This is a genomic window from Sphingobacterium sp. Lzh-3 (genome assembly GCF_046764375.1).
Classification (GTDB): Bacteria; Bacteroidota; Bacteroidia; order Sphingobacteriales; family Sphingobacteriaceae; genus Sphingobacterium.
Genome location: NZ_CP177226.1, coordinates 5,764,342 through 5,822,012 on the forward strand (window position 1 = coordinate 5,764,342; position 57,671 = coordinate 5,822,012).

Here is a 57,671-nt window from a genome sequence, read left to right on the forward strand (position 1 = left end):
ACGACCCGCGTATGCCTACGATCTCAGGATTGCGCAGAAGAGGGTATACACCTGCGAGTATCCGCAACTTCTGTGAAAAAATCGGTGTTCAAAAACGTGAAAACATGATCGATGTCAGTCTTTTGGAATTTTGTATCCGTGAGGATCTCAACAAAACGGCATGGCGCAGAATGGCTGTTCTTGATCCGATCAAATTGGTGATCACAAACTATCCTGATGGTCAGGTAGAGGATCTTGTTGGCGAGAACAATCCAGAAGTCGAAGGTGGTGAAGGTTCACGCTCCATTCCATTTTCAAAGGAGCTCTGGATAGATCGCGATGATTTTATGGAAGATGCACCAAAAAAATTCTTTCGTTTAGGCCCTGGACTTTCTGTACGTTTGAAACATGCTTACATCGTCACCTGTCATGATTTTGTGAAAGATGAAAATGGCCATGTAACGGAAGTTCATTGTACGTATGCTCCAAACTCAAAATCAGGAGAAGACACTTCGGGATTAAAAGTAAAAGGAACGATCCACTGGATCTCGGTTCCACATGCAAAAGAAGCCGAAGTGAGATTGTACGACAGATTGTTCAATGAGGAAAATCCTGCTGCTGCCGAAGATTTTAAAGCATCGATCAATCCTGAAAGCCTACATATTATTGAACGTGCTTACATTGAACCGGATCTTGCAAATGCAACCCCGGGGAAAGGATATCAGTTTATACGATTGGGGTATTTTACCTTAGATACACATTCAACTCCAGCTCATTTAGTCTTTAACCGTACGGTTACATTAAAAGACTCTTGGGGTAAGGAAGTAAAGAAAAACGCGTAAAACCGTAACCCATAAAAAGAAGCGGTTGGAATCACTTCCAACCGCTTCTTTTTATCGTGTATTCTTATCCCCTAAATTCTCCAACATGCCGGATTTATATCCCCATTAATCTGGCTAAACTACAGCTCTGTCAACCTCTTGGAACATCAGCTCTCATAGATAAAGCTTCCCAAAGAATCCACTCCTGCTCGAAAATGACCACCTTTTATCAGGTTAGCTCGTTCTCAATCCAGATAACTGCTTGAAAACTGCCTGCCCGTTTACTTTCTTCGAACTGAAAAACTACAAGAGAAGATTTATGCTTTCCCGTACTTCTCTTTTTTTACAGCAGTAATTTATAAAGGTACATCATCTGCAATAAGAAAAACATTGTATCATTCATTTTTCAACCTGATTATCGTCACTCTTTTGCCGTGATTTTAGCAATAGTTTTACAGCAAACAAATACCCTTAATGATATGAAAAAGCTACTTTTAACTGCACTGACCTTCACCCTAGGCGCACTAAGTTTACAGGCACAAACAATCCCTAATCAACGCTGGCAAATGAGGCTCAGAGGTGTGACAGTCATGCCAAACGAATCGGCCAATATTAATACCATAGGCGGAGACGTCGACATCAATACGAAATTTATCCCTGAACTGGACTTCACCTATTTCTTCACAAAAAACATTGCGGCGGAATTGATCCTTGGGACTACAAAACATAAAGTCAATACAACCGGTTCAAATTTAACTGCCATTGGTGGTAGTTCATCCAGCAATGTCGATCTTGGCAGTGTATGGCTCCTTCCACCCACACTGACTGCTCAGTATCATTTCTTCCCCGATGGTGCCATTAAACCTTATGTAGGTGCGGGAATAAATTATACCATATTCTATAGCGCCAACGCGGGACAAACGGTAAAAAATGTAAAATACGATAATGCTTTCGGTTTTGCGACTCAGCTGGGAATTGATTTTAAGCTATCTGAAAAATATTTCGTGAATCTGGATGCGAAGTATATTCTTTTAAAAACAGATGTCAATGTTGATGCATCAAACCTCGCTCCCAACTTATCCATACCGGCAAAAGTTGACATCAATCCCTTCCTGCTCGGCTTTGGAGTCGGCATGAAATTCTAATCATTTGGCTCATTCCCTATCCTATATGTATCGAGGCCTCTTCCAATATTTTAGAAGAGGCCTCATCTGGTTTTTTTTTACCTCAAGCACAGCAGTCAATTTGCGGTTTAGGCAGACCGCGTAAATTTGGTTCAGTATGTCATCAACATTATTCTACTCCGTACCAATTTTGATATTGCTGTCTCAAGCGCTCAACACGTGCCAATCGCTTGGTATCTTTTGCTTCCAATAAAATAGCCTTGTACCGGTCTACAGAATCCAAACCGGTCTGAATATCATTCCACTCGAAGCTCAGGTTTTTCTTATCCGTCACCAACTGATGTAGATACTCCATATTTTCAGTCACATAATCAAGGTTTCGGTCCATCATCCTGTTGGCTAGCTGAGGTTGTCCCGAACGATATAGACTGTCGATAATATCGGCATAATTGATGGCATCCGACATCGCATATACACGATCGGGTAATTGATCGTATGCCTTTTTCGCTACTTCCCCAGCTTGTTTGACCTGACCATTGGCCAAGAGCATCCGGGCGGCTTTTCCAAATATATCACGGGCGTACATACTTGTAAAGCGGAACGAATCGGTATCTAAATACTGTGCATTTTTAACATTGCCCCACTGATACGTATGCATAATATTGTTATATAATGCTTCCATGTTAACTAGCCCGGCCTGTTCATTTCGTTTTCCTGTCGACTGATCTGTAGCAGCGACAGGCATCAATCGGGAAGTAAAGCCCTCATTGACCAGGTATTTATCCAGGCCCAATTTAATGTCACTTGGCAGCATGTTCGAAAAATATATCGGTCTGTCCCAATGGTTATTTTCAAGCACCGATAACAGGGTTAAATCCGCCCTGGTCAGATGATCATTCGGAATTTCCCATTCCATTGCAGAAACAATAGCACCTTGAAAATAAGCCGGAACCGCATTCTTCTTAACCACCTCCTCTTTATCAACGCGCAATCGGACCTTCTTGGAAGGGAAATAATTTTCCATATCACCTGAATTCAGCTGAACCTTATACTCCGGATCATCCGATGTGACAAACTGTAATAATTGCTGTATATCCACCGCATTGTCAAGCTGTCTATCCACAAAAGGGATATAATCACGAACGCCTTTTTTCGTCTTTTCAGCTGGGATCGTCACGGGAAGACCTGCCGCTTGATACGTCGGCTGCTTGGCCTGCTGCATATACCAATCGCCAGTCAGATAACTTAATACCACAACCCGAACATCCGGACGTACTCCTTCCACTTCTTGCAAATACCATACAGGAAATGTATCATGATCTCCATAGGTAAATAGAATAGCATTTGGAGCGCAGGATTCTAAATAATTACGTGCCATATCCCTTGCCAGCGATTTTTCAGAGCGATTATGATCATCCCAATTTTGATGGACCAAAATAATGGGACCGCCCAATAAAGCGAAAGAAATACCTGTGGCCAACGCATACCGTGTTTGTACAAAACGATTGAGAAACCGAACAAATGCTATTGCGCCCAGTCCGATCCAGATCGCAAACGCATAAAAAGATCCTACGTAAGCATAATCTCGTTCCCGAGGTTGCATAGGAGTTTGGTTGAGATAAACAACGATCGCTATACCCGTAAACACAAACAGTAAGGTCAAGACCACGGTATAAGGTTTATTGTTTCGATACAACCAGATTGCACCGGCTATTCCCAGTAGCAAGGGAAGGAAAAAATAGGTATTCCGGCTCGGGTCATGCTCCTGCGATTTGGATATTTTATCTTGCCCTCCCAAACGCCAATTATCCAATGGTTTAATCCCCGACAACCAATTGCCGTCACTATAGGTCCCATACCCTTGCCTGTCATTCTGTCTACCGACAAAATTCCACAAGAAATATCGGGTGTACATATCCCCCAGTTGAAAATTAAAAAAGAACTTAAAATTATCCGAGAACTGTGGTTGCTGCCCCTCCTTCAAATTGAGGTAACTCCTATAATAAGCCTGATGGGCTCCATCTTGACTATATATGCGGGGAAAGAAAGTTTCCTTATCAAACGTATACTTATCGACCTGACTAAAAGGAATATAACCAGACTCATCTTTGCGATAAGCGGTTTTACGCTCCACATCAACGGCTTGCGAATCATAATAGGGTCCTTTGAATAAAGGTTCGCGGGCATATTGCTCCCGGCCCAGATAACCCAAAAAAGAAAACACATTGTCCGGCGCATTATTGTTTAACGAGGGATTCGCTTTTCCACGGATCAAAACCATGGTATAGGAACTATACCCAAATAGAATAAAACAAAAGACCAGCAACCCGGTATGCAGTGTGTATTGCCGCTTTTTATAAGAATAATATAGGCCATAAATGAGAAAGCTCCCCAACAGCAGACACAAAAACAAGATGCCTGAGCCAAAACCTAAACCTAGTGAGTTTACAAATAAAAGGTCCACTTTCGCTGCTAAACCGACCAACCATTGAATAATTCCCCACAATACGGCTCCCAAGATCAACACTCCTAACAAGAAAGCTTTTATTGTACCTTTCGCACTGATCTGTCCTGCTCTCCTGAAATAGACAACCATCGCTATAGCCGGAATTGCCAACAGATTTAATAAGTGCACTCCGATCGAAAGGCCCATAACAAAAGCAATAAAAACCAGCCAACGATCGCTACCTTCCTCATCTGCACGGACTTCCCACTTTAAAATTGCCCAAAAAACAATTGCTGTACACAATGAAGACATCGCATATACCTCGGATTCAACAGCCGAATACCAGAATGAATCACTGAAACAGAAAGCCATTGCACCAACTAAACCCGCTGCAAAAATTTGGGAATAATTCGATAATTGAACGTTCTCTTGCCTGTTGAGTATCTTTTTGGCAATTGCTGTTATCGTCCAGAATAAAAATGTAACAGTAAGCCCACTGCAGATTGCGGATCCAATATTCATCCAATAGGCGATTTTACCTGCATTACCCAAAGCTAGGTTGGAAAATATATTCTGAATAAGAAGAAATAATGGTGCTCCCGGCTGGTGTGCCACTTCCAGCTTGTAGGCACAGGCAATAAATTCACCACAATCCCACCAACTTACCGTCTTTTCAACGGTGGCGATATAGACACATGTAGCAATTAGTCCGCAAGCAAAGCCGAGTAGAGAATTTAATCTAGTGTACGTCATAAGGTCAATTTGGTCTATTGTTAAAATCTTTTTTAGCACTTTTAAGTTAAAAAGTTATCCTGATTCCAATAAGTTAATTAACACTATTTAACACAAGTATCTGACTATAAACAGGCTATTAAACCCTGAAAATAGCGATCGACCTAAACCACACGATCGAAATTCTGAACATATTTTAGGCTTTCACAACGAATACTGCCATAAAAAAAGGAGCTTATCAGCTCCCTTTTCGTATTACTTTTATGAGTTAGGCTAGTTTTTCAACAATCTTCTTTGTTGGACCAGGATTACTCATCGTATAGAAATGTAAAACCGGAGCGCCAAATTTAATCAGCTCCTGACATTGTTGCACCAACCACTCTTCACCTACTTGTCTGACGTCGGCATTCGTTTTACATGCTGAAACAGCATCGCTCAGTTCCTCTGGAATATCTAAATGGAATATCCTTGGTAGGGTAACCAACTGTTTTTTCGTTGTCAGTGGTTTTAATCCCGGAATAATAGGCACATGGATTCCATTGTCCCTACATTTTGTTACAAACTCTTTGTATTTTTCAACATTAAAGAACATCTGAGTCACAATAAACTCTGCTCCCATATCGACTTTTTGTTTCAGATATTTAAAATCAGTATTGAAATTTGGCGATTCAAAATGCTTTTCGGGATAGCCCGCTACTCCGATGCAAAAATCAGTCTTTTCCGATGTGATAATGTCTTCATGCAGATACTTTCCTTTATTCATATCCGTTACCTGTTCAAGTAGGTCTGTTGCAAAAGCATGTCCACCATCGGTCGGTATAAAATCGGCGTCGCCCTTACGTGCATCTCCCCGCAATACCAAGACGTTATCTATCCCCAGGAAGTTCAAATCGATCAATGCATTTTCAGTTTCCTCTTTTGTAAAACCACCACATATCAAATGGGGCACCGCATCTACTTTATATTTATTCATGATTGCAGCACATATCGCCACTGTCCCAGGACGTTTACGATAGGAAACGCGTTCCAGTAATCCACTCGCATGCTCTTTATAGATATAATCTTCCCGATGGTAGGTTACGTCGATAAAAGGAGGTTTAAACTCCATCAGTTCATCCATGGTTTTAAAAATACTTTGGATGCCCTGCCCTTTCGCCGGTGGCAATAGCTCAAAAGAAAACAATGTTTTTCCTTTGGCATTCTGGATATGATCGATAATCTTCATTAAAAAACTGTTTTTAGTTTGGTTGGCTTACATCGAAACGCACACGTCGAGGAATCGTTTATCTACATGTAACTTATCTTTCCCACATGGAGTAGGGTAGAATTTAGCACCTTGAACAAGACAGGTTGCTAAGGCTTCAACGGGTCTAGTCCCTCGGCCTTTCTCTATAAGCGTTGCTAATATCGTTTTAAAAAATCAAACGACAAAAATATTTTTTCGAAAAGGCAAAAATAGTGGCAAAAAGACTGCAATAAGTACGGCTTCGGATTTATTCCCAAGCAATAATAGAAATTTACGCTCCAACAAAAGTAAAAGACTTAAAAAAACAGATAAAATTAACGACCGAGGATCATTGACAGCGAAGAGATTGCCTACGTCACTACAGGATCGGCTAAAGATTCGTTGCCAGGGAATTTCGTAAATTTTTGAGATAAAATGTGATCAGTAAGAGTCCGGTAACATGGTACTCTTCTTTCGATCCATATTTAAAACCATCAAATAAATATTGATAGGCAACTAATGCATTTTGTTCATTGTAAAACAATTCCTTCCAGGATTCAGGAACATCTTCCCACTTCTTTAGCACAATGCCATTCTCAGCATAAATAATTGGTGATTCAACACCATCCAATCGATAATCGTGATGTGTGCCAGAACTTGATATGTGCTGGAAATAAGCGATAGAATAATCTACAAAATTCAGTGTCCGGGTCTTTATCTCCTTTTCACTTTCTGATTTTACAGGGGCATTTCGCCATAGATTCACCTGGCTATCAAATTTGCTCGGGGTCTCCCGGATAGGAGTTTTATCTAGCGCAAAGTTGATATAAAGTCTTTCGCTAGTGGGTACATGCGCTGAGCTAAACTGTGAAAAATCACCTCTCAGCTGAACAAAATCGCCTTTTACCTTAACAATATCTAAGGCGAGGCTACCCTTTTTCTCATCATTCAATTCTAATCGATCGCCGTTGAATCTATACTTGCCGAAGAGTAAGATATCATCGATCGCCATCACAAACTTATCTTTATCCTGGAGTGAGAGAAAGGACCGGTATAGCATAGGATCATTACCATAGGCATCTGCCTCCACATTTTGGGGTGATTCTCTTTTTACTTTATGATACTCCTCATTTGAATAGCCCAGTATCATTTGGTAATTGCCTTCAGGAAAGTCCTTTTTCTTCCCAAAGAAAGCACAAGAAGACAACGAGAATATAAATAGCAGTAGTAATAACGGTTTCAAAATCAATCAATAATTATGGCCAGTAATAATATACAGACCAAGATAAGAAATTACTGCAATAGTTTGTATACTGCTATTTATTTGAATAAGCCTGGCGATATGCTTATTCTTTATAAAGATCCACTAAGCCTTCTGGCAATTCAACTTCAATGATCTCCTCTTCGCCATCGATTCCTAAGATCAAATCATCAGACAACGGGAACATCAGTTCTTTACCGTCCATATTTACCGAAGCGACAAACTGTTGTGGAAATTCCTGGACGTCTGTTATTTGCCCCAGTTCACCATGGTTTTCATCAATCACTAAAAAACCGATTAAATCAGTATATCTAAAATCGTCTGGATCACGCTCGGGCATCTTATCATTGGAAAGATATAGCTTTTTACGTACAAGTACTTGAGCCTTATCGATATGATCCACATCCTCAAATGTCACATAGGCTGTACTATTTTTTTGAAATTTAATGGTATCAACAAAATAAGGAACAAGTTTTTTGTTCACTTCCACAAAGACAACATCGATATTCAAACTCTCGTATTCCTCGAATTCAAAAAATAGTTGTACTTCTCCTTTAAGACCTCTTGTTTTACTGATGTAACCAATGTAAAAGCTTTGATCAATAGTCATATATTTCGTATTTAGCGATTAGCTGTGAGACATGATTTGGCAAACCATTAGCCTATTGGCTGTTTCAAAAAAAGCCGGCTCAAGATTGAGTCGGCTTTCTCGAATACTTTATGAAAGAATTAACCTTCAGTTTCTTCTGATGCAGGAGCTTCAGTCTCTTCAGCAGCAGTTTCTTCCGCTACAGGAGCATTTTTAGCAGCTACAGCAGCAGCTTTTTCTTCTTTTTTCTTAGCTTCAGCCACTAAAGCAGCTTTTTTAGCTTCAGCTTTAGTTTGAGCTAAACCATCTTTTTTACCAGAGATTCTAGCTTCTTGAGCGTCAGTCCAAGCTGTAAATTTAGCTTCAGCAGCAGCTTCATCAAAAGCACCTTTTTTCACACCACCTTGCAAGTGTTTTTTGTAAAGAACACCTTTATAAGAAAGGATAGCGCGAGCAGTGTCAGTTGGTTGAGCACCTTTATTCATCCAATCCAAAGCTTTTTCAAAATCCAAAACGATAGTTGCTGGATTTGTGTTTGGGTTGTAAGAACCAATACGTTCGATGAATTTACCGTCACGTGGAGCGCGAGAATCCGCTACGACTACGTGGTAAAAAGGACGTCCTTTTTTACCGTGTCTTTGCAATCTGATTTTAGTTGCCATTTTTTAATTTTATTTTATGTATTCAACATATCCCCCGAGCTTCATACTAGAGGGGATGCAAAGATAGTTATTTTTTTTTAATCATCATTATAATTTAATAAAACTTCACTGAAAACGACAGGGTTAGCTCTTGTCAACAAGCTCTTTCAAGCGCAATACCTACCCTTGAGACCTTCGTCTTTTCTTGCTTCCATAAAGCATTTAATAAAACTTCACTGAAAACGATAGGGTTAGCTCTTTTCAACAAGCTCTTTCAAGCGCAATACCTACCCTTGAGACCTTCGTCTTTTCTTGCTTCCATAAAGCATTTAATAAAACTTCACTGAAAACGATAGGGTTAGCTCTTTTCAACAAGCTCTTTCAAGCGCAATACCTACCCTTGAGACCTTCGTCTTTTCTTGCTTCCATAAAGCAGCTACAACAAACTTTTCAAAAATCAAGGCACAAAAAACTCCTTTATTTAAAAGGGCATCTTTACCAAATGTAAACAGGATGAACCGTTTGTGTACAATAGCTTCGAAATAGTCAGCGACATTTTTGCCAATTCACTTTTTACTTTCTACCTTCATTCTATGAAATCTGTTGCGCCATTAAAAATACTAAAAGCTTCAGCCGGTTCGGGAAAAACCTTTAGCTTAACTTTACACTATCTCACACTCCTACTCTCCAACGAGAATAGCTATAAGGAGATTTTGGCGGTGACATTCACCAATAAGGCAACCGCCGAGATGAAGGAACGTATCCTCTCGGTACTCCATGGCTTGGCAACAGGCAATCGTAGCCCTAAAATTGAAGATTTCAGAAAGCTTTTACTTCAGCAGCAACCAGATTGGAATCCGCATCTGGTACAAGAGAAAGCTTTTCGGGTGTATCGACGTATCCTACATGACTACAGTCATTTTACCATAAGTACAATTGATGGTTTTTCCCAAAAAGTTATTCGTGCATTCACGTATGAACTCAATCTTGATGCTGCTTATAAGATTGAAATGAATGTCAACAAAGTGAAAAATGACCTAACGGTCATGCTTAATCAATTGCTGGATGAACGCCCCGACCTACTGGATTGGATTATCGCTTATGCGGAAAAGAAAATAGCAAAAAATGAAAATTGGAACTACCGCCAACAATTAATGGGTTTGGCAAGTCTTATTTTCTCTGAAAATTTTCAGGAATTTGATGGTTACATCAATTCGGCCAATCCAAAGGAGGTTTTTAATCTCCTCAATCAGGAAGTTGAACAGAAGATAAACTCCTTCACGGAAGCACTCTCGCTGACGATTGAAGCCTTTAGTGAAACGTTCAAGAATTTTAACATCTCCGAAAGTGATCTGAAAGGTAAATCGCGTAATAAAATAATCTCCGCTAGCAAAACCAATAAAAAAACGGAAAAGCTGAGCGCTTCCGAAATTGCCAAGGTACTGGAAAAATATCTCCAGTTGATCGACAATGAAGATGCTTTTACAGATAGTGACAAAAATATACGGCATGATCTTATCGCCGCCCTCAGCCCCATTCTGGCATCGTTCCAAAAGCTACACGATAATCTATCGGCTTACATTGCTTATCAAGCGGTACAAAGTAATCTCTATTACCTGCGCCTCCTCAAGGAAATGAGCGACTTACTGACGCAATGGCGGCGGGACAATGGCGCTCAATTAATTTCCGACTCGCAGATTTTATTAAACAAACTCGGATTGGATGAAAATAGCGATCCAACATTTATCTGGGAGAAGATCGGCAATCGTTTTAACTACTTTTTGTTTGACGAATTTCAGGATACCTCGCGTATTCAGTGGAAAAATTATAGTCCACTACTGATCAATGCATTGGCAGACGCCAAAGGCACAATCAGCGAGCACCTGATCGTTGGGGACGTCAAACAGAGTATTTATCGTTGGCGAAATGGGGATTGGCGCATACTCCTGCAGCAGGTAGAACAACAGGTTGGTCATACCTTTCACTTAGACGAGGATAGCAAAACCACCTTTATCGAAAACGGAAGCCTCGACACCAATTTTAGAAGTCTTCCAAATATCATCCATTTAAACAATTACCTCTTTAGCAGTATTCCCCAACATCTGCAACAGGTACTGAATGAAAAAGTATTCGAAAGCCTTGATGAAGAAGGTAAACAGTGGTGGATTTCTACTGGCAATGACACTATGCTGGTCAAAGCTTATGAAAACAGCCAACAGGAAGTACCTGAACATAAAAAAGGGAAACATGACCAATTAGGATCTATCGAAATCTCCTACATTCCTGTCACTGATGGACGCTACAGAAGAAATCAGGTTATTGAAGAGTCGCTACTCCAACTATGTCAAAAAATAGGCGACTGGCTCGGTAAGGGCCGCTATCAGGCACGGCAGATCGGTATTTTGGTACGGAGTAATGTACAGGCTAAATTGGTCATCCAAAAGCTCATGGACTTCAAAAAAGAGCAGCAACTTACATTTGAAGTGATATCCGGTGATGCATTAACCTTGGCGAGCAATGATGCGGTACTATTAATGATCGAAACGTTGAAGGCTTTAGTCTATAATTCGGACAAACATACCATCCATAAAGCAAAGATGGTCTATCTCTACCAGCATATTCAAAATAAGACAATCGATCAAAATGCATGGTTAAAATTTGCCAGCAATGACATCCGCGCACTTAAAGATTATCTCCCTGAGGCGCTGATTGACTCCTGGGAAATGGCGCAGAAACAGCCTTTAGTTCATTTAATTGAAAAACTCATTGAAATCTACGGTTTCACAACCACAGACAATATCCACCTCCCTTACCTCCTGGCGTTCAAAGATATGATCTCAGCTTTCTCCACCAATGGCGAACGTGGCATTATTCAGTTCCTGGAGTTTTGGGAAGAAGATGGCAACCGGGCGGTGCTCCCTTCCAACGGAGAAATTGATGCAATCGAGGTCACAACAATCCACAAATCAAAAGGTCTAGCTTATGACGTGGTGATGATTCCATTCTGTTCCTGGGATCTCGACGGCATGATCAATGGCGATTTTTGGATAGAGACCACAGATACTCCTTTCGCCCAATTGGGAAAAATTCCAATAAAATATACATCTACAGTCGGCAAATCTGTATTTTTCAAGCAATATTTTGAAGAGATGCTGTTCAATTACATGGATGCACTCAATACATTCTATGTAGCAACAACGCGTGCTGTTGAGCATCTCTATATCACGGCACCTTCCTTTAAAGAATCTGTTGACAAAAAAACAGGCGAAATTACAGGATATGATATTAAAGACGAATATATCAGCGATGTGCTCTATCAAGTCTTGGATAGCCCGATAGCTCCGTTTGCACTGGAAGAAAAAGGTGTACACATCGATCAAACGATCGAACAAAAAAAACATCAGGCTCAAAAAGACAATATTATTTCCCTTCGCCATTACCCCATTTCCAAAGAATTAGAAATGGCCTTAGAGAAATCGAGTACGCGTAACATCAATGATATTATGATGCTGGAGAAAGCCGCGCAGTACGGGATATTGGCCCACGATATTATGGCTCAAATTTCAAAGGAAGAAGACATCCATAAACTGGTACGCCAACTGATCCAGGAAGGAATCCTTTCCAAAGAGGAAGAGCCTTTTCTCATGCAGGAGATCAATCAGATCTGGAAGCACCCCATGATCAATAAATGGCTCACCGGAAACTATAAAATCTGGAATGAAGCAAGCATTATTACGGCTAAAGGTGAGACGATCCGTCCAGATAAAGTCTTCACCTCCAAGGAAGAAACAATCGTTCTGGATTTTAAATTCACACAAACAGACTATATTGGGCACAAGTACCAAGTCGACAACTATAAAAAGAATTTGGAGAACCTTGGCTATAACAACGTTAAAGCCTATCTCTATTATGCGAAATCAAATCAATTAACTGAAGTAAAATAATAGCACGATGCAGACAGCCTTTCTAAAATTAGTAGCAGCAGACATTCAAAAGCGTTTTGGAAACGATCTGAGTGAAATTGCCATCGTGTTTAATAATAAACGGCCGATTACCTACCTCAAAAAACATCTTGCTGAAGTGTATGGCCAGGCGATCTGGTCGCCGCAGTTTTTTACGATTCAGGAATTTTTCAGACTTTCGACCGATGATACCGAAGCCAGTCCCTTAACCCAATTTTTTCATCTGTTTAATATTCATAATGAGTTATTGGTAGCTGAGGGCAAGCAACCAGAAACGCTGGAAGAGTTCTATCCCATTGCCGAAATTATATTGAGTGACTTCGGTCAACTGGATTATGATCTCGTTCCCATCGAGCAGATCTATTTAGAACTGTATGACAATACCAAAATCGACATTGCTTTTCAACATCTCACGCAAGAACAGCAAGGGTTTATCCGTCAATTTTGGCAGTCCTTTTCTATTGCGGGGCATAGTGGCGTACAAGAGCGCTTTCTTCAACTCTGGAAAAGACTACCGGTATTATATGATCGATTTAAAGAAAAGCTTAAAACAGAAGGCCAAACCAACTATCCAACAATCTACCGTGATCTGGTTGAAGGCAAAGCTACAAATCAGCAGTTTGCATCTTCCTTTCAGCATATCCTTTTTGTCGGTTTCAATGCTTTAAATAAAGCCGAGGCAAAATTATTTAGACAATGGCAGGACAAAGGCAGCGCACTATTCTACTTTGATGCCGATGCCTATTACCTGGAGGACACTATGCAGGAGGCGGGACTTTTTATCCGTCGAAATATTTTTCAAACAGGTTTGGTCAATGCCCTTGGCGATAGCCCGAACATTATTGGCAATAGAACCTCAACCGTAAATCTATATGCCAGCACCGGAAAGATCAGCCAAACAAAACTGCTCTATGATATCCTCGAACAGCACCATAAAGCGGAACAGACCTCGGCTATTCTTCTAGCAGATGAAAACCTGCTTGTTCCTTTGCTGCAGAGTCTACCCGATGTCAACCCCAACATCACAACGGGATATCCCCTGACGCAGTCTCCCATTTTCGGTATCCTGGACCTATGGATGGATGTTCATTTGGAAATATCGCAGTTTAAGAGACGGAAGATTCCTTATCAGGTTATAGAGACCTTCATCAACCATCCACTCAGTATGGTTTCTTTAGCAGATAAACTTCAGATCCAAAAAGAGATTGCCGACAAACAGCTCTTTGAGATCGCATTAGAAGACATTCATCTCAAAAGCTCTTTGCCTCAGTTTTTTGTACCAATCGAAAACTCGGCACATTTGATACCTTCGCTCATTCTGCTCGTCGATGACCTGTTGCAAAGTATCTCTTCACAGGAACGTATCCGCCAAATTGACAACAACCTCTTGATCGAAACGAAGAAAACGCTGAACCAGCTGCTATTGGGCTTTGAAACAGTTGCCCCCTTAAGCATCAGTTTCCAGATTGGCCTGATTAAAAAAGCAATTGCCCCAATAAATTCGGCGATAGAAGGAGATCCGCTAGAAGGAATTCAGATTATGGGACTCCTGGAGAGTCGTTGTTTAAATTTTGACAACGTATATATTCTAGGCGCAAATGAAGGCATTCTACCCAAAACGTCCAATTCACCGACCTTTATACCCAATAGCCTGAGAAGCGCTTATGGGCTTCCAGTATTGGAGAACCAGGATGCGCTGTCGGCTTATTTATTCTATCGACATTTTCAATACAGTGAAGGAATACATATTTTCTACAATGGATTGGTGGACGAAAGCTCTACGGGCGAAGAAAGTCGCTTTATCAAACAGCTGGAGTTTGAAAGTAAATTTCAGTTTGACCGAAAAATTCAACAACAGACCATCCAATTTGCAGATAAAGCGCAAGAGATCGTCATCGAGAAACGTGGTCAAGTTTGGGAAAAGATGTATCAGGACTTTATCGTCAACCAGAAACGGATATCAGCAACAGCATTTACAACTTACCTGCAATCCCCACTACAGTTTTTCCTAAAACATATTGCCGGCATCAAAGAACCGCCTTCAATCTCTCAGGAATTTGAGATGAATAAACTGGGAACTGTCATCCATAATGTCATGGAGAAGATATTCCTACCTTTCAAGGGGCAACAGGACTTTACACCGACAACTGTCTTACGGCACGAGATCGACAAGATAGAAGCACAGGTGATTCGTGAAATAGGCCTGCAATATCAGATCGAATTAAAGACAACACATGATTTAAACAGCCTGCAGCGGATCATGCTGAAGATTGCCTGCGAGTATGTCAAGATGTATCTTGAATATGACATCAACAACTACAAAGCATTTCGGATTATTGAACTTGAGAATGACAACGATTATGTACTGCCCTTTCCTATTGAGATCAATGGAGAAGAACAACAGGTCACACTTTACGGCATCATTGACCGTGTAGACGAGGTCGTAACACAGGACGATCGCATTATCAGTAGAATTGTCGATTACAAGACAGGTGGAGACTCGATCATATTCAAAGAAATCGATCAGGTATTTGCGCCAAATACCGAAAATAAAGCAATGGTGCAAACGCTATTCTATGCCTATGTATTTGAACAGAAAACAGGAAGAAAACAACTCGAACCCCACCTCTATGTTGCGCGTAAAATGCGGGAAGAGGGAACATTATTCAACGGTAAAGAGGGAATATTGACCGATGAATTTCTCGCATTCCAAAAAGAAAATTTTATCAGATTTATGCGAAATATTCTTCAGGAGATTTTTAATCCAGATGTCCCATTTCGGCATAACCCGGACGCAATGGTCTACCCAAGTGACCCCTATACATTATTCTATCGGGAAGCTAGCAAATGGGGTGATGCAGAAGAATGAATATAGCAGAGACTTTAAGGAGAGGTCAAACAAAATGCTGTACAAAAAAACATTTTAAAAACAAAAGGGGACATTTACCGTCCCCTTTCTATATTAACGTTTGTTTCTTTTAATCGCATTATTGGCTCGACGTTTCGCTGTATTAATCTTATAGTGGAACCAGTGATCCTTGAAAATTTTCCGCATGGTATTATCAAAATGTCTCGTGATAAACAGATTGCGCGCGCCCTTCAATTTCTCACTGATCGAATTTGCTAAAGCCCGGACCGAAATCGAATAGCCCTCTGTCTCATATTGAATATAGTGCCACCAGCCCGCTGGCATATATAAGGTCTCTCCAGGATGAATCACCGCCTCATAGCCATCCAGATATTTAATTCCAGGATATTCCTCTTCACTACTATATTTGGGATTTGCAATACTATGAAAATTGTAGGGCAATTTGTACATCAGATCAGATTGATCATTCGGAAAAAGCCAAATACGTTTTAATCCTTGAAATTGAGAAATAAACACGTGTGACATATCAATATCGAAATGATTACGGGTACTTGACCCCTCTCCACCAAAGAACATAAATGGCAACCATTGCAATACCTTACCGCCTGTGACATCGTTATAAATAACATCGTGTTTCAATTCAGGGCGTATTTTGAGTAGATTGAACAAAAATAACCGTAACTCTGTCGGTTCCCTTGTGATCAAATCCAAATATTCTGCAAATGTCATATGGCCAACAGGAGCACTGGCAGCGCGGTCCATCGATTCCTCCTCTTTACCGTAGACATCTATTTTTATATCCCCTGCAATTTCTTTAAAGTAATCATAACTCCATTTCTTCCACGCTGGACTATCTGCACTTATAAAATCTGATATGATTACAGGAAAACCTGGTTTCAGATAATTTTTTAAGAAGTCCTCTGATCGAATGCCCGAAATTTTATCAACTTGCTTTAACTTCACGATTGACTAATTTTGCTTAATTACAAACATAAAAAAAATATTTCTATCAAATTTTAAAAATACTGCCTATGCTTTATTTTTAATTGGAATAAATTATTCCAAGCAATTTAATAGAAATATACTTAAAATCTCAATGACCTGCGTCACTTTTATTACATTTTAACACCATCGATTCGGTCCACCATCATATTGATATCCTAGCAAACAACTGTAATACTCCCTCTATTTACCTATTCTTTCCACAATCGCAATAGAGTCATATCATTCCAATAGATCTTGTCTCCAACACACACAAATGAAATTATGCGGATGTAGGCAGATATAAATCAGCGCGGATGCAAACCCTTATGGATCTTTATGGGCGCTCAAACTAAATAAATAACAAAAAAAGGGTCTTAAAACCCTTTTTTTGTTATTTACCTTTTTACAAGGCTATTATTTATTTACCCTCTTGATATATTCTTCAACAGCCATGGTCATACTAGGTGCTTTTGGTGTTGGAGCAGGGATATCTAAAATCAATCCGTGATCCAAAAGCGCCTGTTGAGTAGAAGCACCAAATGCTGCAATCCTTGTATTATTTTGTTTAAAATCAGGAAAGTTATCGTATAACGATTGTACACTAGAAGGACTAAAGAACACGATAACATCGTAGAAAACATCTTTCAGATCCGTCAAATCACTTACAACGGTTCTAAAAAGCACAGCTGGTGTAAACTTATAGCCGTTTTGTTGTAACCAATTACTTGTTTCCTCATTGGCGACATCCGAACACGGGAATAAGAAATTCTCTCCTTTGTGTTTTTTCAACACTTCTTCAAGGTCTTTGGCCGTTTGTTTGCCAAAGAAAATCTTACGTTTCCGATATTGAATATACTTTTGAAGATAGAGGGCAATCGTCTCTGAAATACAAAAATATTTCATTTCTGCAGACACTTCAAATCGCATCTCTTCGCAAATTCTAAAATAATGATCTACAGCATTTCTGCTTGTAAATATTACTGCAGAATAATCCGCTAAATTAACCTTATCCCTACGCACATCTTTGGCGGGAACTCCTTCTACGTGTATAAAACCTCGAAAATCTAATTTTAACCCGTATTTCTTTGCTAAATCATAATAAGGGGACTTATCGTTTTCAGGTTTTGGTAAAGTCACCAGTACACTTTTTACCTTCTTTGCTCTTTCTACGTCTGAAGTTTGCATATTAACCAGTTTTAGCTCAATAATCTTAACAGTATTAATATTGGTGCTATTTCTAGGCAACAAAGGTACAAAATTAAATAGGAAATTGAAAATTTATACATAGACATAATATGAGCCGCGGTCTTGAGAAATCGATAGAAAAAGAGCAGACCCGCTCCAACAATGGCTAAATGCAGCACAACACCTACCGATGTTAAGGGGACCAGGCTCAAAATTAATAGTACAGGAAGCATTAAAAAAAGTGTATTGAAATAAATCAGATACAGCACTGTCACATACTCCTTTACCAGCTTTCTAATTTCAAAAACAAAGGATAAGAATCGGATAAAACCTATTTTTAACGCAAATAAGCCTCCTACCATTCCCACAGTCTTCATATAATTGGAAAAAGTAATAAAATCGAATCTATTTAATTCATATGCATAAAATAGACTTACAAATAAGCCTATTGCCCCAGAAAATAATATAAATAGAAAAATAAAGGGCCAAGACGTCAGGATCGTGTCCTCTTTGCTTACAGACAATAAGACCCTATCATCCCAGTACCCCTGAAAAACCAATTTAATATCAGAAGGAAAAAATACCCGAATCATCCCAACACCAAAAATTAATGCGAGAACTGTAAATAAAATCCAGTTTTCACGATGAGCCTTGAGCGTTCCATATTGCCGGTCTAATTTGCTACTTCTCAGTTCGCCCTGAAAATACTGCTGTACATCAAAATTGTACATGTTGTGAATCCTTAAACCTTCCCCGTTTACTGTTACGATCCTATATTGATTCTGTAACGCAGGGTTCAAGGATGCTAAAACTTTCTGGTTTGGCGATTCAACAGAATCCTTTACGATATTTAGACTATCAGTACGAACTGTGCTGCTGTCCTGTACAACCGTCCGAAAAGTCCGCCGCTGCGCATTCAATCCCGTAATTGAAAACAGCAGAAGTACTACAAATAGAATATGATATTTGAAGATAGTTACGCTCATTAAAATGAATTGTCTCTTAACGGTAATGAAATGCTCATGAACCGTCTATATTCGAAACTCTTTAATTGTGGTCGTAAAGTTAGGATAAAAAGTTATATTGCATTCAAAAAATCTTCAGAGAACATGTACAAAGAAATCATACGTTGTCAATGGTGCGGATCTGATCCGCAATATGTCGATTATCACGATAAAGAATGGGGACGACAAGTCCGCGATGACAAAACTTTATTTGAATTTTTGATCTTAGAGTCTGCACAAGCTGGCTTAAGCTGGATCACGATTCTTCGTCGAAGAAAGGCATACCAAGAAGCTTTTGCCAATTTTGATGTTGATCAAGTCGCGGCTTACACCAACGAACATGTTGATAGACTTTTGGTCGATTCGGGGATCATTAAACACCGGAATAAAATTGAATCCACCATTACCAATGCACAACATTTCAAGAAAATCCAAGCCGAATATGGTAGCTTCTACGACTATTTATACAGCTTTTTACCCGAAAAACAACCGATCGTCAACCACTGGACCAGTTTGCAACAGGTACCTGCAACTACAGCTATCTCTGATAAAATAGCAAAAGACATGAAGAAAAGGGGGTTCAAATTTTTCGGTTCTACCATCTGTTATGCTTATATGCAGGCCGTTGGGATGGTAAACGACCATATCGAAACCTGTTCGTTTAAATAAGCTAATCATTAAAGTACGTATAGGTTTCGCAAATACCAATTTATAGGAATCAAAACAGGTTCTCTACACCATAAAAAAACAGACCGTTAAGAACAGAAATACGATATATGAATATAATCGACCTAAAACAAAACCAATTGGTATTAAAAGAAAAAAGAGGTCCGCTAATTGCCAGAATATTCATCTATATACTCACCATATTTGCAACATGCCTACCCTTAGGTGGCTTGCTTGCCAATATATTCAATGATGGGGTGACACTTGTAAGTGTTATTATGTATGGTGTATTTGGATTAATAGCATACTATATGCTCCGTGTTTCATTATGGAATACTTATGGCGCCGAAATTATTGAATTTCAAAAAAACAAAATCAACTACACCGCCAACTGCCAATGGTTTAAAGGAGGTCAAAAAGAAATTGACTTTGAAAAGGTAGACTTTACAATACAAAAAGCGGGCTATGAGGAAGATAATAAAGGCGTCTTAGTCATTAAATATGACGATAATGGGCTATTTGAAACCGCCTCCAAACTACCGTTATCTGATTTGGAAATTTTGCTCATAAATCTGAAAGAATTATACAATCATCAAATGCTTTAATAGATTAGGGCTTTACAGTAAAAATGCAATTATTTCCTAGTAGAACATCAGACAGCTACGTTTTTATAAATGTCCGGAAGATTCCGACAAAGTCCATTATAGTCCATGCCATACCCGACTACAAATTCCTTGCTTATTTCAAACCCCACATAGGTCAGTTCCTCGAAATGATACTGCAAAGCCTCAGGTTTCACCAAAAGTGCACAGGCAATCACACTCGCTGGATTTAATTTTTTTACGGCATCCAAGGTATACTTCAGGGAATGCCCGGAATCAACAATATCTTCTACAATAATCACATCACGGCCTTCAAGATCGATACCAAGCCCTAAAAGCTCGTTTAATTCAGATTGCCCGGTTCCAATATAGGAGGCCAGCTTAATAAACGACATCTCACAAGGAACATCAATTTGCTTAAGCAAATCTGCCATAAACATAAAACATCCATTCAAGACGCCTATAAAAACAGGCTGTTTATGTTCATAACGCAGGCTTATATCAATCCCCATCAAGCGCACTCGTTTCTGAATTTGCTCCTCTTCAAATAAAGGTTCGAAAAGCAGTCCGTCAATTTCTATCTTTTTCATGCTAGTATTATTCGTTCACAACAGACACTATTTGTGTGCGTCGTTTTCTTTTTCTTCTTTTTTACGCCCCAATATCTTGTCAAATAGCGATCGTTTTGGTTTCTCCTGCTCACTAGCCTCCTCATCTTTCTTTTCCGTTAGATCCATTTGTTTTAGCTTCTTTGGAACAGATACATGCTCAAGATTGTCGGCAGGAGAACTACTTTCGAGACGATCGAACAACAAGGGATCATCTCCCATATCAAATACATCAACAGAATCTACCACAGCTGGTCTTGCGGCCCGCAGATGCGGTTGCAGAACAACTTCATAAAAACCATAATTTGAAGTTGTTGAATCCACACTAATCTGCCCTGTTTTGGTCATAATATGACCATAGGTATTAAAATAGCGCAACATATTTCCTTTCAGGTGCCCTGTCCAGTCAAAAAAGTTGAGTCCCTTTTTAGGACGCGGAACAATACTGGACAAAAATATACTTTCTCCAAGCCCTAATTGCGCTGGTGTTTTCCCAAAATAATAGCGAGCAGCTTCGGTAATACCATATACATTATTTCCCCATTCGATCACATTCAGGTAAACCTCATACATGCGTTTTTTACTCACTTGTTGCGAGCGTTCCATCAGCCATACCAGCAAAATTTCCTCCAGCTTCCGTACAACCGTCTTATTGCGATTTAGAAAAACATTTTTCACCAGTTGCATTGATATCGTGCTTGCCCCGCGCTTAAATCCTTTTTCCTTAATGTTTGTAGCAATAGAGAGTTTAAAAGCCTTCTCCTCAAAGCCCTTGTGCTTAAAGAAAAATGGATCTTCCGTATTGATCAAACTAATCTGCATATAGCGGGAAATTTGATCTATAGGTGTAAAATTAGGATTTTGAGGTCCGACAACAATTTCCCGCATCGGCTTACCATCTTCGTAGGCAGTATATGTGAAAGGTGTATTTAACATCGCAATATTGGCCTCGCCCCATTTGACCACTCTTAAATCCCTATCATCCATTCTGGAAGAGAAAAGAAGCTTTTCGGGCTTTTTGATTTCCAGTGCAAAGTTCAGATCGTATTGTATATGCCCCTCCACCTGAATACCGTCTAAGCCAGGAAATAATCCAACTGGCATGGCATCAAAAAAGTGCTGCGCCTCTATCCTATCCGTATGAATAGCAAGGAAGAGTTCTTTTTCCGGCTTGTGCACATATTTGATATAAGGAGAAAACACGAAATCTTTGACCTTAACGGTACTTTCTTTGCTCACCTCAATCGATGATGCTCCAATATTCAATGCCCCCTGCATGATGGCCTCAGGGAAGATAACATCTTTACTAGAAATACGCCAGTGATTTACTTTCAGATTTTTAAATCCCCATTGCCCATGCAACTCCAGTAACTCCTTATTTCTTCTATGCGCCTTGTCCAATCGGAAGGATATTTCATCAAAACTTACCGCTAGACCAAATTTGCGCTGTAATAGCGGAAGATTTACCTCTTTTTTATCGGAAAAAAGACGAAGGTCACATTCTTGATTATCTGAATCAATTGTTCCGGTCAGATTCCAGGCTGCCTCATGGTCATTTAACAGGAACTTGGTTTCCATATCTCCGCCGTCGATCACAGCAGAAGGAATTACAATGCGTTGTGAAGTACTGTCGTCACGATAGGAAAGCTCAAGGTTCTTGAGATCAAGGTCATTTGGAATCTTAAAAAATACATTTTTCAACAATCGATCTGCCAAGGCCGCCAGATTCTGCTTTGGGTTATCATTTTCAACGGTATCTTTTTTCTGTTTCTTGAACAGGAAATCGTAGTTACTGATCGAATCCTTTTTAACAAGAGAAACTTTCCCATTATCTAAAAGAACTTGTCCTAACTTCACATCCCCAAATAACAAAGGCCACAATTTTACAGACACTGTCAAATCATTGATTTGGGCCAATTGATCCCTATTTTTGGGCAATAGCTGTATATTCTTAAATTGTACGGCATTAATCCCCTGGAAAGCATAATATTGAATCTTCAATTCCATATCATACTTTTCAAGCAACTTCGCTTTCGCTTTGTTGATTGCTCCCATGAGCATGGCATCTCTTTTCTGATAAGCATAGGTGCCTACTGCGATCGCCAAAACCAAAATAGCAGCTAAAGCGATATAAAGCCATCGCCATTTGCGGGACTTAAAAGATGTTATAAATCGATTGGACATAATTATTACTTAATGCAAATTCGTGCATATCAACAGTCAAACTTAGATAAATTTGGCTGCATATACAATTATAATTCACTGAAACAAGGATGGCCTTTATCCCTTTCTACAGTCCGACAAAATTATTTAGAAAACAGGTTGATTACCCGAAAACGAAAATGTACGGGATAACGAATCTTTCCTAAAGATTAGGAGTACGATACAGTAATCTTAATCCCATTAAAAACAAAGAAATGACATGAAATTGATCCGCAATGAGTAGTTTTGTAATCCATGATTACAAATGAATAATAGATGGTTACCAAAGAACAAATATTAAATGCATTATCCTATGTGGAAGAGCCCGATTTAAAAAAGGATCTTGTCACATTGAATATGATTCAAAATATCGAGATCGAAGGTGAGAAAATTGCTTTCGATGTGATTTTAACTACTCCAGCCTGCCCGCTTAAGGACCATATAGAACATGCCTGTCGAAACGCGATAGCCCATTTCATTGACAAAAATCTCGAAGTCCAGATCAATATGACTTCCAATGTGATCGGCAAACAAGGCGCGCAAGTGTCGGGTATTAAAAATATTATTTTGGTTTCTTCAGGCAAAGGTGGCGTTGGTAAATCTACGGTTGCCGCCAATCTTGCCCTTGCTCTCCATGCGAAAGGAGCTAAAACAGGACTTTTAGACGCCGACATCTATGGCCCATCGCTTCCGATTATGTTTGGGCTTGAAGGTGCCAAACCGGGTTCGATAGAAATGCCAAACGGCCAGGTTAAAATTGAACCGCTTGAAAAATTTGGACTGAAATTGCTCTCAATCGGATTTTTCACCGATCCAAACCAGCCTATTCCATGGCGTGGACCGATGACAACCTCGGCCATCAAGCAGCTTTTTAACGATGCACATTGGGGTGAACTGGATTACTTGGTTGTTGATATGCCTCCAGGCACTGGTGACATCCATATCACCGTATCACAGACATTCCCGATTGCCGGTGCTGTGATTGTCACAACCCCGCAGCACGTTGCCCTGGCTGATGCTGTCAAAGGAATTGGAATGTTCTTAATGGATAGCATCAATATTCCATTATTGGGTGTCGTGGAAAATATGGCCTATTTTACACCAGCGGAACTTCCGGAGAATAAATATTATATTTTTGGTAAAGATGGCGGAAAACGCCTTGCAGAAGAATATAAAGTTCCTTTCCTAGGTGAAATCCCTTTGTTAAAAGGCATTTCTGATGCAGGAGATAACGGTTTCCCTGTTGCCATAGATACCGAAGATCCTGTAACAAAATCATTTTTAACGATCGCAGAAAAAGTTGCTCAGCAACTTTCCATTATCCATAGCCAGGGGAGATAGTTCGTTCATAATGCGCTTTTGCGCTTCACCATAAAAAAGGCTTTCATACGTATGAAAGCCTTTTTTATGAAATGTCATCGAATGATTAGACAGCAAGCTCCAGCATTACCGGACAATGGTCGGAATGGACTGCATCCGGCATTATACTGGAAGATTTGATTTGTTCCGCCAAAGGTTTTGAAACCATATTATAATCAATACGCCAGCCCAAATTCTTTGCACGGGCCCCTGCGCGATAGCTCCACCAACTGTAGTGGTGTGGATCTGGATTTAAATGGCGAAAAGAATCAATATATCCCGAATTAATAAAATTCTCCATCCATTCGCGCTCTTCCGGAAGAAATCCCGAAGAATTTGCATTTGATTTGGGATTGTGAATATCGATGGCACGGTGACAGATATTATAATCGCCACAAACGACCAAATTTGGTTTTTCGATCAATAGCTTATCGCTATACAATTGAAAGTCTTCCAAAAAACGGTATTTAAAATCCTGTCTCACATCTCCTGTTGTCCCTGATGGGAAATAGGTACTCATCACGGAGACCTGATCAAAATCAGCACGGATAATACGTCCTTCAAAATCATAATCTTCATGGCCGCAACCATACTCAATATGCTTAGGTGTGATCCGCGTAAATAAAGCGACTCCGCTATAACCCTTTTTTTGAGCGGGATACCAGTAATGCTCATAGCCCATCTCCTCCAATAAGGCTATTTCGGGAATTTGATCAGGTGTTGCTTTGATCTCCTGAAGACAAATGACATCTGCGTTTACAGTTTTCAACCAGCCCAACCAATCCTTCTTTAAGGCTGCCCGCAAACCATTCACGTTATAGGTTACTATTTTCATTTTTTGAATATTGTGATTCTAGAGAATAAAAAAAAGAAAAGCTCTTCAATTCCCGGTTCGTTAGTTCATAACAGTATTAGTAGTCTTTAGAAGAGAAAAGATCGCCAATTTTAGAAAAGATACCCGTCTGAGGTTTTAAACCTTTTAGTTCCCGCTCTAAATTTAATGCTTCTCGTCTTGTAAGGACATGCATGTTCATCTTTTGATCGACCTCTGGTCTATCATGTTTATCAGTTTTAGCTGCTGCAATCTGATCGATAACCTCCACTCCCTTGACCAACTCACCAAATACAGTATAATTCCAATCTAAATGCGGGGTACCACCAATGGTCGTATAAGCCTGACGTTGGGCATCAGAAAATTTCTTGCCATTCATTCTTGTCTGCTCCAGACGATCGAGATCTTCGGGTGTAAACACTTTTCCCTGAACAAGATAAAACTGAGAACCCGAAGAAGCTTTTGCAGGGTTGTTATCCCTAGCCGCTCCGATCGTACCTTTTTTATGGAATAAACCGTCCTGAATTTCTGCAGGAATTGTATATCCCGGACCGCCATTTCCCAACTGCGCTCCGCCGACAGCATTTTTTGAATCAGGATCACCGCCTTGAATCATAAAATTCTGGATGACGCGATGAAACAAGGTTCCGTCATAGTATTTACTTTTTGCCAATTTGACAAAGTTATCTCTATGTTTTGGTGTTTCATTATACAACCGCAGCACACAGGTTCCCTTGTCTGTAACGATCTGTACATATTTAAACTCGGGTTTAGCTGCAAATGCCAAAACCTGCAAAAAGCAGAATGCTGCTATTAAACTAGCCTTTAAAAATTTCATCTGTTAATAATTATACGTTCCCATTTGAACTTCGTGTTATTGTAATTATGCTATCTATTTCCTAGATAACGTTTAATTCCTCAAAATAATCTATAATCAACGACTTCATAATCAGCTCTTGTTCCAAAAGTGTGTAGTTGGGAATAGGCTTTACCAATTCCCAATGCGGCCAGCCTTCTTCATCCAGACCTTTCAGATTATAAAATCCCATAGCACTGAAAAGACGGCATGTCGCAATGTGCATCAACTCTTCCTTTTCCCGTTTTGAGAATTTTTGGGCACCTTTACCCAATTCCTGAACACCAATAAGAAATAAACAGACCTTGATGTCAGGCTTTTCCATATCAAATAGCGAAGCGATTTCATCCTGTAGGATGCTCCACTTCTTATTTACTTCTGCTGCCTTCATTTTTTTTGTTTTAAACAAACTAAGATAAATTTGCGATGATTTGCAAGCAAATTAACGCACAGATAACTACACTTATACCGTTGGATTCCCGCCTTTAGAAATCACCTCCGCACAACGTTGATCAATCATCTGAAAAACGGGATCAAACAAACTATCATCAAAATACGGGTCAGGAACAACCTCATCTCCCAAAAACAATTTAACTTTATTCAGATCCTCCTTATTAACAACCTGGGCGCATACATCCGCGTAGTTTTGCCTATCCATGACAAATATAAGATCATATTCGGCAAAAAATTGCGGTTTGAAATGTCGGGCCCGTTGACCGGAAATATCGACACCATATTTCTTTGCAATTGCGATAGCTCTACGGTCGGGTGCTTCACCAATGTGCCAGTCACCCGTACCTGCCGATTCAACGACCCAGTTCAATTGATTATCCGCTACTTTTTGTTTCAATATACCATGCGCAAGGGGCGAACGACAGATATTCCCCAAACAAACCATTAAAATCTTCATCTTTATAATTTTAAAAAAGCTATATAACAGTAGTACCACTTCTATGTATTCTACCAAGCGAAGTAAAAAACACTATTGGCTCACCTAATGCAGCCCATACTCGTTAATAGCAAAATATGTAACAAATCGCATGGCCAAAGAGGCTCAGCTTAAAAAGTACCGAAGTTGTTTCGGCACTTCATTCCGCAAAATAGCTAAACTAAAATGATTAAGGAAACAACGCGCTTAAAATTGACTGACTTCTTACCAAGCTGAGGCTTTTCAACAACAGCATCATGTTTCCGCTAGCATCAGGCTTTGAAATCAAACTCAAACTTCTTTCCGCCCAACAAGCGAATCCAGCGAGCTCAGCTAGATCGACGAGCAAAAGCACTTTTCAATAAACTGCGCAAAGAGCGTTCATGCCCACCTTAGAGAAAAAACACAAATCAATAAAAAGAAAAGTTTCAAAAAAAAGGTGGCCTAACCTCACGGTTAGAACCACCTAAACTATATTAATCAACCAATTCTTAATTCAATCCTTAATATTCTACCGGGAAGCTCAATTGAACAGCACCACCTTGCGGAGATACACCTTTCAACCGTACAATATTGCGTTGTGTTGCGCCGAGAGCAGCTTCAACATCATCTACTGTATTTACTGCTTTTCCGTTGACTTCAGTAATGACCAGTCCGCGCTCTACACCAAAATAATCAAAGATACCACCACGGTTCACTTGGGTCACAACAACTCCGGAGTTTACACCCAGTTCCTTTTTCTTCTGAGCAGAAGCAGGAATAAAGCTTGCTCCTAGTTTATTATAGATTTCCGTTGCGCTTTTTGAAGCTTTTCCCCCGGCACTTGCAGTCTTCAAAGATTCTTCACCCTTCAATGTCATGGTGACTTGTTTTTCCTTACCATCACGTTTGTAAGTAACATTAACCTTATCTCCAGGACGTGCACGGCCGATGGTTTCACTTAAGACAGGTGAACCTGTAATCACTTTTCCATTGATTTTCGTCAAGATATCTCCTTTTTTGATACCTGCTGCCTCTGCCGCACCGCCACCAACTACTTCTTGGACATATAAGCCATCAACATCTGTAAAACCTTTTTCTTTGGCCAATTCAGGAGTTATTTCAGTATAAGTAACACCTATATAACCACGTTTTACATTACCGTATTCAACAAAGTCGTCAACAATCTTTTTCACTAGGTTGACCGGAATCGCAAAACCATAACCAGCATATGTTCCTGTTGGAGAGGCTATGGCCGAATTAATACCAATCAATTCGCCTGAAGCGTTAGTCAAGGCACCACCACTATTCCCTTTGTTGATAACCGCATCTGTTTGAATAAAGGATTCAATTGCTGAACTCACAGGGATTTGATCTTGCCCACCACCAAATGGATTACCACGTTGTTGTTGACCTTCATTCAAAATACCAATTTGGCGACCTTTAGCACTAATAATACCTGCCGTCACTGTAGACTGAAGGCCAAGCGGATATCCAAAAGCCAACACCCATTCACCGACATTGACATTATCTGAATTACCCAGTTTGACAACAGGAAGTCCTTTACCTGACACTTTCAGCAATGCTAAATCGGTATTCGGATCGCGTCCGATCAATTTAGCTTCAAACGTACGCTTGTCTGTTAATACGACTTCAATTTTATCTGCATCCTCAACGACGTGGTTATTGGTTACAATATAACCATCATCGGAAATAATTACGCCTGATCCAGATGCCTGTACGGGTTGCGACTGCATTTGTCGACGTCCACCACCCTGCGGCATGCCAAAAAACTCTTCAAACATATCAAATGGAGAACCTTGCGATTGCTGCGATCCCTTACGGCTATAAGTGGTCTTAATATGGACAACCCCAGGTGATACCGCTGCCGCAGCTTGGGTAAAATCAGGATTACCTGTCGAGGACATTACCCCAGTTGGATTGTTTGCAAAATAAACCTTTTGTTTGTCTTCGAAAGACATACCATCAAACTTCTTATTCTCAATAAGCTTGTAACCTCCTAATGCTACCGCTCCACCGAAAACAGCTGTTAATAGCGTTAAACCGACCTTATTCATAAACTTATTTCTATTTTAAAATGTCTTAATATAAGCTGATAACTTTTGCTCTTAAAATTACCGATTTTATTCGGATATGTTCAAATGTAATACCATTTCGAGCCCTTCGGAAAATCCGACACGTTAAAATATGTTAATTACTAGACAAATGTAATCATTTTAACAAATCTTAACTTTTTCCAGTTTTTTTGTAACAAAAAAACGTACTTTTGTTACTACAAATCAACGTAATGGCACCAAAAGTAAGATTTTCAAAATATCAGGGAGCGGGCAATGACTTCATTTTAGTAGACAATCGCGACAATGCGTTTGACCGCACAGACGAAGTATTGGTAGAAAAGCTCTGCAACCGACGATTTGGCATTGGCGCCGACGGTTTAATGCTATTACAGAATAGAGAAAATTACGATTTTGAGATGGTTTATTATAATGCCGACGGTAGAGAAGGTAGTATGTGCGGCAATGGAGGCCGTTGTATCGTCGCTTTTGCACGCGATTTAGGCATTATTACTGACAAAACTGCCTTTTTGGCAGTAGACGGCGTACACCACGCCTCTTTATCAGCAGACCTTGTCAATCTGCAGATGATCGACGTAACGGATTTTGCTCGTGACGGAGAAGCCTATGTGTTACAAACAGGTTCTCCACATTATGTTGAATTTGCAAAAAATCTCCACGATAAAAATGTCTTCCAAGATGGATACGCCATTCGCAATAACGCTACTTATGGTAAAGAAGGCATCAATGTGAATTTCATCGAAGCTGAAGCAGAAGGTTATTTTCTCCGTACATTTGAGCGCGGTGTTGAAGATGAAACCTATGCCTGCGGTACTGGCGCAACTGCGGCGGCCATGGCGGTTGCCCTACAGCAAAATCTAGAGGGCGACATCAACATCCCTATCCGCGTATTGGGTGGACAACTTTATATCTCCTTCCATAAGGAAGGTTCCCATTTCTCAAAGGTCTTTTTAAAAGGACCGGCGCAGTTTGTCTTTGAAGGTAACTATTAGGCTTCTTATCCTATAGCGATCCAGGGCAATTGCACCCCAAATTCTTAATCCAGAAAATCAAGTTTGAAATATGACTTACCTTGATAGGCGACTATAGTTGCGTACAATTCACATCATGTAGATTAATTTTAACCAGACACCGGGCAATCCCCAGTAACCGATTTTTAAATTTTCAACGCACAAATTGCGATTAATGGTATATTTTATTGTATATTAGATACCTTTATTTATAAGGTCCGCTATTTTTAATGCAACAGTCAAAGTCATTTCCAGTATATAAAATCGTTTATTCTATATGTGAGCACCCCTATCTCGGCTATCTCATTGAGCCACACATGGTCAAACTCAATCCCAATGGAAGTTACTCACTACGCTATCAACGTATATTTAGCAATACTGTCGATGCTTACGCTGCCGAATTGGATGAAGTAGATTATAAACTGATTCGATTGCTCGATGAAATCGAACAAACGCATCTCATCAAAAAATATTACAAAAAAGCAATTAGACCTGTCGATTTCTTTTCCAAAGTTTTCGATAAAAAGCTTTATGAACTTCTGCGCCCTAAGATTGATGAAAAAATGATCCAATTTTTTGAAGCTGTTGGAGATAAGCCGCTTTTCATGATGAGCAAAGATGGTTATCCAGCAGATCAAGAAATTAAATTAGCCAGCTCTGCTGCATCAATCCTATTTCACTTTCGACGGAACGAAGAAGAAACACGTTATTTCCCGACCATCAAATACGACAATCAGCGTCTGGAGTTTATGTTCAAAAATGCCATTGTCTTGACCAATGTACAAGCATGGTTACTTTTAAACAATACCCTGTATTATTTCGATCAGGCACTTGAGGGCAAGAAGCTTAGTCCTTTCCTAAATAAACGTTACATTTCCGTCGGTAGAAGCACTGAAAAAAAATATTTCGAGACCTTTGTATGTGGTTTAATTGAACGCTATCATGTCTATGCGGAAGGATTCGAGATTCAAACCCATCAGCACCAAGCAATTCCACTTCTCCATTTAATTTATGTTGAAGATGGAGCGTCGCAATTGCAACTGCAATTCAAGTACGGTCCACATACTTTTACTGCAGGTGCCGAAAATAAAGTTACAGTTCGTATGGAATATAATGAGAAAGATGATCAGTATATATTCCACCGCGTCAAACGGTCTGTACAATGGGAAGAACAACAACATGAAAGCTTAAAAAAACTAGGACTGCAGGACGTTGACCTGCAACTGGGTTTGTTAACACCACATATCCATGCCGGGAAAAGGCTTTCAGTCTTTGACTGGATTAATAATCATCAAGAACAACTTGAAAGACTTGGATTCCAAATTGTACAAAATAGTGAAGAAAAACGTTTCTTTATAGGACACACCTCTCTGGATATCTCCATTGATGAAGACAATGATTGGTTTGATATCAGCGCTATCGCAAAATTTGGCCCTTATGAGATTCCATTTATCCAGCTGCGCAACCATATCCTGAATAACATTAAGGAATTTACCTTGCCAAATGGAGAAATTGCTATGATTCCCGAAGAGTGGTTTGCGCAGTACAACCATCTTTTCCAATTTTCAGCAGATAGGCATGAACTCAAACTAAGTAAGGTACATATTGGCTTACTTTTTGAAATTAGCGAACATACTAAACTGGTGTTTAATCGAAAACTACAGAATCTAGCTAACTTTGAAGAGATCGTTGATATTCCCGAACCAAAATATTTCAAAGGAAATCTCCGTCCTTACCAAAAGGCCGGATACAATTGGTTTAATTTCTTAAAGCAATATAAATTTGGAGGCTGCCTTGCTGATGATATGGGTTTGGGTAAAACCATTCAGACGCTAGCACTATTGCAACAGCAAAAAGAGCAACTCCAAGATGAACGGGATGTCCGTACGTCACTGTTGGTCTTGCCCACATCTCTGGTATACAACTGGCAAAAAGAAGCGCAGCAATTTGCACCACAGCTTAATATTCATCTTCATACCGGTAATAACCGCATTAAGGACGCCTCGCTTTTCGCCAAATATGATCTGGTAATCACCACCTACGGGATTGCCCGTATCGACGAGGATACCTTGAGTAGCTTTTATTTTAATTATATTATCCTCGATGAGAGCCAAAATATCAAAAACCCGACATCTAAATCGTTCAAAGCCATCAAAAGCCTAAAAAGTAAAAATAAGCTGGCTTTGAGTGGAACTCCGGTTGAAAATTCAGTCTCGGATCTTTGGGCACAGATGCACTTCACCAATCCGGGGCTACTAGGCAGCTACACCTATTTTCAGAAGGAGTTTGTGCAGCCTATAGAAAAGAAAAAAGACGAAGAAAAAGCACAACGCCTACAAGCGATTGTCAAACCATTTATATTGCGGCGAACAAAAGATCAGGTGGCAACAGAATTACCACCTAAAACCGAACAGGTGCTTTACTGTGAAATGACTGAAAAACAATCCGAACTGTACGAAAAGGTCAAATCGGAATACCGCAATGCCATTCTTGACGGACAATTGGACAACAAGCCTAAATCTACACAAATTGCGCTGTTACAGGGTTTGACCAAACTTCGGCAATTGGCTAATCACCCCAGAATGGTCGATGAAAAATTCTCGGGTGATTCCGGTAAGTTCGAAGCCGTCATTGAAACACTCGAGATGGTCATGCGAAGAGGCAACAAAGTGCTGATTTTCTCCCAGTTCGTAAAACAGCTGAATATTTTCCGTCAGTATTTCGATCATAAAGGAACAAATTATGCCTACCTGGATGGCGGCACAAAGAATCGGGATGAAGCCGTCAGCCAATTTCGTAAAAACAACGATACCAAGTTATTCCTTATATCGATAAAAGCAGGTGGGGTGGGACTCAATCTGATTGAAGCAGACTATGTCTTCATTCTGGATCCATGGTGGAATCCTGCTGTGGAACAACAGGCTGTAGACCGTTCACACCGCATCGGGCAAACACGTAATGTCTTTATCTATAAATTTATCAGTAAAGATACCGTGGAAGAAAAGATATTGGCTTTACAGAATAAAAAGAAATCGATCGCTCAGAGCCTGATCACAACAGAAGAAAGCTTTATCAAATCGTTATCGCAAGAAGATCTTCAAGAACTTTTGGCCTAGCCTACAAGATTATTGTTTATATCCGTTGATCTTCGCCATATATATTGACGGTCGAATACCGGTTACACGTGTAAAAATATTGCTAAAAGAGGAGAGCTCATTGTATCCTACCCGCATCGCTATTTCGAGAATGGAGTATCTATTCTCGGACATCAGCTCCAAGGCTTTCGCAATGCGTATAGCTCTTAAAAAACGGATATAGCTGATTCCCATATCTTCTTTGAAAAGTCTGGACAGGGAACGACTGCTCATACCAAAATGCACGGCAACCTGCTCAATGGTAAATGCTTGATCAATATTGCTGTTCAGATATCTCGCTACGCTCTTAAGTTTTTCGCTTTTAGGGTAAGGATGTTGCATCGGAAAAGCGTCTATTGGTGGACTCATATCTGGTATAATGGCGATCATGGCCCGCAATAAACAATACTTCGGATAATCAATCGCCTTGCTGATCCCTCCAGTCCAATCTTGTGCAAACAAAAACATCTCACGCATCAAATCGTTGCTTAAAAATATATTTGGCCTTGAAAGTACAACCGGCATATCCTGCCTCTCCTTAAGATAAAAACTGTACAATGGAATACGTGAGCTCGAGCTCTCCAAATGATAGGTTGTATTTGCTGGAATCCACATATAAAACCTTGCGGGCAAATACCAGTGCTTTGTTGTCGTAAAAACATGAATAATACCACCGTCAGCATAGAGCAGCCGCGCCTTTTTGTGTTTGTACTCACGAGAATCGATACGATCGACATACATGTGGTCAACAAAAAAATCATATTGATCAGCGTCAATCGCTGCGAGTTTTTCTTCCTCCATAATCTAAAATTACACTTTTTATACAATATGGCGCAAATGAACAGATATCCGTCCGACTATACAAAACAAAACAACTCTATCCGAAGGTATCTTTGTATGCCCATATTATCAGGCACTCAGAGAAGTGATCGGTATTCCGGGCAACCCACTTTAAACAAAATTCAAAAGCAGAAAAATTGCTGTTTCGCGTACATCATAAGGCGAACCGATACTGGTAAGCAGACTTTAATTTAATTTTTAAAAGTCTCCTACTACATATGATGAAGTAAAAAACAGAATGGCAAGTTTCATAATGCTAAAAATTGATGCTGAGCTTCTGTTGATACACTTTAAGCACACAAAACAGACTATTGAAATCGCGCAATCAAAACAATAATGAATAAAGTAGATAATAAAGACAAAACAAAAGGATTTAATAAAGTGCTCGTCATATTTGCGAGCCTATTATTATTGACAGGTATTGGTGTCTTAGTCAGACACCTCATATTTACCAATCAATATGTAACAACAAATGACGCGCAAATCGATCAATACTTGACACCAGTTTCCAGTAGGGTCTCTGGTTTTATCAAGGAGGTGCGATTTAAAGAAAATCAATATGTACATCGGGGCGACACCTTATTAATTATAGATGCCAGTGAGTATCAAACGAAAGTCGATATGGCGAATGCCGAACTCCAAAATAGCCAGAGCAATGCCGAGGTAATCAGCAAAACAGCCCGTGCGACAGCCAATAGCATGTCGGTTCAAAAGGCAAGATTAGAAGCTGCAAAAGTAAGTGTATGGCAGACCCAACAGGATTACAATCGATTCAAGAATTTATTTGAAGCAGAAGCAGCAACCAAACAACAGTACGATAATGCCAAAGCAGCATATGATATAGCATTGGCACAATTGCATACCATAACCGAGGAATATAATTCGGCCCAACTAAACACCAATAAAGAAAAAGCAAGCGAACTACCGGCAAGAGCCAATATCAATATTAAAAAGGCCGCAAAAACAAATGCACAGCTTTTTCTTTCTTACACCATAGTTACCGCACCTTATGATGGCTTCGTTGGAAAACGAACCATCCAAGCAGGACAATATGTAAAGGAAGGCCAGACACTTGCCAATGTCATTAGTGAAGAGAAATGGATCAACGCTAACTTTAGGGAAACTCAACTCGAAAATCTTGCAGAAGGCAACAGTGTTACAATACAGGTGGATGCTTTTCCCAAACTCCGTTTTAAAGGAAAGATCCAGTCATTTTCTCCAGCATCAGGGTCCAAATTTGCCGTGATACCACAAGACAATGCAACCGGAAATTTCGTAAAAATTGAGCAACGGATTCCCATTAAAATTGTATTTGATCCAAATCAGAATCTAAAGAAATTACGTGCCGGCATGAATGTCGTTATCCATGCCGCCAATCAATCCTGATCGCCCATGAGTACAAACAAATCTTTATATTACAGCTGGGTTCCTGAATGGATAAAACTTCCACTTATGGTAGTAGCGATGTTCCCACATCTCATGTTAATGTCGCTCTTCCATTCCAATACCGCATTTACCGCTTCTACACTTGACATCGAAGCCGAAGATATTCAGTATTTTCTATCCTTGATGTATGGTGCCATTGTCGTTACTCTACTTATATTTCAACGTCTATTTTCATTTTTTAGGGTAAGGACATATATTCTCCTAACCTGTAGCAGCTCAATTCTGATTTTACTGGGCATTTCACTCACAAGAGATCCTTTTCTTATCGGTATTCTCCGGGTGATCGAAGGCATTTTCTGTGTACTGGAAGGTGCATGCTTTCTTCCGCTGCTTATAATGCAGATTAAGCATACCAAAAGCCGGACGATTGCTTATTTTTTCCTATATACGTTTATGCTTACCGGATCAACTTTGACAACATCCTTACTCAAAGAAAGCATCATGGATTATGGATGGGAAGATATGATCCATGTCGTGCTCTATTGGCATTTGATCGTAATTGCAATAGCCCTGCTGTTACTTAACAATAATCGCTTGGGTAAAAAGTTTCCACTCTATCAACTGGATCTGGCCAGCTGTCTATTTTTATTGACATCATTGAGCTGTGGGGCCTACGTGTTAATTTATGGCCGCAAATACTATTGGTTTGAATGCTCCACGATCACCATCAACTTCGCACTTTTCCTTATCTTCGGAGCGCTTTTTATCATCAAACAGCGGGTGGTCAAAAGACCGCTTTTTCATTTTGAGATCTTCAGATACAAAAATGTAATCTTTGGTGTTATCCTATTTTTTCTCTTTTATATTATTCGCAGCAGTCTCAATAATGTATACACAGTGATGGCTACCGTATGGAAGTGGCCTTGGCATTATATTATTGATGTACAGTACATCAATGTATTTGGCACTATACTGGGTGTTGGCAGTTCAGGCTTTTTACTCCTGCGCGATGTATCCCCTAAATATATCTTTGGTTTTGGCTTTTTGATATTGGCCACTTCATGTTTCCTATTTGTACCCACATTTTATCCCGATACCACAATTTTGGCAATCGGCGTTCCCTTATTTATTCAAGGAATCGGGCAGGGCTGGCTTTTTACTCCGCTAGTTATTTATATTTTGAAAGGTGTAGAATCCCATCATGTTGGCAATGCAGGCCTCATGGGTACAACCGTTCGGTTTTGGAGTACCAATGTCGGATTTGCACTTATCCAAAATGCCAGCTATACACTCAATCAAAAACATTATATTCAGCTCGAACGAACGCTGAATACAAGTAACCCACTGACAATAAACTATTGGAATGCATTAATGGAGAAATATACCGGAATATTTGGCGATCAGATCGCAAGCCGTATTGCAAGCAAAAGTATTTCGGGAACACTAAGTCAACAAGCGTCACTAATCAGTAACATGGAGATATTTACCTATTTAGGAATTCTGGGAATGTTGATAACCGGATTAATTTTCTTATTCGGCCCAGCTAAAACACTATTCATGCGTCTACGGATACCATATTTGTAAAAAGAACAGCTAAACGGCCGCATAACCACCATGATGTCGTATCCATCAAAATTGTTAAACACGAACTGAAGATGCTCGCATGCCAATAAACGAATGCAAGGCATTCATTGAAGCCATTGCAAATAAAACTTCGTAATAAACCCAACATAGCAAACACACGGATATGCTGTTGCCCCCCATGGATCAATCAAACAAGGCTTTAAAAACAAAAGGAGCTATGTGCAAATACATGCACAAGCTCCTTTTTTTATTTTGTACTTAATCTATTTAAGCATCAAATTCTTTAAGTGCTTTTTTCACACGTGCTATTACCTCGTTTTTACCGAGCAATTCAACGATCTGAAAAACATCTGGTCCGAATTTACCGCCTACCAACATAATCCGGAATGGCATCATCAGCTCGCCCATTTTCATTCCCGATGCCTGAATCGCATCTTTGAAGAAAGGCTCCAATTCAGCAGCTTTCCACGTATCAAATCCTTCGAATGATTGGTTTATACCCTCAAAAAATGCTGTTTTTTCAGCAGACCACTTAGGCTTCACAGCATTCAAATCATATTCCGCAGGTTGCAAAAAGAAGAACGACGCCTGACTCCAAAAGTCTTCAACAAAAGTTAAACGTTCTTTCACAGCATCCAATACCCTGCTCACGTAAGCTTCGTCGGCATCTACTTGATGATGTTCCAATACTGTTTTGATCTTTGGCAACAAGGATTCTGTCGACGAGCGTTTAATCCATTCATGGTTGAACCATTTTGCTTTTTCAAAATCAAATTTCGCACCGGCTTTACTGATACGGTCAACACTAAATTTCTGAATCAATTCATCTAAGGAGAAAAGTTCCTGTTCGGTACCATCATTCCAGCCTAACACCCCAAGCATATTAACAAAAGCCTCGGGCAAGAAACCCATCTCACGGAACCCTTTTGTTGTATCGCCAGATTTAGCATCGGTCCAGTTCATCGCATAAACAGGGAAACCCAAACGATCTCCGTCACGCTTGCTTAGTTTACCGTTTCCATCTGGTTTAAGGATCAATGGAAGGTGTGCCCAGCCTGGCATGCTATCCCCCCAGCCGAGGTATTCCCACAATAAGATGTGGATAGGTGCCGAAGGCAACCACTCTTCACCACGGAATACATGCGATATTTCCATGGCCTTATCATCTACAACAACAGCGAGGTGATAAGTTGGCATGCCATCTGCCTTAAGCAATACCTTATCATCGACAAGGTTTGTATCAAAAGCAACCTTTCCACGGATCATATCCGTGAATGATACCGTTTCATCTGTCGGAATCTTTATACGGATGGTGTGCGGAGTACCCGCATCCAATAATTGTTGAGTTTCAGCGGCAGACAAACTCAAAGAATTACGTAATTGAAGTCTGTTCTCGTGGCTATAGCGAAAATTAGGCTGCAACTTACGCTGCTCATCCAGCTCCTCTGCTGTGTCGAAAGCATAATAAGCATAACCATTCTCGATCAACTGCTCAGCATATTTCCGGTAAGATGGTTTTCGCTCACTTTGACGGTAAGGTCCATATTCGCCTCCTTTTAACGGGCTTTCATCTGGGGTCAAACCACACCATGCTAAACATTCGTTGATATATTCCTCAGCACCTGGGACAAAACGAGTTTGGTCCGTATCCTCGACACGTAAAATAAAATCTCCCTGATGCTGACGCGCATAGAGAAAATTAAACAAAGCTGTACGTACCCCACCTAGGTGAAGACCACCTGTAGGGCTCGGTGCAAAACGCACTCTTACTTTTCTTTCTGAACTCATGCCGCAAAATTACCACAAAATTTTTGATTTGGATGGTACGTTAACTTCTTCAATGAAATAAAAGTGCAGAAAACAGACATTTATTCAGTAATTTGCAAATGAAGGACACGAATACGGAATCATGAAACCCTATCAGATTAGCCAGCAGCGCTGGAAATTTATCTTACTTATTTTTGCAGCTATCATTGCTGTCGCCTCTTTGGTCTATACCAATTATCTGGTTCGAAATCTTGCGCATGCCGAGCGTTCAAAGGCTGAAGTATGGGCCATGAGCACCAAAAATATCATGACCATGCCCGACGTTGATGATGAATTCATAACGTTTATCTACGCCGTAAGAGACAGCCTCAATTTACCAGCTATTATTACAGACGATAAGGAAGACATTATCTTCTGGCGTAATCTCGATTCCACAAAGACAAATATTAAACCCGGACACAACGACAGTGTTACAAAACATCTCGATTATGACCCGGCCTATTTCCAAAAACAGCTTGCGTTTATGAAGAAAAGCCATCCTCCGATTACATTGGAATTGGAAAATGGTCAAAAATGGCATGTCTATTATAAGGATTCTTGGTTTTTACAACAATTAAGGGTGTTTCCTTATGTACAACTATCGCTGATTGCACTCTTTCTCATTATTGCTTATACGGTTTTCAATTCTATCCGGAAATCTGAACAAAATCTCGTTTGGGTTGGGCTCACCAAAGAAGCGGCACACCAATTAGGCACCCCTATTTCGTCGTTGATGGGCTGGTTAGAATTGATTCGCATAAAATTTGATGCCGAAGAAGATGATACCCTAAATGAAATGGAAAATGACATTAAGCGACTTGAAATCGTCGCTGACCGCTTTTCGAAAATAGGATCTACTCCCGTGCTGACTAACCATAACCTGTATGATGTCATCAAAAATTACATGGATTATTTCCGCATACGAACCAGCAATAAAATTGCTTTCGAATTAAAAGGTGACAGCCATCTTGAAGCACAACTCAATATTCCACTCTTTGATTGGATTATCGAAAATTTATTGAAAAACGGAGTAAACGCCATTGGCACAGAAGGAAAGATAACTGTTAATATTTCAGAAAATATTGCGAAAGAAGAAATTTTTATAGACATTAGTGATACGGGCAAGGGAATTCCGAGATCTAATTTTGAATCTGTTTTCCAGCCGGGGTTCACAACACGGAAAAGGGGTTGGGGGCTTGGCCTTAGTCTGACAAAAAGAATGGTGCGGTACCACCAGGGGCAAATTTTTGTAAAAGAATCTGAAGTAGGTAAAGGAACAACATTTCGAATAATCTTAAAAAGCAATTTAAAATATGAAGCCACTCAAATCTGACGAATATCCAGCAGTCTACGCGCCTTATATTGAGACTGTCGTCGATAACGTGTTTGATGCACTAGAAGAACAAACGCTCTCCTTTCCAGCATTTCTGGACACGATACCAGAGGAAAGAGGTAATTTTAAATACGCCGAAGATAAGTGGACAATCAAAGAAGTTGTTGGCCACGTCATCGATAATGAGCGTATCATGGCTTATCGGGCATTGCGTTTTTCACGTAACGACCTTAAAGAGCTCGCTGGATACGACCAGGATTACCTCATTCAGTATTCCCGTTACAACGATCGCACTTTAGAAAGCCTGAGTAAAGAATTTACTTTTCTCCGCAAAGCGAACATGATGCTTTTCAATAGTTTTAATGAGGTTGAATTGGAACGTAAAGGGATGGCATCTGAACGGCTAACAAGTGTAAAAGCGCTCTTGTATGTCATTGCTGGCCACCTCAATCATCATCGCATTATTATCCAAGAACGTTATCTAAACTCAGACGATGTCAAAAATTTGGTTTCAGCATTACAGCATTGAGGAAATAAACGTATTTTTCAACAAATACTTATCAGGTCTGCTGGAGATTCAAGCAACAGAAATAAATGACAACTCCATCACGGCGACCATGCCGGTAACGGATAAAGTCAAACAGCCACATGGTATTTTACATGGCGGTGCTTCTGTCGTTCTGGCGGAGTCCTTGGGAAGTATCGCATCCAACCTCGTGGTTGATCCAGAAAAATACCGCGGAGTTGGACTTGAAGTAAATGCCAATCACATACGCCCGGTCAGCAGTGGAGTAATTACAGCAAAATGTAGTCCCCTACACATTGGTCGATCCACACATATTTGGGAAATAAAAATGTACGATCGCTTCAACAAATTAAATTGTATCTCAAGACTTACAGTAGCTATCGTTCCAAAATAACGATAACTATACCACTCTTGCTAACTCGATTTATCACCACGTTCCAATTACAATTCGACAATATTTATAAGCAAAGGAGGATAAATTTCACAATTTATCCTCCTTTTTTTTGTCAATTAATTATCAAAATCCCCTAAAAATATGCCTTTATTTATTTCCAATATTCAAGAAATTTAAGTAGTCTTGTAGGATGGATACTTTAAAAATCAGTAATTATGAAGCGCAATCGTTTGTTCATTCCTTATTCCTACTGATTTACCAATCCTCGAACGATAACTTAACTAAATATAATAAAACAAAACATGACCACTAATCCTAACGTTGGTAAAACAGCTTTTCGCCCTATGGCCATCTGCTGTGGTTTATTTTTTATCCTCGGTTTTATTACCTGGGCAAACGGAACCTTAATTCCATTCTTAAAAATCGCTTGTAACCTCGAAACAGATTTGCAAGCTTTCTTCGTAACCTTTGCTTCCTATATTGCTTATTTTTTCCTAGCACTTCCAAGCTCAGTCATCATTAAAAAAATTGGTTTCCAAAATGGTTTAGTTGTCAGTCTTATTATATTAGGTTTAGGATCTTTGATCTTTATTCCTGCGGCAGATAATAGAAGCTACGGCCTATTTTTAACGGGAATCTTCATCCAAGGTTCAGGAATGGCATTATTACAAACAGCCGTTAACCCTTACTTAAGTATTATTGGTCCCATTGATAGCGCTGCGCAACGTATTTCAATAGCTGGATTTTTCAATAAATCGGCTGGTATCATTGTACCTATCCTTTTTGGAACACTCTTTTTAAAAGATGCTCAAAAGGTAACAGCAAAATTAGAAGCAACAACGGATCTTGTCCAAAAGAATGCGATCTTAGATGATCTTCTTCAACGCGTACACACTCCCTATATCTCGCTTGCAATTATATTCGTTGCCTTCGCAATATTCTTAAAGTTCACACACCTGCCTGAGGTCGATGTGGATGCAGAAGAAGAAACCAGCGCAGAAAGCGGAACTGTGGCAGCAAAGAAAACATCGATATTTCAATATCCACATTTGTTCTTGGGGGCTTTGGCAATTTTCTTCTGTGTGGCCGTCGAAGTTATGGCCGGAGACATCATTGGCGTCTATGCACGTGAACTGAAAGTTGATCCTTTCTTTACAACCTATGCAACAGCATTTACACTCGCTTGTATGTTGATCGGTTATATTATTGGTATCATTTCTATTCCAAGATTTGTATCACAACAAATGGCCCTACGCATTTGCACCATCATTGGCATCACGTTCACCGTTATTTCTGTTTTCACAACCGGCACAACATCATTTATATTCGTAGCCTTGTTAGGCATCGCTAACTCCCTCATGTGGCCAGCGATCTTCCCGCTAGGAATTAAAGGTCTGGGAAAATTCACAAAAACAGGATCAGCAATCATGATTATGGGGATTGCTGGTGGAGCGATATGGCCTTTGATCTACGGGCTTTTGAAAGATCATTTGCATATTGATTTTCAACATGCATTCCTATATGCAATGGTTCCGGGCTATCTATACATTATGTATTTCTCAATAGCAGGTCATAAAGTTGGAAAAACGAATTAATATAAATCCATCTTATATTTTAAGAAAAAAAGGCATCTAAAAATAGATGCCTTTTTTTCTTAAAATTCTTCCTATTTTTAGGAGATAGATGCTGTAAGAGCCATTAAATATTACAGCCATACTATAATCAGATTTTCTGTTTTTTCAACAGGAGAAATGGAAAGCATGATCAAATGCTTATCAACAGCATATTGAACCACAGGATTAAGCATACAACAGAAAACAAACAATGATACAGATGAAAAAGAATCTTTTTGCAATTGCCATTGCCGCAACAATGATGTTTATGGCCAACGAATCTTTTGCGCAGTTAAAACTACCTGCAGCAAGTAGCTCACAGACAGTTACTCAAGGATTAGGTATTGAAAACGTAACCCTTAATTACAGCAGACCTAGCATGAACGGTCGTAAGATTTTTGGTGATCTTGTTCCTTACAGCGAAGTATGGCGCACAGGTGCAAATACAAATACAACCTTAACCTTTGAAGGTGACGTTGAGTTGAATGGACATAAGCTTTCCGCCGGAACTTATGCGCTTTTCACGATCCCGAACAAATCGGAATGGACCATCATCATCAGTAAAAACACAAAACAGTGGGGCGCCTATACCTATAAACAAACCGAAGATGCCTTACGTTTCAATGTTAAACCGCAGACCTTAGCAAATCCAGTGGAGACTTTTACCATCTCCTTTGACAATGTTACACCTACCGGTGCCGTATTGAATTTAGCTTGGGAAAAAACGTCAGTAAAAGTTGATCTCAAAGTCAATCAACAGGCTAAAATATTAGCTTCCATCGACGAGGCCATGAAGGGCGAGAAAAAACCTTATTTTGCCGCAGCCCAATACTACTTCAGTAATAACTTGGATCTAAATAAAGCGCTAAACTGGTTTGACGAAGCTGCCAAAGCGCAACCTAAAGCTGCCCACGTCCTTTATTGGAAAGCAAAAGCACAATTAAAAGCTGGAGATAAAAAAGGTGCAATAGAGACTGCAACAAAAGGTCTTGAAGTTGCCACAGCAGATAAAAATGGTGAATACATCAAATTAAATACGCAAGTTATCAACGCTGCAAAGAAATAGGTATTTATAACTAATAAATTCCCCAGAAGGTTAGATACTTTCTGGGGAATCGTTATTTAAGGCTTATTTTATAACTCGGCTTTTTTTATAGCTCATCTTTTAGCAATTGTTCTAGTTCCTCTGGTGAAACGTTCATATTGACGTTTCCGTCCTTCGCAAAAGATATCTCGCCAGTTTCTTCAGAAACTATCACAGCAATCGCATCCGAGATTTCCGTTACCCCAATAGCAGCACGATGGCGCAGTCCGAACTGCAACGGCAAATCCTCACTATCCGACAATGGTAGCACACAAGATGCGGTCATAATCTTAAAATCAACAATAACGACTGCACCATCATGCAAAGGACTATTTTTATGAAAGATACTTTCAATCAGGCGCTTCGAAATATGGGCATCGATATACTCCCCACTGCTCTGATAATACTCCTCATCAAAATATTTTGAAAAAACCAATAAAGCGCCTGTCCGTGTACGCGACATGCTTCTACAGGCTTCAATAACCGGTTTTAAGTCTTCCGTCAAATCCTTTTGTATAGCTTTCTTATTCCCGATAAACGACCAAAAAACTTTTTTCCTTTTCATGGATATGTTCTTCCCAACGTGCAGTAAGAACCGTCTGATTTCCTGTTGGAAAACGACAATCAGGGCGATGGAGCCTACAGATATAAAACCGCCGAATATCTCGGTCAGCAAGCGCATGTGCATCTGCTTAACGACTATATAAACACCATAAAATAGTGCTACACCAATCAGGATATTAACAGCAATGGTCCCTCTAATCAAACTATAGATATAGTAGATAATAATCGCTACCAATATGATATCAATAACGTCCAATAGGCGAAAGCCGCTAAACAAGCTATAGTCGATTCCATCCATATATGCAAGTTAAAAAAAAATAGATATTATTTGTATTTTTACAACATAACATACAGGAAAATGACCAGACTTTCAGTAAATATCAATAAAATCGCAACGCTCAGAAATTCTAGAGGTGGCAATAACCCAAATCTAGTATCTGCGGCCTTAGCCTGTGAACGTTTTGGAGCACAGGGCATCACTGTTCACCCGAGACCGGATGAAAGACATATTCGATATCAGGATGTCTTTGATTTAAAAGCAGAAATTCAGACCGAACTCAATATTGAAGGAAATTGCCAGGAACAGAAATTTATTGACCTTGTGTTGGCCAATAAACCGGCACAAGTGACCTTGGTACCAGATACCGAAGGACAATTGACGTCCAATCATGGCTGGGATACCATTAAGAACAAAGCCTACCTGCAAGATATGTGCAAATTGTTCAAAGACGCAGGCATACGCGTTTCTATCTTTGTTGATCCGGTTGAAGAAATGGTAGAGACCGCGGCGGAAACAGGAACAGATCGTATTGAGCTTTATACGGAAGGATTTGCCACCGAATATGGCTTTGACCGGGAACTCGCGATAAAACCTTATTTCAAAGCGGCATTAAAGGCACGTGAAGTCGGTTTAGGTCTAAATGCAGGGCATGACTTAGATCTCAACAATCTGCAATATTTCAACCAACATATCCCCGAACTCCTGGAAGTAAGCATAGGCCATGCGCTCATTTCAGATGCACTTTACCTAGGACTAGAAGAAACCGTCAAACGTTATCTGGCTTGTTTGAAATAGCACAACATTTGTAGAACACCGAAACCTATAATCGATAAGCTTTCGGCGATTAAAAAAATTGTAACGTATGTACAGTTTCAGGATTTCGCCAGCGGCAGCAGTTAGAAAAGTGAATGGAAGGTGTTTCTAGCCAATAGAAAAAAACATTCAAAAAAAGGGCTTTCTTAAACGAAAGCCCTTTTTCTTACCTCCAAACCAGAGGCTTTATTGCTCAACTTGCAATTACTAATGAATTCCTTTAAAGATACGGTTCCAGCGAATTTTCGAAAGTCCGGTACCAATTTCGTCCCAGCTCATCCAAGTAAATAAGGCCTTTCCGACAACATGATCTTCGGGAACAAATCCCCAGCCCCTTGAATCCAGAGAATTATGGCGATTATCACCCATCATCCAAAAGTAATCCATTTTAAACGTATAATGGTCTGCTTTCACATCATTGATATAAACCCCATCCGAACGTTTTTCCAACTTGTTATTTTCGTAAACACGGATAGCTCTTTCATAAATGGGCAGAGTCTGTGCATTTAATGCCACCGTCCATCCTTTCTTCGGGATTAAAATCGGTCCAAAATTGTCAAAATTCCATTTGTATTGTGGATCATAAGGATAAGCTCCTTCTTCACCCGAATTTCTTCTGATTTCTTTGACATTCGACCAAGATTTTACAATGGCTAGTTCATCTTTTGTCATGAACAACTGGTAAACACCAGGCTGCTGATCGCCACCGGCTGCTTCAATTCTCAACTCCCGTAACCTATCCATATTCAATGGGGTACCATCCGTTAATACGAGATAATCCAATTGGCTTTCTGGAGGATCAAACCCTGGTTGGTCGTTCACAAAGAGTTTAGCATCTTTCATGAAAATTTTATCGCCAGGCAATCCAACACAGCGTTTAATATAATTCTCCCTTTTATCAATAGGTCTTGCCTGGATTGTAAACTGAGAATTGACGGTCTGCCAACCATAAGCTCTTACAAGATCATAATAACTTGAATTCTGGTTTTCAAGCGCGACAGTGTCACCTGCAGGAAAATTGAAGACAACGACATCATTACGTTCAATCTTTTGAAATCCCGGCAGACGTTTATAGGGTAGTTCAATTAATTCAGAATACGCTTTCCCTCCAGTGATGGGCATCGTATGATGGGCAAAAGGAAAGGCAATCGGCGTGTTGGGAACACGCGGTCCATAATTTAACTTGCTTACAAATAAGAAATCCCCGATCAACAAAGTACGCTCCATTGATCCTGTTGGAATCATATACGCTTCGATCAGGAAGCCACGAATAAGCGATGCCGCTACGGTTGCAAATACAATGGCATCCGCCCACTCGCGTACCATGGATTTCTTATACGGATATTTAATTTTATAATCCTTATACGATTCAAGTGCAATCTCCGCGCGCTTCTCTTCTGTCAGTTCAACACCTTCTTGGCTTGCTGCCTTCAGATTTTTCGCATATAAGCCATTCAAAAAACGTACATTGTTATCCTTTGCCCACATCGGCAGAACGATAAAAGGGACTAAAACTGCAGCAGCATTCTCCCAAAAACGACGTTTTCCGAAACAATGTATAAAATCAAGATAAAGATTATAGAAAACAAAGACATTGACAATTGGAACCAGCAATAAAATCACCCACCATGTAGGTCTTCCGGTCAATTTTGCCTGAATATATTGGCTATAAAACGGTACGATTGCTTCCCAGCCATTTCTGCCAGCTTTAACAAACAATTGCCACAGTCCATATCCCGATATTGCTGTTAAAACCGCAAATATAATTAAGCCCATAAACTACTTATTAGTACTATTTATTAAAATCAAAAATTTCAGTAACTTGATAGAAACCTTTTTTGCCATTCAACCATTCAGCGGCCACCACAGCGCCTAAGGCAAATCCATCGCGGCTATGTGCTGTATGTTTAAATTCGATTTGGTCAACCTCCGAGCTATAAAGCACTGTATGTGTTCCCGGAACCTCCTCAATACGATGACTTTCTATTAAAAGTTCCTGTGGTTTTGGAATAATTTCATCCTGCTCGCCAACAACAGTATTCACCCAGTTGGTTTTCACATCGCTATTATCCAATATCCCTTCTGCAATGGTAATTGCTGTACCACTTGGTGCGTCCAATTTATGAATATGGTGTATCTCTTCGACCTGAACATCATATTGTTTATATGGCTGCAAAGCCTTCGCCAACATTCTATTGATATGGAAGAATACATTTACTCCAATGGAAAAGTTTGATCCATACAAAATGGAACCACCAGCCTCCAGACACTTCGCCTTAACCTCATCCAATTGGTCGTACCAACCCGTTGTTCCGACGACAATAGGTACGCCTGCCTGAAGACAAAGATCCATATTATCCAGTGCTGCAGAAGGCACACTAAAGTCTATTGCGACATCAGCTCCTTTGATATCATCAGCAGTCAGGTTAGGACGATTATGTTCATCGACAACTAAAAAAATTTGATGGCCTCTTTTCAGCGCGTATCTTTCGATGATCTGCCCCATTTTGCCATATCCCAAGAGAATGATGTTCATATATTTAGAAAAAAGTATAGTTTATTTTTAAAATTAAAAAATTTCAATGAAATACCCATGTTTAAAAACCACAAACATCAATCTGAACTAGCAGTGTATTTGCAATATTCACTAAAAGACAAATGAGATAAACCCTGATCAACAATTATTTCCAATCGAGATATCATCTTAGGAATACGGGATTTAATTGAATTTCATGGTCAATTTAAGTCCTACAGTAGGTTTAAATGAATAAGTTCCCGACGCGAGACTCGCATCCATTAAAGTAGGTCCAATTAAGAAAGCAGTCTTTTTGGGTTTATCCTCGCCAATACTCCAACGATACTTGAGCATTGAGTCGATGTAGGCCTCCGCAACATTCAGACCATAAACACCTAAAGTAAGAAGCACCATGAGGTCCCGATTTCGTCGTGCATTATCTTTCGCACGAATAATAGACTGAATAGAAACACCGCTATAATACGGATCGATTGGTCTACCGAGTTCATTGTCTTGCAACACCCCTAAAAGTTCTTTATAATAGCGATTATTAAAATCAAAAACCAGGACGGTTGTTAATAAACCACCGTAGATAGCCGGCACTTTTATCCACCACACACCACCGTTGGTATATTGTCCCCAGCCCGGAAGTACCAAAGAGCGTTTCCAGGCTTGTTTATTTTTTGCTTCAATAGCCAAGCGGGTCGAATCCTTGAACACAACCTTCTCTTTCGCCTTAGCTTCCTCCTTCTCGCGTTTTTTACGTTCTTTCCGAGATTCTTTCTTTACGGTATCCTGTACCGATTTTTGCTTTACGCTATCTATTTTGACCGGTGGTGCTATTTGTTTCTTGGGGATTGTATCCACAGTCTGTCCATGTACCACCGACAGTGCAAACACCGCAAATATCAAGCTTATTAACTTGGCCATATTACCAGTCTAACAATTCAAGAATGCGACTTAAATCATCTTCCGATTCAAAAGGGATCTCAATTGCTCCTTTTCCTTTTGTGCTCTTCAGATTCAATTTGACGCGAGAAGAAAATTTAGAAGCCAGATCATCTTCAATTTTCTGCAGTTGGAAAGACATCGGAGCTTTATCCTTTCCTGCTTTTTTCTTACCGCCTTTTTGTAACTCACGAACCAGTTCCTCCGCTTTGCGAACAGATAGACCTTGATCAATAATCAACTTAAAGATATAAAGCTGCTTATCAACCTCAGGAATATTAATCAAGGCACGAGCATGCCCCATGGTCAATGCCCCATCACGTATTGCCGCCTGAATGACAGGTGGAAGCTTTAATAAACGGAGATAATTTGTAACAGTAGACCGGTTTTTACTAACACGCTCCCCCAATTCTTCCTGTTTTAAATTACACTCCTCAATCATGCGCTGAAAACTCAGGGCAACTTCAATCGCATTGAGGTTCTCCCGTTGGATATTCTCAATCAAGGCCATTTCCAGCATCTGCTGATCATTGGCTGTACGGATATACGCTGGAATTTCGGTGATACCAGCCAAGCGCGAAGCACGGAGACGCCGCTCCCCGGAAATTAGCTGATAATTGCCATCCGAAATTTTACGTACTGTAATCGGCTGAATTAAACCTTGTAAACTAATCGATTCCGATAACTCCTGTAAAGCAACCGGATCAAATTCGGTACGCGGCTGAAAAGGATTGACAGCTATTTCCTCTACACGAACATGGCTAATACTACCATTCTCTTTTGTTGTTTTTACAGCAGTTGGGGTAACTAGAGGAGCCTCTTCCACTTGCTGATTACTTTTAGCAGGAACTTCTACACTATCGTTTAATAGCGCACCTAAACCTCTTCCCAGCCCTGTTTTACGCTGATGTGCTGCCATATTATGCGGTTACTGTTTTATTCATTTCATTAAGATGCCCGTTTTTCTGTAAAATCTCACGGGCCAAATTTAAATAGTTGATAGCCCCTTTACAGGAAGCATCATGCATGATTACAGAAATTCCAAAGCTTGGAGCTTCGCTCAAACGGGTATTCCGCTGAATAATTGTATCAAAAACTAAATCTGTAAAATGTGTTTTCACTTCTTCGACCACCTGATTTGATAGCCTCAAACGAACATCATACATCGTCAACAAAATTCCTTCGATCTCCAGACTTGTATTTAAACGGTTTTGAACTATTTTAATTGTGTTCAATAACTTTCCAAGTCCTTCTAAAGCGAAGTATTCACACTGTACCGGAATGATAACGGAGTCCGAAGCAGACAATGCATTGATTGTAATTAAGCCTAAGGAAGGCGAACAGTCGATGATAATAAAATCATAATCCTGTTTAACCTGGTCCAAGATTTTTTTCATCTTGTACTCCCTTTCGTGCATATTGATCATCTCAATTTCTGCCCCAACCAAATCGATATGAGCCGGCAACAGATCCAAATTTGGTGTTTCTGTTGATTGGATAGCCTCACGAGGATCCAGATCATTCACCAAGCACTCATATACACTTGCACTGATTGTACGAGGGTCAAAGCCAATCCCAGAAGTAGAGTTTGCTTGAGGATCCGCATCGACCAACAATGTTTTATATTCTAAAACCGCCAAACTAGCCGCCAAATTAATTGACGTTGTGGTTTTTCCGACCCCACCCTTTTGATTTGCGATTGCAATTACTTTTCCCATCTTGAATGAAAACCTTTCTTAATTAAAATGTCATTTTATTCCACATTTCACTTTTTTGAAGATCAATTTGCCAAATTTTTTATCTGCAATTCAAATTAGCAAAACAAATTCAGCATATTTTGTACTTTTGATTGATCGAAAGCACATATCCTCAGGATGCTAAGATACAAAAAATCAAGATATGTATCCACTTTGAAACTGCGCTTTTTATAAGTATCAACAACACAATGATTTTAATAATATCCGGAACAAACCGCCCCAATAGTAAGACGTTAAAAATAGCAAAGTGCTACCAGCAATTACTTGACCGTAAGTCAATTGAAAGTGACATCTTTTCCTTAGAAGATCTACCAGCAAACATTTTAGAAACAGATCTTTATGGCAAAAGAAGTCCAGCATTTGAACCTATCCAAGAAAAGGTCAGCAAAGCTGAGCTGTTTATCTTCATCGCCCCAGAATACAATGGAAGTATCCCAGGAGCGCTCAAGCTTTTTATCGATTGCTGCACTTTTCCGATCAGCTTCTATCACAAAAAAGTTGCATTGGTCGGACTATCTTCAGGACGCTATGGCAATCTTCGTGGCATCGATCATCTGACTGGCATATGCCACTACTTAAGAATGCATGTCCTCCCCCTCAAGATCTTTCTACCCAGTGTTCAGAATGAATTGAACGATGAGGGAGAGTTATTCAAAGAGGACACGCTCCAATTCATCAACGAACAGATTGATGAGATTATCCGGTTTTAAATACACAAGTTTTAGTAGCCACAATAGCGAACTCACCCTAAAACTAATGCTGCCCGCGAACAGTGAAACAAGGATTCCATAGCGTGAAATAAGAATAAGAAAACAATGGCTATCGCAAAACCCCGATACAAAAGAAGCCTCCGGAAAACACCGGAGGCTTCTTTAATGTTATACGTTAATCTAATTCTTCAGACAAGTAATGCCCGGTCTAATAGCCGAAAATCTCTTTAAGATCCAGCTTTTTGACCTCGCCCAGTTTTGCAAGATCTTCTGGCTTAAGATTTTCTTCCTTCGCCACAATACAGTAAACGTACGGCTTTTGACTCATTTCCTTCTTGTGAAAAGTATTTAGATCGCCATAAGTTAACTTTGGCGCTTGCTCATAAACAACTTTACGAATATCAGTTGCATTTCCCAAACGTTGCGCCGCTAGATAACTACCTAAAATAGAAGCATTCAACACACGCTCACTGGCAATTGATTTTTCCAGACTTACTTTCGCAATATCCAGTCCCTTAGCACTTTCAGGCAACACATCCAGCAACTCATTCATGCCTTTAATCGCATCATTAAATTTATCAGCCTGCGTCCCAACATAAGCTCCAACCGTATAGTGATTTTCCTTTTTATAAGGCTGTCCGTAATACGCATAAGTTGAATAAGCCAATGCTTTTGATTCACGGATAGTCTGGAAGACAATACTTCCCATTCCGCCACCAAAGTAATTATTAAACAATGAAACAGTCGGGGTCAGGGCACTGTTGTATATTCCTGAACTTCTATACCAAAACACTTCAGCCTGCTTCATATCGAAATTGGCAAAAAGAACCTGATTTTTGCTTGTTGGCAATTCGGCAAACACGACCGCCTTTTTTGCCTGAACATACTCTCCGGCACCTTGTTTCAAAGGCTTCGCTTTCGCCACAAATTCTTGAGCTGTCAACGGGCCAAAATAAAGCATCGTATGTTTCATATTAGCCAGATCGTGCAATGCCTTCACCAAATCCTCCGCTTTTAACGCATCCAATTCCGCATCTGTAAACACATTATTGAATGGATTTTTAGCGCCGTATTTAGCATAAGACTTTAGGCCTTCCATGATCGCTCCCTTGTTTTCTTTCGCATTTGCCCTCGCTTTTTTAAGGCGGGCAATATACATTTTGAAAGCCTCCTGATCAGCAACACAATTACGCAACAGATCTTGAATCAAGTTCAACGTAGCCGTAAAGTTTGAATTTAACCCCGAAATCGACACCATGGTTTCCTCATTCCCTGCAGACACCGAAAAATCAGAAGCCAATTGATAAAAATCTTTACTGAATTGCTCACTGGACTTATCTTTTGTACCCAAAAATTCGAGATAACCCGCAGCCAATGAAAGTAATTTATTGCTCCATTTTCCACCATCAAAACGATAAGATAGCGAAAACAGTTCATTATCTGCGTTCTTTACAGCTAGCACAGGTAAACCGTTTGCAGTAGCTTTCTGTATATCTTTGTTATAATCGACCCATACCGGTTGGATTTTATCCTCTGGCATTGCTTCCACCCGCTTCAAAAACTCCGACTGGTCGTCACGATTGACCGTTACAGGAGTAATTTCAGGTTTAACAACTTTAACAACATTGTTATCAACGCCCTTACGCTTATAAACAACAACATAATTATTGTCATTCAGGTATTTGTTCGCAAAATCCACCACATCTTGCTTGGTGATTTTATTCAATTCATCCGAATAGCCCACAACAGACGCCCAATCCTGACCCGAAGTAAAGGCATCCATCAATGATTCAGCTCGGTCACCATAACTTTCGTTCTGTTTGATTTCGTCTTTCTTCGCATTGTTGACGATGGCTGTTATCAAATCATCCGAGAATTCACCTTTTCTCAATTTCGCCAATTCTTGCAACAGCAGCTGTTGCACCTCTTCCAAGCTTTGTCCCTGACCAGGATTACCCTGCAACAGGAGCAAAGAATAGTCTTTTAACACATAAGGGAAAGCGCCAGCACCTAATAATTTTTGATTCTTCACCAAATCCAGATCAATCAGACCAGCAGAACCATTCGTCAAGATCTGACTCATCAGATTAAGCATACGGGCATCCTTTGTCGCAGCGCCAGGAAAACGGAACCCCATTAACATAAATTCAGCATCCGGACCTTTAACCTCGCGGACAACAGGAGTTAAAATTGGTTTCTCCGCATCAAAAGTATAGGCTGGAATCTCTTTCGCCTGCATAAAAGCAAAGGCCTTATCCACCTTTTTGACCACCTCGGTAGGATCAAAATCGCCCGACATTATCACCCCCATATTATTAGGGACATAATAGGTATGAAAATATTCACGAATCGCTTTCAAAGACGGATTTTTAAGATGCTCAACTGTACCGATTGTCGTCTGCTTTCCGTAATTATTATTGGGAAATGCTGCTGAGAACATCGATTCTACAGCTTTACGATTATCTTTATCCAAGCTGATATTTTTCTCTTCATACACAGCTTCCAGTTCGGTATGGAAAAGGCGCAATACCGGATATCTAAACCGTTCTGCCTGCACAGCAAGATACTTGTCCATTACATTGCTGGGAATTTGCTCCTGATAAACAGTCTGCTCAAATGAAGTAAAAGCATTGGTACCTTCCGCTCCCATTGACGCCATCAATTTATCATACTCATTTGCGATAGCATATTTCGCAGCCTCGCCAGATACCTTATCGATTTCCTTATAGATTGCTTTTCGTTCGGTTTCGTCTGTTGTACCATTATATTTTTCGTAGAGCGCATCAATCTGATCCAACAAAGGTTTTTCCTTTGCCCAATCTTTGGATCCAAATTTATCCGTTCCTTTGAATAGCATATGCTCCAGGTAATGAGCCAAACCGGTATGATCTTTCGGATCTGTTTTACTCCCCGCTTTTGTTGCAATATAAGTTTGAATACGCGGTTCTTTTTTTGTCGGGCTCAAAATCACGGTTAAGCCATTTTTTAGCTTGTAAAACCGCGAATGGGTAGGGTCATTGGTCACGTACTTGTAGGTGTATCCGCCTTCAGTTGCTTCTTTCCAATCAAATTTAGTGTTTTGGGCAAACAAAGCCCCCCCTGCTGTTGTTAGTACAAACGTAACAGCAGTAATTTTAAATAGGTTTTTAATCATATTTCCTTTTTCTTTTCAGCTCAAACTTAGATAAATTGCTTTTCAAATGCAATACAATTAAGACATAAACAACATTTATTTACCCATTTGACATCCTGATGGTTAAGCCGCCCTATTTTACCTGCCACTCAGTTACAAGACACAGCTGAAAAACGGCATTTTTTGCAACTTGATTTCCCTACTGTTTAAATACTATTGTTACAATGATATATCATTCTTATTTTTGCAAAAATTTTAAAAAACGCTAACGTTTTATTTCATGATATCAAGAATACTTGCTTTTGTGGCCCTGGCACTGCTCTCCTTTCGTGCCACTGCACAGGTCACACCCCGTATAGAAAATCCAAAAGACACTTTACAGAGCCGTACCCCTGCTAAAACAAGACTTATATTTCAACTTGAACATGAAAGTGGCGGCGAGCTCAAATTCAATGAGCGTTCCAAAGAAACGCTCGCTGACTCTTATTATAGTGGACTAAATTTTAGAGTTGGTTTTCAAACACAGTTTCAAGACTCACTAAAGAGCATTTATAACGAGATATTCAATTACCCGATATACGGTATCGGAATCTATAGTAGTACGTTTGGCCAGGAGCATCTCGGACGCCCTTTCGCTGCCTATGGCTTTGTTGCTATCCCTATAAGACCAAAAGTAAATTCAAGATGGAATTTCAACTATCGTATTGCACTCGGTCTTTCTGGCAGATTCAACCCCTATAACGAGGAAGAGAATCCATTCAATCTACTTATTGGCAGCAAAAACAATGTATTTATTGATTTTGGACTTCAGGCTAACTATCGACTAAATAAACACTTTCAAATAGGAGCCGGGGCGGCCTTTCATCACTTCAGCAATGGAGCCCTGGCATTACCGAACACTGGGATAAACCTGGTCCCATTGAGCCTGTCTGTCTCGTACACACCAACAAATAAGCCGTTTGATTTTAGAAAAACCAGTATCCCAAAGATGGAGAAAACAGAAGAGCTCCATTTCAATTATGCCTTTGGCTTTAAACAGATCGATCGCGAACACGACGGCCAATATTTTAAATCCATGTTAGGTGCATACTACAGCAAGCATTTGGGCTATAAATGGCGGCTTGGCGCTGGGTTTGATGCATTTTATTCGGCAAGTGGAAACGACACCAAGGTCGCAGGCGACAAAGCCGGAAAATTCTCCGCCCTATTTTCTTACGGTCCGGCATTCTATATTGACCATGTGCTAAATTCACGCCTATATATCAACGGAAATATTGGGGCCTATCTTCATCGCAACGAATTCAATGGCGAAAGCATGCCTGTGTATTTAAGAGCAGGTGTGCGTTATAAAGTCTACAAAGATTTCTTTGCTGGAGTGTCTATTAAAGCCCACGGCGGTAAAGCCGACTTTATTGAATGGACGACAGGTTACGGCATTAAGCTAGGAAAGAAACGAAAATAAGAAGAAAAAAAAGCGAGCAACTCCCGAGACAGATTGAATACCGAGTGGGGGCTTTCAAATTACAGAGCCTTAAGCCCATAAAAAAAGCGTTCATGAAGAACGCTTTTTTTATCGTGGGGATTACTGGGTTCGAACCAGTGACCCCTACCTTGTCGAGGTAGTGCTCTAAACCAGCTGAGCTAAACCCCCTAACGAAAAAAAAGCACCATTTGATGATGCTTTTGTGGAGGCTACAGGATTCGAACCTGTGACCCTCTGCTTGTAAGGCAGATGCTCTGAACCAGCTGAGCTAAGCCTCCGTTTTGGATTGGTGGAGAATACTGGATTCGAACCAGTGACCCTCTGCTTGTAAGGCAGATGCTCTGAACCAGCTGAGCTAATTCTCCGACTTTGTATGGTGGAGGCTACAGGATTCGAACCTGTGACCCTCTGCTTGTAAGGCAGATGCTCTGAACCAGCTGAGCTAAGCCTCCATACTTTTTTAAAGAACGCCGTTCCCTAATTGCGTGTGCAAATATAGCTTAAAAATTTTATTCTCAAAATTATTTTATAAGATTTTATGCCTTTAATATCACAACAAGCTAAGAAACACCTACATAATTTTTAATCATAAAACTTCCAGGAAATACCAAATCTAAAATTGGCGGTATTCATCGGATACCGTCTTACGGTGTAGTAGCCGTGCGGGTAGAAGTTCTGGTTTAAAAAATTATAACTCAAAAACATGTTTACCCGTTGTATGTTTGCTGTAATCCACAAATCCATAACTGGATAAGTCGAAAACTCGATCTGTTTGTATGCGTTGTAAAATTGTCCCGTACCGACCGAATAATTCGGGTTTGCATAGGGCGTATTAAATTTAGCATCCAGACCGATACTATAATCAATAACTTTATAAAAGAGATTACTGTAATACAAACTATGCCAAGTATACAATTCAGGAACCGCCAGCACATCCTGTTGATCTGTCTTTTGATAAACGATAAGATTATCAAAGGTAAAATGGTTTAATTTAAACTTTTGCCCGACAGTCACTTTCAATAAATTAGCCTTATCCAATTGCGCTGGAACAATCCATTTGTCATTTTTAGGATCGTCCTGTGGATTGGGCCGCTCTTCGAAATAGGTATAATTATTCATCAAAAAATACTCAACCTTACCATGGAAACCAAGCATCGGATTGGCATATTGGAACCCTAGATTCTGAATTTTCGTCTTTTTAAGATCCAGATCATTCCACTTTCCATACGTATAATTTAGATTCTCGAAAACCATCTCAGGTGACTTATTCTGCGAATAAGCAGATAACGTCACCTTTCCAATTTTATCGCCCATAGCGATATCTGCTTTAGCATCATACAAGAAATCCCCAAAGTTATGACCAAATACAATCTGATTCGCTCTTAAACTAAAATCAAGACGATCTGAAAACTTATAGCCCAATTCACCTTTCACGATCCCATTTTGATAAAAACGATCAAAGGTCGTGCTATCCGGCAATTTTTTGAGTGGCTGCGGATAGGCAGTAGGGTTATTATAATAGCGATTTGAATCCAGTTGATTTTGCTCCACCCAGTTCATGTCATGTTGGAAAGCCAAGTTTAACTTAGCCTCATTCTTAAAGACCGACTTCCCCCGAAGGAAAAAGTTGTATTCAAATTCATTGGAAACATTCGTGATCAGCGTCTTATCATTATTCAATGCCAAGGCTTTATTGTTGTAAGGTAACACTGCATTCTTATCTTCAATGTTCTTGAAGAAATTATAGGTCTGTCTTCGAATACGCGTGTTATGTGCCATACTATTCGTTGGACGGATCTCCATGGTTG

At 39.9% G+C, this 57,671-nt stretch carries 44 protein-coding genes, 4 tRNA genes and 1 riboswitch (2 of these 49 only partly in view); of the genes, 19 read left to right on the top strand and 29 right to left on the bottom strand.

The features are described 5' to 3' along the window. Positions 1 to 821: the 3' portion of a glutamine--tRNA ligase/YqeY domain fusion protein gene (locus ACLCDV_RS24145; protein ID WP_411972434.1), read on the top strand. It extends 850 nt beyond the left edge of the window; 821 of the gene's 1,671 nt are visible here — the last part of the coding sequence; the start codon falls outside the window, past its left edge; it ends in the stop codon at positions 819 to 821. Positions 822 to 1,279: 458 nt separating this feature from the next. Next, positions 1,280 to 1,945: an OmpW/AlkL family protein gene (locus ACLCDV_RS24150; RefSeq protein WP_411972435.1), complete on the top strand. Its 666-nt coding sequence runs from the start codon at positions 1,280 to 1,282 to the stop codon at positions 1,943 to 1,945. A gap of 148 nt (positions 1,946 to 2,093) precedes the next feature. On the opposite strand, the gene ACLCDV_RS24155 is transcribed toward ACLCDV_RS24150, so the two are convergent. The 5 genes from ACLCDV_RS24155 to ACLCDV_RS24175 all read right to left on the bottom strand — a co-directional run bounded on the left by ACLCDV_RS24155 (position 2,094) and on the right by ACLCDV_RS24175 (position 8,839). Then, complete coding sequence (locus tag ACLCDV_RS24155; RefSeq protein ID WP_411972436.1) at positions 2,094 to 5,123, bottom strand: DUF2723 domain-containing protein; 3,030 nt, start codon at positions 5,121 to 5,123, stop codon at positions 2,094 to 2,096. A gap of 247 nt (positions 5,124 to 5,370) precedes the next feature. Beyond that, positions 5,371 to 6,327 carry a methylenetetrahydrofolate reductase [NAD(P)H] gene (gene metF, locus ACLCDV_RS24160; RefSeq protein ID WP_088163184.1) on the bottom strand — a complete coding sequence of 319 codons (957 nt, stop codon included), beginning with the start codon at positions 6,325 to 6,327 and terminating at the stop codon, positions 5,371 to 5,373. Positions 6,328 to 6,397: 70 nt separating this feature from the next. After that, positions 6,398 to 6,500, bottom strand: a riboswitch (SAM riboswitch). Between the two features lie 218 nt (positions 6,501 to 6,718). Beyond that, entirely contained in the window at positions 6,719 to 7,570 is an 852-nt protein-coding gene (locus tag ACLCDV_RS24165) for a hypothetical protein (protein WP_317669275.1), read from the bottom strand. A gap of 103 nt (positions 7,571 to 7,673) precedes the next feature. Then, on the bottom strand, positions 7,674 to 8,198 hold the full coding sequence (gene rimM, locus ACLCDV_RS24170; protein WP_075994448.1) for a ribosome maturation factor RimM: 525 nt from the start codon (positions 8,196 to 8,198) through the stop codon (positions 7,674 to 7,676). 119 nt (positions 8,199 to 8,317) lie between these two features. Continuing rightward, complete coding sequence (locus tag ACLCDV_RS24175; protein WP_070570321.1) at positions 8,318 to 8,839, bottom strand: 30S ribosomal protein S16; 522 nt, start codon at positions 8,837 to 8,839, stop codon at positions 8,318 to 8,320. Between the two features lie 572 nt (positions 8,840 to 9,411). On the opposite strand from ACLCDV_RS24175, the gene ACLCDV_RS24180 reads away from it, so the two are divergent. Both ACLCDV_RS24180 and ACLCDV_RS24185 read left to right on the top strand, forming a co-directional pair. Next, positions 9,412 to 12,762 carry a UvrD-helicase domain-containing protein gene (locus tag ACLCDV_RS24180; protein WP_411972437.1) on the top strand — a complete coding sequence of 1,117 codons (3,351 nt, stop codon included), beginning with the start codon at positions 9,412 to 9,414 and terminating at the stop codon, positions 12,760 to 12,762. A 7-nt stretch (positions 12,763 to 12,769) separates the two neighbouring features. Further along, positions 12,770 to 15,649 (top strand): PD-(D/E)XK nuclease family protein, encoded by a 2,880-nt coding sequence (locus ACLCDV_RS24185; protein ID WP_411972438.1) that lies wholly within the window; start codon positions 12,770 to 12,772, stop codon positions 15,647 to 15,649. 93 nt (positions 15,650 to 15,742) lie between these two features. On the opposite strand, the gene ACLCDV_RS24190 is transcribed toward ACLCDV_RS24185, so the two are convergent. The 3 genes from ACLCDV_RS24190 to ACLCDV_RS24200 form a co-directional block, all read right to left on the bottom strand. Continuing rightward, positions 15,743 to 16,612, bottom strand: a complete 870-nt coding sequence (locus tag ACLCDV_RS24190; RefSeq protein ID WP_317669272.1) for a cupin-like domain-containing protein — start codon at positions 16,610 to 16,612, stop codon at positions 15,743 to 15,745. A gap of 435 nt (positions 16,613 to 17,047) precedes the next feature. Continuing rightward, positions 17,048 to 17,818, bottom strand: a complete 771-nt coding sequence (locus tag ACLCDV_RS24195; RefSeq protein ID WP_313184859.1) for a uroporphyrinogen-III synthase — start codon at positions 17,816 to 17,818, stop codon at positions 17,048 to 17,050. Between the two features lie 11 nt (positions 17,819 to 17,829). Continuing rightward, positions 17,830 to 18,804, bottom strand: a complete 975-nt coding sequence (locus ACLCDV_RS24200; protein ID WP_411972439.1) for a DUF4271 domain-containing protein — start codon at positions 18,802 to 18,804, stop codon at positions 17,830 to 17,832. A 123-nt stretch (positions 18,805 to 18,927) separates the two neighbouring features. On the opposite strand from ACLCDV_RS24200, the gene ACLCDV_RS24205 reads away from it, so the two are divergent. Together ACLCDV_RS24205 and ACLCDV_RS24210 are read left to right on the top strand one after the other, a co-directional pair. Continuing rightward, the gene (locus ACLCDV_RS24205; protein WP_317669270.1) at positions 18,928 to 19,491 is read left to right on the top strand and encodes a DNA-3-methyladenine glycosylase I; all 564 of its coding nucleotides are present in this window, start codon (positions 18,928 to 18,930) and stop codon (positions 19,489 to 19,491) included. A 107-nt stretch (positions 19,492 to 19,598) separates the two neighbouring features. Continuing rightward, positions 19,599 to 20,093, top strand: a complete 495-nt coding sequence (locus ACLCDV_RS24210; protein WP_411972440.1) for a hypothetical protein — start codon at positions 19,599 to 19,601, stop codon at positions 20,091 to 20,093. A gap of 47 nt (positions 20,094 to 20,140) precedes the next feature. Here the strand turns inward: ACLCDV_RS24210 and hpt are convergent, their stop codons facing one another. Continuing rightward, positions 20,141 to 20,680 (bottom strand): hypoxanthine phosphoribosyltransferase, encoded by a 540-nt coding sequence (hpt, locus tag ACLCDV_RS24215; protein WP_317669268.1) that lies wholly within the window; start codon positions 20,678 to 20,680, stop codon positions 20,141 to 20,143. Between the two features lie 27 nt (positions 20,681 to 20,707). Then, positions 20,708 to 22,882 (bottom strand): transglycosylase domain-containing protein, encoded by a 2,175-nt coding sequence (locus ACLCDV_RS24220; RefSeq protein ID WP_411972441.1) that lies wholly within the window; start codon positions 22,880 to 22,882, stop codon positions 20,708 to 20,710. 294 nt (positions 22,883 to 23,176) lie between these two features. Between ACLCDV_RS24220 and ACLCDV_RS24225 the strand changes: the two genes are divergently transcribed. Beyond that, a complete protein-coding gene (locus ACLCDV_RS24225) occupies positions 23,177 to 24,241 on the top strand; it encodes an Mrp/NBP35 family ATP-binding protein (RefSeq protein ID WP_411972442.1) in 1,065 nt (354 codons plus the stop codon). Between the two features lie 85 nt (positions 24,242 to 24,326). Here the strand turns inward: ACLCDV_RS24225 and ACLCDV_RS24230 are convergent, their stop codons facing one another. From ACLCDV_RS24230 to ACLCDV_RS24250, 5 genes are all read right to left on the bottom strand, one after another. Then, entirely contained in the window at positions 24,327 to 25,094 is a 768-nt protein-coding gene (locus ACLCDV_RS24230; protein WP_411972443.1) for an exodeoxyribonuclease III, read from the bottom strand. A gap of 76 nt (positions 25,095 to 25,170) precedes the next feature. After that, entirely contained in the window at positions 25,171 to 25,929 is a 759-nt protein-coding gene (locus tag ACLCDV_RS24235; RefSeq protein ID WP_411972444.1) for a peptidylprolyl isomerase, read from the bottom strand. A 61-nt stretch (positions 25,930 to 25,990) separates the two neighbouring features. Next, positions 25,991 to 26,338 carry a hypothetical protein gene (locus ACLCDV_RS24240; protein ID WP_317669264.1) on the bottom strand — a complete coding sequence of 116 codons (348 nt, stop codon included), beginning with the start codon at positions 26,336 to 26,338 and terminating at the stop codon, positions 25,991 to 25,993. Between the two features lie 72 nt (positions 26,339 to 26,410). Next, positions 26,411 to 26,857 carry a low molecular weight protein-tyrosine-phosphatase gene (locus ACLCDV_RS24245; RefSeq protein ID WP_333577195.1) on the bottom strand — a complete coding sequence of 149 codons (447 nt, stop codon included), beginning with the start codon at positions 26,855 to 26,857 and terminating at the stop codon, positions 26,411 to 26,413. Positions 26,858 to 27,378: 521 nt separating this feature from the next. Further along, positions 27,379 to 28,932, bottom strand: a complete 1,554-nt coding sequence (locus ACLCDV_RS24250; RefSeq protein WP_411972445.1) for a Do family serine endopeptidase — start codon at positions 28,930 to 28,932, stop codon at positions 27,379 to 27,381. Between the two features lie 230 nt (positions 28,933 to 29,162). Between ACLCDV_RS24250 and dapF the strand changes: the two genes are divergently transcribed. Together dapF and ACLCDV_RS24260 are read left to right on the top strand one after the other, a co-directional pair. After that, a complete protein-coding gene (gene dapF, locus ACLCDV_RS24255; protein ID WP_317669261.1) occupies positions 29,163 to 29,942 on the top strand; it encodes a diaminopimelate epimerase in 780 nt (259 codons plus the stop codon). 248 nt (positions 29,943 to 30,190) lie between these two features. Further along, a complete protein-coding gene (locus tag ACLCDV_RS24260) occupies positions 30,191 to 33,076 on the top strand; it encodes a DEAD/DEAH box helicase (protein ID WP_411972446.1) in 2,886 nt (961 codons plus the stop codon). 9 nt (positions 33,077 to 33,085) lie between these two features. On the opposite strand, the gene ACLCDV_RS24265 is transcribed toward ACLCDV_RS24260, so the two are convergent. Next, positions 33,086 to 33,895 carry an AraC family transcriptional regulator gene (locus tag ACLCDV_RS24265; RefSeq protein WP_317669259.1) on the bottom strand — a complete coding sequence of 270 codons (810 nt, stop codon included), beginning with the start codon at positions 33,893 to 33,895 and terminating at the stop codon, positions 33,086 to 33,088. Between the two features lie 375 nt (positions 33,896 to 34,270). Here ACLCDV_RS24265 and ACLCDV_RS24270 point away from each other — a divergent pair, with 375 nt between their 5' ends. Together ACLCDV_RS24270 and ACLCDV_RS24275 are read left to right on the top strand one after the other, a co-directional pair. Next, positions 34,271 to 35,320, top strand: coding sequence for an HlyD family secretion protein (locus tag ACLCDV_RS24270; protein ID WP_411972447.1), 1,050 nt, complete (start codon positions 34,271 to 34,273; stop codon positions 35,318 to 35,320). A gap of 6 nt (positions 35,321 to 35,326) precedes the next feature. Further along, entirely contained in the window at positions 35,327 to 36,904 is a 1,578-nt protein-coding gene (locus ACLCDV_RS24275) for an MFS transporter (protein ID WP_411972448.1), read from the top strand. 267 nt (positions 36,905 to 37,171) lie between these two features. On the opposite strand, the gene gltX is transcribed toward ACLCDV_RS24275, so the two are convergent. After that, positions 37,172 to 38,692: a glutamate--tRNA ligase gene (gene gltX / locus ACLCDV_RS24280; protein WP_317669256.1), complete on the bottom strand. Its 1,521-nt coding sequence runs from the start codon at positions 38,690 to 38,692 to the stop codon at positions 37,172 to 37,174. A 121-nt stretch (positions 38,693 to 38,813) separates the two neighbouring features. On the opposite strand from gltX, the gene ACLCDV_RS24285 reads away from it, so the two are divergent. From ACLCDV_RS24285 to ACLCDV_RS24305, 5 genes are all read left to right on the top strand, one after another. After that, positions 38,814 to 40,043 carry a HAMP domain-containing sensor histidine kinase gene (locus ACLCDV_RS24285; protein WP_317669255.1) on the top strand — a complete coding sequence of 410 codons (1,230 nt, stop codon included), beginning with the start codon at positions 38,814 to 38,816 and terminating at the stop codon, positions 40,041 to 40,043. Continuing rightward, positions 40,024 to 40,572, top strand: a complete 549-nt coding sequence (locus tag ACLCDV_RS24290; RefSeq protein WP_317669254.1) for a DinB family protein — start codon at positions 40,024 to 40,026, stop codon at positions 40,570 to 40,572. The genes ACLCDV_RS24285 and ACLCDV_RS24290 overlap by 20 nt, the downstream gene beginning before the upstream one ends. Beyond that, positions 40,538 to 40,963 carry a hotdog fold thioesterase gene (locus ACLCDV_RS24295; RefSeq protein ID WP_317669253.1) on the top strand — a complete coding sequence of 142 codons (426 nt, stop codon included), beginning with the start codon at positions 40,538 to 40,540 and terminating at the stop codon, positions 40,961 to 40,963. Before ACLCDV_RS24290 ends, ACLCDV_RS24295 begins: the two co-directional genes overlap by 35 nt. Before the next feature lie 302 nt (positions 40,964 to 41,265). Continuing rightward, positions 41,266 to 42,558, top strand: a complete 1,293-nt coding sequence (locus ACLCDV_RS24300; protein WP_317669252.1) for a sugar MFS transporter — start codon at positions 41,266 to 41,268, stop codon at positions 42,556 to 42,558. Between the two features lie 238 nt (positions 42,559 to 42,796). Further along, positions 42,797 to 43,642 (top strand): DUF2911 domain-containing protein, encoded by an 846-nt coding sequence (locus tag ACLCDV_RS24305; RefSeq protein ID WP_411972449.1) that lies wholly within the window; start codon positions 42,797 to 42,799, stop codon positions 43,640 to 43,642. Between the two features lie 85 nt (positions 43,643 to 43,727). Here the strand turns inward: ACLCDV_RS24305 and cdaA are convergent, their stop codons facing one another. Continuing rightward, positions 43,728 to 44,522: a diadenylate cyclase CdaA gene (gene cdaA / locus ACLCDV_RS24310; RefSeq protein WP_046672648.1), complete on the bottom strand. Its 795-nt coding sequence runs from the start codon at positions 44,520 to 44,522 to the stop codon at positions 43,728 to 43,730. A 60-nt stretch (positions 44,523 to 44,582) separates the two neighbouring features. Here cdaA and ACLCDV_RS24315 point away from each other — a divergent pair, with 60 nt between their 5' ends. After that, positions 44,583 to 45,299, top strand: coding sequence for a pyridoxine 5'-phosphate synthase (locus ACLCDV_RS24315; RefSeq protein ID WP_411972450.1), 717 nt, complete (start codon positions 44,583 to 44,585; stop codon positions 45,297 to 45,299). A 225-nt stretch (positions 45,300 to 45,524) separates the two neighbouring features. On the opposite strand, the gene lepB is transcribed toward ACLCDV_RS24315, so the two are convergent. The 5 genes from lepB to ACLCDV_RS24340 all read right to left on the bottom strand — a co-directional run bounded on the left by lepB (position 45,525) and on the right by ACLCDV_RS24340 (position 50,498). Continuing rightward, the gene (lepB, locus tag ACLCDV_RS24320) at positions 45,525 to 47,093 is read right to left on the bottom strand and encodes a signal peptidase I (RefSeq protein WP_411972451.1); all 1,569 of its coding nucleotides are present in this window, start codon (positions 47,091 to 47,093) and stop codon (positions 45,525 to 45,527) included. Between the two features lie 16 nt (positions 47,094 to 47,109). After that, positions 47,110 to 47,853 (bottom strand): 4-hydroxy-tetrahydrodipicolinate reductase, encoded by a 744-nt coding sequence (gene dapB / locus ACLCDV_RS24325; RefSeq protein ID WP_317669249.1) that lies wholly within the window; start codon positions 47,851 to 47,853, stop codon positions 47,110 to 47,112. Between the two features lie 183 nt (positions 47,854 to 48,036). Further along, a complete protein-coding gene (locus tag ACLCDV_RS24330; RefSeq protein WP_317669248.1) occupies positions 48,037 to 48,762 on the bottom strand; it encodes a DUF5683 domain-containing protein in 726 nt (241 codons plus the stop codon). A gap of 1 nt (position 48,763) precedes the next feature. Further along, complete coding sequence (locus tag ACLCDV_RS24335; protein WP_317669247.1) at positions 48,764 to 49,699, bottom strand: ParB/RepB/Spo0J family partition protein; 936 nt, start codon at positions 49,697 to 49,699, stop codon at positions 48,764 to 48,766. Position 49,700: 1 nt separating this feature from the next. Continuing rightward, positions 49,701 to 50,498: a ParA family protein gene (locus ACLCDV_RS24340; protein ID WP_070561294.1), complete on the bottom strand. Its 798-nt coding sequence runs from the start codon at positions 50,496 to 50,498 to the stop codon at positions 49,701 to 49,703. Positions 50,499 to 50,725: 227 nt separating this feature from the next. Here ACLCDV_RS24340 and ACLCDV_RS24345 point away from each other — a divergent pair, with 227 nt between their 5' ends. Then, entirely contained in the window at positions 50,726 to 51,247 is a 522-nt protein-coding gene (locus ACLCDV_RS24345; protein ID WP_317669246.1) for an NAD(P)H-dependent oxidoreductase, read from the top strand. 208 nt (positions 51,248 to 51,455) lie between these two features. On the opposite strand, the gene ACLCDV_RS24350 is transcribed toward ACLCDV_RS24345, so the two are convergent. Continuing rightward, positions 51,456 to 54,401: a M16 family metallopeptidase gene (locus ACLCDV_RS24350; RefSeq protein ID WP_317669245.1), complete on the bottom strand. Its 2,946-nt coding sequence runs from the start codon at positions 54,399 to 54,401 to the stop codon at positions 51,456 to 51,458. 259 nt (positions 54,402 to 54,660) lie between these two features. Between ACLCDV_RS24350 and ACLCDV_RS24355 the strand changes: the two genes are divergently transcribed. Next, the gene (locus tag ACLCDV_RS24355) at positions 54,661 to 55,842 is read left to right on the top strand and encodes an acyloxyacyl hydrolase (RefSeq protein WP_411972452.1); all 1,182 of its coding nucleotides are present in this window, start codon (positions 54,661 to 54,663) and stop codon (positions 55,840 to 55,842) included. 114 nt (positions 55,843 to 55,956) lie between these two features. On the opposite strand, the gene ACLCDV_RS24360 is transcribed toward ACLCDV_RS24355, so the two are convergent. The 5 genes from ACLCDV_RS24360 to ACLCDV_RS24380 all read right to left on the bottom strand — a co-directional run. Then, a tRNA-Val gene (locus ACLCDV_RS24360) sits at positions 55,957 to 56,031 on the bottom strand. A 35-nt stretch (positions 56,032 to 56,066) separates the two neighbouring features. Beyond that, a tRNA-Val gene (locus ACLCDV_RS24365) sits at positions 56,067 to 56,141 on the bottom strand. A 9-nt stretch (positions 56,142 to 56,150) separates the two neighbouring features. Next, positions 56,151 to 56,228, bottom strand: a tRNA-Val gene (locus ACLCDV_RS24370). A 9-nt stretch (positions 56,229 to 56,237) separates the two neighbouring features. Further along, a tRNA-Val gene (locus ACLCDV_RS24375) sits at positions 56,238 to 56,315 on the bottom strand. A 130-nt stretch (positions 56,316 to 56,445) separates the two neighbouring features. Beyond that, positions 56,446 to 57,671, bottom strand: partial view of a putative porin gene (locus ACLCDV_RS24380; RefSeq protein ID WP_411972453.1) — the 3' portion only. The gene runs 844 nt beyond the window's last position; the window shows 1,226 of its 2,070 coding nt (coding positions 845-2,070); its start codon lies beyond the right edge, outside the window — the gene reads right to left on this strand; it ends in the stop codon at positions 56,446 to 56,448.

Coding starts and splice junctions, on each gene's coding strand:
- ACLCDV_RS24150 (WP_411972435.1), top strand. CDS start 1,280: ATGAAAAAGCTACTTTTAACTGCACTGACCTTCACCCTAGGCGCACTA.
- ACLCDV_RS24155 (WP_411972436.1), bottom strand. CDS start 5,123: ATGACGTACACTAGATTAAATTCTCTACTCGGCTTTGCTTGCGGACTA.
- metF (WP_088163184.1), bottom strand. CDS start 6,327: ATGAAGATTATCGATCATATCCAGAATGCCAAAGGAAAAACATTGTTT.
- rimM (WP_075994448.1), bottom strand. CDS start 8,198: ATGACTATTGATCAAAGCTTTTACATTGGTTACATCAGTAAAACAAGA.
- ACLCDV_RS24175 (WP_070570321.1), bottom strand. CDS start 8,839: ATGGCAACTAAAATCAGATTGCAAAGACACGGTAAAAAAGGACGTCCT.
- ACLCDV_RS24180 (WP_411972437.1), top strand. CDS start 9,412: ATGAAATCTGTTGCGCCATTAAAAATACTAAAAGCTTCAGCCGGTTCG.
- ACLCDV_RS24185 (WP_411972438.1), top strand. CDS start 12,770: ATGCAGACAGCCTTTCTAAAATTAGTAGCAGCAGACATTCAAAAGCGT.
- ACLCDV_RS24195 (WP_313184859.1), bottom strand. CDS start 17,818: ATGCAAACTTCAGACGTAGAAAGAGCAAAGAAGGTAAAAAGTGTACTG.
- ACLCDV_RS24200 (WP_411972439.1), bottom strand. CDS start 18,804: ATGAGCGTAACTATCTTCAAATATCATATTCTATTTGTAGTACTTCTG.
- ACLCDV_RS24205 (WP_317669270.1), top strand. CDS start 18,928: ATGTACAAAGAAATCATACGTTGTCAATGGTGCGGATCTGATCCGCAA.
- ACLCDV_RS24210 (WP_411972440.1), top strand. CDS start 19,599: ATGAATATAATCGACCTAAAACAAAACCAATTGGTATTAAAAGAAAAA.
- hpt (WP_317669268.1), bottom strand. CDS start 20,680: ATGAAAAAGATAGAAATTGACGGACTGCTTTTCGAACCTTTATTTGAA.
- ACLCDV_RS24220 (WP_411972441.1), bottom strand. CDS start 22,882: ATGTCCAATCGATTTATAACATCTTTTAAGTCCCGCAAATGGCGATGG.
- ACLCDV_RS24225 (WP_411972442.1), top strand. CDS start 23,177: ATGGTTACCAAAGAACAAATATTAAATGCATTATCCTATGTGGAAGAG.
- ACLCDV_RS24230 (WP_411972443.1), bottom strand. CDS start 25,094: ATGAAAATAGTAACCTATAACGTGAATGGTTTGCGGGCAGCCTTAAAG.
- ACLCDV_RS24235 (WP_411972444.1), bottom strand. CDS start 25,929: ATGAAATTTTTAAAGGCTAGTTTAATAGCAGCATTCTGCTTTTTGCAG.
- ACLCDV_RS24240 (WP_317669264.1), bottom strand. CDS start 26,338: ATGAAGGCAGCAGAAGTAAATAAGAAGTGGAGCATCCTACAGGATGAA.
- ACLCDV_RS24245 (WP_333577195.1), bottom strand. CDS start 26,857: ATGAAGATTTTAATGGTTTGTTTGGGGAATATCTGTCGTTCGCCCCTT.
- ACLCDV_RS24250 (WP_411972445.1), bottom strand. CDS start 28,932: ATGAATAAGGTCGGTTTAACGCTATTAACAGCTGTTTTCGGTGGAGCG.
- dapF (WP_317669261.1), top strand. CDS start 29,163: ATGGCACCAAAAGTAAGATTTTCAAAATATCAGGGAGCGGGCAATGAC.
- ACLCDV_RS24260 (WP_411972446.1), top strand. CDS start 30,191: ATGCAACAGTCAAAGTCATTTCCAGTATATAAAATCGTTTATTCTATA.
- ACLCDV_RS24265 (WP_317669259.1), bottom strand. CDS start 33,895: ATGGAGGAAGAAAAACTCGCAGCGATTGACGCTGATCAATATGATTTT.
- ACLCDV_RS24270 (WP_411972447.1), top strand. CDS start 34,271: ATGAATAAAGTAGATAATAAAGACAAAACAAAAGGATTTAATAAAGTG.
- ACLCDV_RS24275 (WP_411972448.1), top strand. CDS start 35,327: ATGAGTACAAACAAATCTTTATATTACAGCTGGGTTCCTGAATGGATA.
- gltX (WP_317669256.1), bottom strand. CDS start 38,692: ATGAGTTCAGAAAGAAAAGTAAGAGTGCGTTTTGCACCGAGCCCTACA.
- ACLCDV_RS24285 (WP_317669255.1), top strand. CDS start 38,814: ATGAAACCCTATCAGATTAGCCAGCAGCGCTGGAAATTTATCTTACTT.
- ACLCDV_RS24290 (WP_317669254.1), top strand. CDS start 40,024: ATGAAGCCACTCAAATCTGACGAATATCCAGCAGTCTACGCGCCTTAT.
- ACLCDV_RS24295 (WP_317669253.1), top strand. CDS start 40,538: ATGTCAAAAATTTGGTTTCAGCATTACAGCATTGAGGAAATAAACGTA.
- ACLCDV_RS24300 (WP_317669252.1), top strand. CDS start 41,266: ATGACCACTAATCCTAACGTTGGTAAAACAGCTTTTCGCCCTATGGCC.
- ACLCDV_RS24305 (WP_411972449.1), top strand. CDS start 42,797: ATGAAAAAGAATCTTTTTGCAATTGCCATTGCCGCAACAATGATGTTT.
- cdaA (WP_046672648.1), bottom strand. CDS start 44,522: ATGGATGGAATCGACTATAGCTTGTTTAGCGGCTTTCGCCTATTGGAC.
- ACLCDV_RS24315 (WP_411972450.1), top strand. CDS start 44,583: ATGACCAGACTTTCAGTAAATATCAATAAAATCGCAACGCTCAGAAAT.
- lepB (WP_411972451.1), bottom strand. CDS start 47,093: ATGGGCTTAATTATATTTGCGGTTTTAACAGCAATATCGGGATATGGA.
- dapB (WP_317669249.1), bottom strand. CDS start 47,853: ATGAACATCATTCTCTTGGGATATGGCAAAATGGGGCAGATCATCGAA.
- ACLCDV_RS24330 (WP_317669248.1), bottom strand. CDS start 48,762: ATGGCCAAGTTAATAAGCTTGATATTTGCGGTGTTTGCACTGTCGGTG.
- ACLCDV_RS24335 (WP_317669247.1), bottom strand. CDS start 49,699: ATGGCAGCACATCAGCGTAAAACAGGGCTGGGAAGAGGTTTAGGTGCG.
- ACLCDV_RS24340 (WP_070561294.1), bottom strand. CDS start 50,498: ATGGGAAAAGTAATTGCAATCGCAAATCAAAAGGGTGGGGTCGGAAAA.
- ACLCDV_RS24345 (WP_317669246.1), top strand. CDS start 50,726: ATGATTTTAATAATATCCGGAACAAACCGCCCCAATAGTAAGACGTTA.
- ACLCDV_RS24350 (WP_317669245.1), bottom strand. CDS start 54,401: ATGATTAAAAACCTATTTAAAATTACTGCTGTTACGTTTGTACTAACA.
- ACLCDV_RS24355 (WP_411972452.1), top strand. CDS start 54,661: ATGATATCAAGAATACTTGCTTTTGTGGCCCTGGCACTGCTCTCCTTT.